Raw genomic sequence first — 53499 nt, 5'->3', positions numbered from 1 at the left:
GAACACCTGAGCTAAAAAGGAGCTGAGCCCAACGCGGGAAAAAAACTGGTGTTCACAATCACCAGAATAGGTGTTCAGATAAAACAGAATACGCACCTGTTCGTCATCATATCTCATCGTAACTAAAATTAATTAAGCAATGAGTTACATGACATTATCATTGTATCTGAATTGGAAAATAAAAAACTAACAGATACTTTGATGCTCTGTCAATGAAGAGCGCAGGGCGAAAGCAAGAGTATTGGTTTTTTGTTCAGCTCGCCTGGCAACTGATCTGAGATCAAAGACATAGCTGAACATGACAATTGCACAGAAAATAATATTCAAGTGCCGAGCAAAAAACATTCGAAATCTTGCCCAGTGAAATAACACTGTCTTGTCTCACCAAAGCAGCCGATAATGCGTAGAGCAGGCAGTTGAGGTGGTTATGAATTTGTTAAGTCGGTTGCATAAGGCGCCGATCCGGGTTATGCGGTTACAACGGCGTAAAAGTATGTCGCGTATTCGCTTTAGCATGATTCGGCTCAGAATGGCTTTGTCGCAAGAAACCGAAGAAACCAAACGTATGCTGCAAATCTACCAGCGCTCTTTGCAGGGCAAAGCTACTCAGGCTGAAATGCGTTTTGCTAACCATCAACTGGTCGACGTATTAAGAGCCACAGGCTTAGGGATTTTTGCTGTGTTGCCTTTTGCCCCTTTAACTATTCCGATTTTAATTAAAGTAGGCCGCAAACTAGGCATCGAAGTCTTGCCCAGCTCTTTCCAGCCCAAAGCCGAACGTCCTAAACGAATGAATGATTAATTCAGCGTCAGGGTTAATTCTTCGATCACTGCAGTCTCTGCTTCAGAATTAAACACCGCAACCAGAGTTTTATCGTCCAGATACAGCTGTAGTTCATACCCAGAATCAAAAGCATCCGGGTACTTTGTCATAAACTCAGCTTTGGTCAGCGGGTAGCCAGCGGCCACAATCAGCTGATGCAGCTCTTTGGTATCGTGTTGGCCAAACATGGATTCACCCAAATGCAGCTTAGCCAGTCGCTCATGGCTGTACTGCAATGACAGATAATTTCCGACCAGCAGCCAACTGCCGTCTGTACCTCTGTGCAACTGATGAACAGGAACCTGAGATTGCAGACTGTTTAGATCAGAGCCTGGATCAGGGCTGCCTTTTAGTTGTTGTAACCAGTTTTGGATAGGCTGTGATGAGTAAGTTGCTGTAGTAGCCGCTGTTTTTTCTGCTCCGGATAAAGTAAAACCTGTCAGTAGCTGTTCTGTTGTATTGGAGTTGTTGTTCTTAAAACTTTCGAACTGCAGAGCTAATTGACGCTGGTTTTGCTGTTGTACCAAGTATCCGGCTTGTTTTTGAAACTGGCCCGGCAGTGTGGCCAGCACTACAGATTCCCGGCTTTTTAGCGGAACTTTGCCTTCAATGCTCCAGTTGGTGTTGTCGTAAGCGTCGCGTAAATCAATACGATTCAGAGCGTAGTTTGACAGCAAATCTGAGTCTGTTGAAATCCAAAGCAAGGTGTCTGCAAAGGTCAGCCAGAGTTTACGACCATAGCCCCACATTTGCTGTTGATTATTCAGTTGGATTTGTATTGAAGGTTGTCCTAATAACGCCATCACCTGAGCTTTGCTCTGGCCCGGTAATACCCCTGCAACCCCCTGCTGAACTGACACTATGTAATTGGCCGGATCTTTATAAAGATCCGCAGGGGTGTCATGTTGTATCACTATTTGTTTTGCTGCTATTGAAATGAGTTTGGTACTTTTTATAATTTTGTTCCCGCTTGAGTTGTAGGGCGGCTGGCGCTCACTCAGGGTTTTATTGTCAGCACAATAATGAAGCAACTTTGCACTTACTTTTACCGTCGCAGTGTGGTCATCGTTATGACGATTCTGGAACTGAACAGGAGCGCTTTTTTCTATTTTTTCAATGGTAAGAGCTTCAGCGCCTGAGGCTGCAGCCTTTTGCTGAAGCTGTTGCAATAGCTGTTGGAAACCTGGTGCAGCGCTTAACCCCGCTATTGGATCATCCGTTTTAAGCCGGACACTGGCAACGGCTAACTCAGTTTGCCCGGAAAAACATTCAGGGTAGTAGTCCAGAATCTCAGGTAAAGGAGCCGCAGCTAAAGTTGCAGAGAATAAGCCGCTTAGCACGGCGCAAAGTGCTGCAGGGAACAGAGTGATCTTCATAAAACATCCTGTTTGTGCGCTGGCCCCGCACTTATTGGTCTGCTCAGCTGGCGGTTTTTTTTCCTTTCAACTTTTGCAGCAGTTGATCATGTTCAAACCAGACCACAAAAATCAGTGAAATAGCAAAAGGGATTAACAGATAAAATAAACGGAAAACCAGTAAAGCCGCTATCACATCAGCCGGGTCTACATTGGGTAAGGCCAATAAAAACATCACTTCCAGCACACCTAAACCACCAGGGGCATGAGACAGCAAGGCGGCTGAAAAAGAGGCCAGGAAGATACCCAACACCATAAAATAACCCGGGTTGCTTTGTTCTGGTAAGGCGTAATAAATAATGGCCGCAGCTGCTAATAACTCCAGTGGTGCTACCACCAGTTGTTTACAGATCAGCGAAAAACGTGGGTACTCCAGCTTGATGGTCCATAAATTGATGCAGCGTTTTTTCATAAAGCTGCCCCACAAATACAGGGCCACCAGAAGTAACATAGCGCCGCCAAGAAATAAGGCGACCCACTCTGGCAAGGCACTGTGAAACAAAGCAGGTAAACCTGGCTCAATCAACAATACAATACCAGCTAAAACTATGGTGCCCAAAGCAAAAGTAAAAGAGCAAAATGCGACCAGAATACCTACTTCTGCTGCTGTCAGGCCTTGCGAACGATAAGCTCTGTAGCGCACTACTGCACCAGAAAATACCGAGGCACCCAGGTTATGCCCTATGGCATAAGCAGTAAAAGAGGCTACGGAAATAAAGGTCCAGGATACTTTTTTACGCAGATGGGATAACGCCAGCCGGTCGTACCCCGCTAAGGCGACATAAGCAAATACAGTAGCTAATGCGGCCATCAGCCAGCCATGCAAAGAAATAGCTTCTAAACTGCGGACTACATCGTCGTACGAAATACCTTTGAGCTGTTCTATCAGCACATAGACAGAAAACGCTACAGCGGCCAATCCTATCAAGGGCCATACGTAGTCTTTTTTTATCATGGTCTCAATCCTTGCCTGTTTACTGCTTTAGCCAGAATAGGCCGGGCAACAACATGACGGGTCTGGTGGTTGTCCGGAGTTTCGTCAACGGAACTCCGGATTTTATAGTACTCACTCGGGCTCAACTGCCTTTAATGGTCATGATGGCTACTATAGCAATCAGCACCGGAGAAACCACAGCGGCCAGTAACCAGTAAATTTTCTGCACAGCTGCAGGTACTTCACCTGCCAGAATAGCTTTAATTTGTGGCCATACCCGCCAGCCAACAAAAGTCGCAGCAAACATACCACCTAAAGGCATCAGCACATTAGAGGCCATAAAGTCCATCGCATCAAATGGGGTTTTTCCGAAAATAGTAAAGCTTTCCATACCACCGCCAAAGGACAAAGCAGCAGGAATACCCAGCACTGTATAGTTCACTACAGCGACAGCTATAGTCGCTGTTTTACGCTGCATGCCGTATTCGTCAATCAGGAATGCCACTACAGGTTCCAGAATAGAAATGGATGAAGTGACAGCAGCGAACAACAATAAACTGAAGAAAATTAACGCCAGTATTTGACCGCCGGCCATTTGCGCGAATAGCGCTGGCATGGTGATAAAGGTTAAACCAGGGCCTGCTGCCGGGTCGACATTAAAGGCAAATACAGCGGGCAGAATCATTAAACCAGCCATGACTGAGGCTAAAGTCGCCAGGCCAGCAATCCATAAACCAGCATTCACTACCTTAGTTTCAGGGCTTAAATAAGAGCCATAAGCCACCATTAAACCAGCACCTACAGACAATGAAAATACGGCTAAGCCTAAAGCATCCAGCACCATTTTAATGCTCAGTTTGCTCCAGTCCGGAGTAATAAAATAAATCACCCCTTCAATGGCACCTGGCAGAGTCAGGCTGCGCCATACCATCACCAGCATCAAGGCAAAAAGGGCTGGCATCAGAATTTTACAAATACGTTCAATACCAGATTGTACCCCTGCAATCACGATCACTGCTGTGATGATCATAAACAAGGCGGTATAAATTAACGAAGAAGTGGGGTTAGCAATAAAGTGAGTGAAGGTATCACTCAATACTTTAGCGTCTGTGGTCAACACTGTGCCCTGAATGCTTTGTACTATATAGGCAATAGTCCAGCCTCCTACCACACAGTAGAAGCCCAGAATTAAAAACACCCCAAGGACGGACAGCCAGCCCGCTATATGCCAGTAGCCTTTGCCTAAAGCACGATAGGCTGAAGTGGCGGATTTTTTGGCAGTACGGCCAATCATCATTTCTGCCAGCAGCATCACCACACCGACAGAAAATACGCAGGCCAGGTACACCAATAAGAAAACGCCGCCGCCATTGGCACCAGCTACATAAGGGAATTTCCAGATCGCGCCAAGGCCCACTGCAGAGCCTGCTGCCGCTAAAATAAATCCGATACGCGAACCCCAGCTGCCGCGTGTTGTCGAGTTAGTCATGCTTATCTCTTATATTAGTTATAGTTTTTTGGGACCTTATCTATCTGCTGACTCATTGGTAAGACAAAAATGAGCCTGGAAGTCGCAGAAGTTACACCTTGGTGCAGCAGCAAGATAGAGGAAATCCGTGGCAAAAAGCAACCAAAAATCCGTCGCTGTCATCAATCTATCGTTAAACTCAGGTTAATCAGTGCCTGTTTAATTAAAACAATGAACGAAATTCATGTTAAGAACGTTCTATATAGTGGATGAGTTGTTTGACCAGGAGTCACGAATGCGTTTTAAACTAATAATCTGGATTTTAGTCATGACCTGTAGTTTAACCTTTGGCCTGGCCAAAGCTTCGGCCCGCACCAACAGTGTTGAGTTCCCTGCCGGATTACCCTGGCTGAATGTGACTGAACCTTTAACCATGCAGCAACTAAAAGGCAAAGTGGTATTGCTGGATTTCTGGACCTATGGCTGCGTCAACTGTATTCATGTGATCCCTGATTTACACAAGCTGGAACAAAAATATGGCAACCAGCTGGCTGTGATCTCTGTGCATTCGCCTAAATTCGAAAACGAAAAACAATTAAGCACTTTAACCTCCATAGTACGGCGTTACGGTATGCAACATGCGGTGGTCAATGATGTGGAGTTTCAGTTATGGCGCTCTTATGCCGTGCGTGCCTGGCCTACTTTTGTCCTGATAGGGCCTGACGGCAAGTATGTTGGGCAAACGTCCGGTGAAGGTCGATACGATGTATTGGATCAGGCTATTAAACAGCTATTAGCTGAGTTTAAAGGTGAACCTAACCTTACTCCTTTACCTATTCAATTACTGGACCCGCTCAACACTGTATTGGCGGCGCCAGGCGCTGTCACTGCAGATGAGCGTTATATCGCCATCAGCGATACCTTACATCATCAAATAGTGCTGATGGATCATCAGGGCAAGCTGGTGAAACGTTTAGGCACTGGCATAGCTGAATTAAAAGATGGTCATAGCGACAGCAGCGCTTTTTCTTCGCCTCAGGGCTTGGTGCTGGCTAACAACGCTTTGTATGTTGCTGATACCGGCAACCATGCCATTCGTCGTATCGACTTAACTAGCTTTCAGGTCAGTACTATTGCGGGCAATGGCGAGCTGGCGCAAGGCCGTTTAATTCCGGGTTCAACGCCAACTGAAGTATCGCTGCGTTCCCCATGGGATTTAGCGCTGGATAACAACACCTTGTATATCGCTATGGCGGGTAGCCATCAAATCTGGACTCTGGATTTAAAAAGCTCAGCGCTGAACCTCTTTGCAGGCACAGGGCAGGAAGCTTTGCTGGACGGCAAACGTCAGGATGCTGCGTTTAATCAGCCGAGTGGTTTAGCTTTAAGAGGCAATAAATTGTGGGTGGCTGACGCCGAAGCCAGTGCAGTGCGGCAAATCGATTTAAGCTCGGGTAAAGTTGATACCTTAGTCGGGCAGGGCTTATTTGAATTTGGTTTAAAGGATGGTGGTTTTAAACGGGCTTTGCTACAACACAATAAAGATGTGGTGGCGCTGGATAAAAATACTTTGGCAGTGGCTGATACCTACAACCATAAAATCAGATTGCTGGATTTAGACAAGCAGCAGGTGATGACGCTTAGTTTAGGCACTGAACTGAATGAACCTGGCGGTTTAGCAGTGTTTAATGGTGAGCTGTTTATAGCCGACACCAATAACAACAGGATCTTACGCTGGCATTTAAAAGACCAGAAACTGTCTGAAGTGCAGGTGCCTGCATCGGCTAAGGCAGATACAAAGCCAAAGTAGGTGGAGTCTGGTCGTTTATCTGGTTACACTAAAAGCAGAACAGTTGGGAAACTCAAAGATGCGTTTAGATAAGTTTATATGTGATTGCACCGGTCTGACTCGTAGTCAGGCCGGTAAAGTAATACGTCAAAAGCTGGTAACAGTGAATGGCGAAATAGCCAAACAACCGGCCTTGCAGCTCAAAGCATCCGATCAGGTGTTTTTAGAAGGCGAACAACTGCAGCTGATAGGCTTGCGTTATATAGTTTTGCACAAACCTGCGGGTTATATCTGCTCGACTGAAGATCCGGACCACAACACTGTGTTTACCTTACTGGACGAACCTTTGATGGAGCGTTTACATACAGTGGGCCGGCTGGATTTAGATACCACTGGTATGGTGCTGATCACAGACGATGGTCAGTGGTCACATAAAATCAGTTCGCCTAAACATCACTGCCCTAAAACCTACAGAGTCTGGCTGGCCGACCCTGTGCCTGAAGCCGTCATTGCGGAATTTGCTGCAGGTATTATGTTACGTGGTGAAAAAGACTTAACTAAAGCTGCGAAGCTGGAAATCATCGATCCACATCAAGTCTTGCTGACGATCAGTGAAGGTCGTTATCACCAGGTGAAACGTATGTTTGGAGCTATAGGCAATAAAGTCGAAAAGCTGCACCGCGAACAAATTGGCGCTTTGCCACTGGACCCGGATTTAGCCGAAGGCGAATACCGTTACTTAACACCTGAAGAAGTGGCGTTGTTCCGCTAATTCATCTGTAATTCAGCGAGTGAGTTTATACTTCCTGTTAAAACGGCAGCAAAAGCAAAAACGGCATAATCTGTTACATCTTTTAACATGATGAATGAACACTTCGCTTTGGTCTGTAACGCGCTGTCCGTTAAACTATGCAGGTCTAATCTCATTGAGTGTTATGGAGTTTTATATGTCGAAAATGAAAATCGCTGTTGCCGCTTTAGCTCTGGGAGCTTTGGTGTTGTCAGGCTGTTCTGCCACTCATACGGCAATCAGCAAACGTAATCTGGAAGTTCAGACCAAGATGAGTGACACCATCTTTTTAGACCCGGTAGCAGATGATAAACGTACTGTATTTATCCAGGTGCGTAATACTTCTGATAAACAGGGTTTATCGATAGAGCCTCAGATCATCGAAGCGGTGCAGTCTAAAGGCTACCGTGTAGTGCGTGATCCGGAACAAGCCAATTTCTTGTTGCAAGCCAATGTGTTACAGGCTGGCCAAACTGATTTACGCGCTCAGAATGAAGCCTTTGGCGGCGGTTTTGGTGGTGCTTTGGTCGGTGGTGCTATAGGTAACCAGTTTGGCAGTGGCAGTGGCCGTGCCGGTGCTACTGTAGCTGGTGCTTTAATTGGTTTAGCAGCTGACGCTATGGTGAAAGACGTGCATTACAGCATAGTCACTGACCTGCAAATTTCTGAGCGGGCGAAAAAAGGTGTAGTAGTGCTGGAAGAAAACAGAGCCAGCCTGAAACAAGGCAACAGCGGCTATAAAAATGTGACATCCACTGAAGAAACACAATGGAAACGTTACCAGACCCGCATTATGTCTTCAGCTAACCAGGTCAATATGGAATACGCTGACGCCGAACCAGAGTTAGTAAAAGGTTTGATGCGTTCAATTTCAGGTATTTTATAAGACTTAGGCTGCACAGCTTGAGCAGTTAAAATCCTGATTTCCCAGTGGCTGCCGTTTTGTTGTCTTCGGCGGCCATTTTTTTATGCTCTGCTGTGCTGCAGAGCACCCTCCGGGCCATCGTCGCTTCGCTCCGATGTTAAAAAAACGGCAGGATAGCCGTTTTTCACAGTGTGAGCTGCCGTAGGCGAACATCATGGACGATGTGAGTGAAAATTGCTCCGGGCCATTTTTTTCATTTGTTTTTAGTAGTCTGTCGCCCACTCTGAAAGTTTTTCACTGATCGCCCTGTCTCTGTTGGCTGTATCTATTGCAGTGCTTCAAGAGGATGATCGATGAACAAAATAACTTTATCTTTATTGCTGGCTTTAAGCCCTGCTTTGCAAGCCGCGGAACAGGCTACTCCTAACCAGTTTATTGACGTCTTTGCCAAAATTTTTGGTGAACATAAAGGCGAACGTAAAGGTCATGCTAAAGGCTTTTGTGCTGTTGGTAGTTTTCAGGCTTTACCTGAGGCTAAAAACTTCAGCTCAGTGTTTTGGTTATCTGGTGAGAAAGTGCCTGTCACTGCACGTTTTTCTATGGCTGGGGGCAACCCAAATGCGCCGGAAAATGCCCGTTCTCCGCGTGGTTTAGGTGTGCAGCTGAAAAGCTCAAAGGGTGAACTTCAGCATTTTGCCATGTTAACTACTCCTGTTTTTGGCGCTAAAGATCCGGAGAATTTTTTAGGCTTATTGCAAACCCAAATTCCTGACCCAGCCACAGGAAAGGCCGATCTGGCGAAAACTCAGGCTTTTCGTGCCGCTCATCCAGACACCCAAGCTCAGGCTGAGTATTTAGCAAAAAACTCGCCGCCATGGAGTTACGCCACCACGTCTTATTTTGGTATTCACACCTTTTTTATCAAAGACAACAGCGGCGTGGAGCATAAAGTGCGTTGGCATTTTGTGCCTGAGGATGGCGTCAAAGGTTTAACGCAAGCTGAAATAAAAGCACCACCGACAGACTTTTTGCAAAAGCGGCTTTCTGATCGCTTAGCTAAAGGCCCAACCCACTGGACTATGCAGTTGGTGCTGGGGGAAGCGGGCGATACTGAAACCGACCCTTCAGTGTTATGGCCAACACAGCGTACAACTCTGGAGATAGGGCGCTTGTCTATAACAGAACAAGGTGGCGAAGCCTGCACTGTGGTTAACTTCGATCCCAATGTACTAAGCGCCGGTGTGCGGGCCAGTGCAGACAGAGTGTTGCAAATGCGATCTCCGGCTTACGCTATTTCCTTTGGCAAGAGATTAACCAACCAGTAGCTGATTTAACGCTAAATCGAATGCCCAGGTCGGGTGCATTCGTATGCAGTCTGGCCCTGTGGCCTGAATTTGACTAAGCTGGGTCAAACTCAAAAAACAGGGATCTTCGAATGCTGAATAAATCATTGCTGGCGCTGGCTTTAGCCGTCGCTTTAACGGGCTGCGGCAAAGCACCTGAACAAACCAGCTCTGTTGCTGAAACTCCGGTTGTTGTGACCCAAACCGCAGCAGCACCCTGGTGGCAGGACGCAGTGTTTTACCAAATCTGGCCCCGCAGTTTTTACGATACAGATGGCGATGGCACAGGTGATTTTAAAGGCATAGAAGCCAAGCTGCCGTACCTGCAGGATTTAGGCATCAACGCCATCTGGTTAACCCCTATCTTCGAAGCGCCTTCTTACCACGGTTACGACTTCACCGAATTTTACGAAGTAGAACAAGACTATGGTTCTATGCAGGATTTTGAACAGCTGGTGCAGGCTGCCAAAGCGAAAAACATTAATATTATCCTTGATTTAGTCATTAACCACATCTCTGATAAACATGACTGGTTTCAGCGCTCTGCCAAAGGTGAAGCGCCTTATGCTGACTATTTTGTCTGGCGTGATGAACTGCCCACAGATGGCTGGGGCCCGGCCTGGAGCACTGAAGTTAAACCAGAAACCGTCTGGCACTATAACGAAGAACGCAAAGCCTGGTATTACGCCGCTTTTGGTGCCTCGCAGCCTGATCTGAACTTAAAGCACCCTGATGTGGTTGCCGAAATGAAAAAGATGGCCAAATTCTGGCTGGATAAAGGTGTGGCAGGTTTCCGTTTAGATGCAGTGCGTTATGTGCACGAAGATGGCCCACAACAAAGAGCTGATACCCAAGGCACTATAGACTACTGGGTCGACTTTACAGCGTACGTCAAAAGTGTCAGACCAGACGCTTATCTGGTGGCTGAAGCCTGGGTCGACTTACCTATAGCTGCTAAATACTGGGGCGATGGTAAAGGTCTGGACGCTGGTTTTGATTTTGAGTTTGGTTACAAAGTGCTGGAGCTGTTAAACGCTGGCAAACAAAATGCCGAATTTGGCACTATGAAGCAGGAAAACACCACGCAAGCAGACAACCTGCTGATGGCAAACTTACAACAACGTAAAACCACATCAGCGCCTATGGAGTTCTTCAGCCCTTTCCTGACCAACCACGATCAGCCACGTTTAAGCTGGCAGTTAGAGCAAAACTTTAACAAAGCTAAGCTGGCAGCAGCTGTATTGTTCAGCTCTCCGGGCACCACTTATATCTATTACGGTGAAGAAATTGCGTTAACTCAGGCGTCCGACAAAGAGCATATACACCGCCGCTCGCCGATGTTCTGGGATAACAGCCCTCAGGCAGGTTTTAGTACAGCAGAAAAAATCTGGGTGCAACGCGATGATTTATTCCCGCCTCAGGCTGAAAGCAGCTGGTGGACACCATTTCTGACGGCTCAGCAACAAGGCCCAAATAACGTGGCTGCACAGCAGGCTGATGAGAAGTCTGTCTGGTCTTTGTATAAATTCCTGATTAAACAAAAAGCCGAACGTGCCGAGTTTGGTATAGCAGGGGATTACAAAGCAGAGTTTTTAGCTGATGGTAAGTTGCTGAAAATTGTCCGGTCTTTAGGTGATAAACAAAGCCTGATGCTGCTGAACTTGTCCGCTGAAACTATGGCTGTCCCAGCTGATTTAGTGCCAGCAGGTTTGAAGGTCAGCTGGCAGGAAGATGAAACACCAGAGCTGAACGCTCACCAGCTGCAAATCTGGCAGAACTAAAGGCTAGGAAACAGGGGCGGAGTTAAGTTCTGCCCCTGCTTTCAAATCGATATAAAAACTACTGCCTTTGCCTAACTCGCTTTCAAACGACAAGTTGCCGTTGTGCTTCTCGATAATTGACTTACTGATACTCAAACCTAAGCCTGTGCCACCAAAGTTACGAACATCTGAGGTATCAGACTGGCTGAACGGCCTGAAAATCAGGCTTTTAAACTCTTCATCTATGCCAGGCCCCTGATCGATGATGGCAATACGGACTTGTCCGTCCTGCTGCTGCACCTGTACTTTTACTGTCGTATTGGCAAAAGAAAACTTCGCGGCATTAGACAATAAATTCGCCAACACCTGCATCAACCTATTGCTGTCAGCCCATACCCATACATCATCAGGTACAGCGCCTAGTTCTATAGTCACCTGATGCTGCTCGGCATAACCAGCCATTTGATCGACAGCGCAGTGCAACAACGGCTGCAACTGCACTTTGGCGAAATGGAAATTCATCTGGCCAGCTTCAATTTTTTGCATATCCAGAATGTCATTAATCAGTCGGATCAGGCGCTGGCTGTTTTGTTCAGCCAGTTCCAGCATGGCGCGAATTTTAGGTTCTGGTTCACCCAGCGCGTTGCCCAAAATTAAACCCAAAGCGCCATGAATTGAAGTTAAAGGTGTGCGAAGTTCATGGCTTACCGTAGACACAAAACGGTTTTTGAGTAAATCCAGCTGTTTGCGGGCGCTGATATCTTCATACACTGCTATACCAAAGGTCAGTTCACCGTGTTCGTTGTAACCGGGCCGGCCCCAGGCCTGCATATGACGGCGAATCCCATCCTGCTCAATTTCCATATCTTCAGTCTGGCTGATTTCACCTGCCAAAGCTTTCACTGCTGGCATTTGCTCTGCCGGATATATTTTGTTAGTGCCGGCCATAAAAGCCAAAGGCTGTTCAGGTTTCGGGCCTAATAATTCTTGAGCCGCTTTGTTGTTGTAGTAAGGGTGCTGATCTTTGCCCAGCACCACCACCCCCATAGGCAAATCATCGATCCACTGCCGGAACTGGTGCTGGGTGGTGGCCTGTAATGATTCGGTATAGCTGATAAAAGTGCGAACCACGACAAAAAATACGATGCAGTTCACTATGATGTAAGCGGCCCAGGAAGCTGGCTCGGCTACATAACGACTGATACTGACCGGAATAGATAAATAGCCCGACATAAAGCCAAAGGCAGTGCCAATCATACTTAAAAAGGTCGCCAGAGCTAACAATAGCGCCACTCTGGCCTGATACAACACATGAGCAACCAGACAACTTAATACCAGCCACCAAATGCCTGGTGAAGCAAAACCAAAAGTTAAAGCGCCGGGCAACCCCACAGCCCAGAACATCAGGATCAGCACACTGCCTTTGAAGCGCAGAGGCATTTTATGGCAAACCACAGCACCGCTCACCAGCAAAATGCCCACCACTACATGCACTGTGTACACGGCCAGCCAACCGGTATTAAAGGAACGTAATATCGAAAGCGGTACAGCAACCAGCGCAATCAGCGCAAAGCTGCGCCATAAGGAGTTCGTAAACTGATGGCGAATTTCGCTGAGCTTTTGTTGCAGCTCTGTAGTCGAAGCGCTTGGGGACTGACTCAAAAATCCATGTCTCTGCAGGTAGAATTGCTTCACTCTAACCAGCAGGGCACCAAGGTGCAATCTATCCTTTTGTCTTCAGCTGAAATAAAAGCAGGGCCGTTAAGGAAGCGGCCCTGCAACAGAGCATTTTACAGGTGAATACCGCCTGAAACTTCAATACGCTGGCCGTTAATCCAGCCACTTTGTTCTGACAATAACATTTGCACCACACCACCAATATCATCAGGCAAACCTACCCGGCCTAACGCAGTTTGTGAGGCAATATAGTGATTAATATCCGCATTATCCCGCACAGCGCCGCCGCCAAAATCAGTTTCAATAGCACCAGGCGCCAGCGTATTGACCCTGATACCACGCGCACCTGATTCCAGCGCCAGATAGCGGCTTAATACTTCAACTGCACCTTTCATCGCGGCATAAGCGCCATAACCTGGCAAAGCAAAGCGGGTTAAGCCAGATGAATAGTTCAGAATACGGCCAGCATCTGCAATCTGAGGTAACAGCTGCTGAGTTAAGAAAAATACACCTTTGAGATGCACATTCATCAAAGCGTCAAACTGCTGCTCTGTGGTTTCATTCAGTGCGGCATAAATGCCAAAACCTGCGTTATTGACTAAAAAATCAAACTGGTCGCGCTGCCATATTTGCTGCAAATGGGTAGCTAATTGTGCTGAAAAGCCAGCAAAAGACGATACATTGCTGGTATCAAGTTGTATGGCAGCTGCTTTGCGGCCTAAGGCCTGAACTTCTGCCACTACAGCTGCAGCTTCGTCCGCTTTGCTGTGGTAGGTAAGCACTAAGTCGACACCTGCTTTGGCTAAAGCTAAAGCGGCATTTTTTCCTAAACCGCGGCTGGCACCTGTAATTAAAGCGATTTTCTGACTCATGTTATTTCCTCTGTGGTTAAGTTTGGCTAATTCAACAACTGCAGTGTATTGTTTGATTTAATCCGGATAAATAATGAATAAACGGAATCACTATCCGTTATTTGCGGATAGTTTCTTGTAAAGAAAAAGGCAGGGTGGGAATGGACAGAATTCAGCAGATGCAAATTTTTCAGCGCGTGGCAGAGCTGGGTAGCTTTATCCGCACAGCTGAACAGTTGGGTTTGCCAAAAACTTCAGTGTCGGAAGCGGTTCAACAATTGGAAACTCAACTGAATGTGCGGCTGTTAAACCGTACCACCAGAAGAGTAGAGCTTACGCAGGACGGCAACAATTATTACCAGCGTTGTGTTGAGCTGCTGGCTGATTTTGATGATTTGCAGCAATTGTTTCAGCAACAACCTGAACAGCTTAAAGGTGTATTACGCATTGATATGCCCACAAACCTGGCGCGGGAAGCGGTGATCCCAGCCCTGCCAGAGTTTTTAGCCCAGCATCCGCAACTGCATATTCAATTGAGCAGCACAGACCGGCGGGTGGATTTAATAGCTGAAGGTTTTGATGCCGTGATCCGTATCGGGCAACTAACCAGCAGTAGCCTGATCGCCAGGCCTTTGGCGTTATTGCCGCAGGTGAATTGTGTCAGCCCGGCTTATCTGCAGAAATTTGGTATGCCTGAAACTCTGGACGATTTAAACAGTCACAACTTAGTGTTTTACAGTCAGCAACTGGCAGGTAAACCTGATGGTTTTGAATATCGTCAGGATGGAAAAATCAGGTTCCTGCCCATGTCAGGCGCTATCACTGTTAATAACGCTGAAGCATACACAGCGGCTTGTCTGGCTGGTTTAGGTATTATTCAGTTGCCGGAAGTGGCTGTGCGTCAGTTGGTGTTACAAGGCAAGCTGGTGCAAGTGTTACCAGAGTATCAGGCCGCTGCTATGCCCATTTCTGTGTTGTATGCACACCGAAGGCAGCTCAGCCGCAGGCTAAAAGTTTTTATCGATTGGTTGCAAGGACTGATTAATTCGGGCTACAACTAAAGAGTGGTCACTGTCGAAACAAAAGGTGTTAACCTGCTGATCCGGCGCACTCTTCACTCACCATAACTAAGGAGCTTCAATGCGCTATTTTTGCGTCAGTTTATTGTTGTGGTTCAGCACTGTTACTTTTGCGGCTATCCCTGTGGCTGATCAATTTATCGTGGATGGTGTGCCCCATGAGGTGGACAGCAGCCCGCTGAATAAACTGCATCAGTCTGACGAAATCCGGCTGAAACTGCAAAATCAGCTGGCCTGTGCCGCCGATCAGCGTGGTTATAAAGGCGTTTGGGAATTAAAAGGTCAGCAGTTGTTTTTAAACACCTTGCAGCAAAAAGACTGTACAAGCGAAGCTGTGGTCAATATAGACCCGCAGCTGTTATTCAGCGAAACACAATACCCGCTGAAAGCGAACTGGTTTAGTGGCGCCATCAAAGTGCCCTTAACCGACAAAGACTATAAACATTGCCTGACTGACGAAGGCTCAGACGAAACCATAGGTTATGCCTATCTGGCTATGGTGTATGAGTTTATTGCGGGTGAACTGGTAAAACAGTCGGAGCAGATAGTCACAGAAAACTGGCAAAGACCCCGCAGCAACTGCGCTAATGTGCCAACAGCCCGGGTTTAAATCAACAACTCACACTGGCGGGATTTATCCCCGCCCGTGGTGACGATACCGTGGTATTCCACACCCAAATACAACGCGGAACAGATGGACGGGCCGGGACAAGCCGCGGCCCCTACACTCCGCCGGTGTTTAATTCCAATCCAATATCAGAGCTCTAAATCCCAAATAATTGGAATACTGTCGTCTATAGCTGGAGTTTCGCCCAAATCCAGCTTTTGCTGGGCCGCTTTCTCAGCAGCAAGTTGAGCCAGTTTGGCATCACGCCGGGTTCTGCGTTGCTCCAGTAGTTTCAGAATGTGCGAGCGTTCAGCCACAGGCTTATTGTGCCAGTTAAAGCGTTCGTCACGCGAGCGCAAGCAGCCGAGGCAATAACCTCTGCTGTTGTTTTCGCAAACCCCAATACAAGGATTGGGTAAGTCAAACAGCTCTAATTGATCCATAACACTCAATAAAATATGGCAGTTAACACTAAGAGTCTGGCTTGGTCTGGTTGTTCAGTCCAGAAGCCGAAGGCTATTCTGCCTAAAAATGCAGCTTTTGTAATTTTTTTACAAAAATAGGCCAAAAGCAAAAATATCTGTTGACTTAAGATGGTTAGACGGCTATTTCTATAGGCATAAATTTTCGGCATCTAACGTAAAAACACCGCCGAAGTAAAATACTTAACCAAAGAGTTAAAATTAAAAAATGCGTTTAGCTTCTATTCTGAACATTATTGTGGTCCTCGTAATCGTGGTGATTAGTCACTGCGGGGGCTCGCGTTTGGAATTTTAAGCAGCAAAAAAATTCTCAACAAAACCCCCGCACCGAAAGGTCCGGGGGTTTTGTGTTTTAAGGTCCCCGGAAAATTCAAGAAAGGTTTTGTTGTACTGACAACAACATAGAAAATTTAGAGCTCAACCTAATTAAGGTTGCAGGGTAGATGAAAACGTAGGGGCGGGGTTTACCCCCGCCCGTCCAGCGTCCAAAGCGGTGCCGGATTAGTATTCATAAACCGCTGCAGCTTCAAGTACGAAGAGCAAAGGGGATACATAATGAAAGGCGCAGAACTGGTGATTAAGCTGCTGGAGCAAAAGGGAGTCGAACATATCTTCGGCTATCCTGGCGGAGCTATTATGCCAATCTACGACGCGCTGTATCAGAGCAAAGTCAAACACTACCTGTGCCGTCATGAACAGGGTGGTGCTTTTTCTGCCATAGGTTATGCCCGCAGTTCAGGCAAAGTTGGGGTTTGTATGGCCACTTCTGGTCCTGGCGCTACTAACCTGATCACTTCCTTAGCCGACGCTTTATTAGACTCAGTGCCTTTAGTTGCCATCACAGGTCAGGTGTCGCAAGCCGTAATGGGCACAGATGCGTTTCAGGAAGTCGACGTTTTAGGGTTAAGCCTGGCCGTGACCAAACACAGCTTTATGGTGACAGATGTGACCGAACTGGAACACACCTTAAACGAAGCTTTTACACTTGCGATGTCAGGCCGCCCTGGCCCGGTTCTGGTGGATATTCCTAAAGACGTGCAACTGGCCGAAGTGCAGTTTAAGCCACGTTTAGTGGAAGAAGCCGCGACAACTCAGCAGCAGTTGTTGCCAGCGGCTGCTTTAGATCAGGCACGTTTATTAATTCAAAATGCCAAGCGCCCAATAGCTTATATAGGCGGTGGTGTGCATATGGCCGATGCCGTAACACAGCTGCAAGACTTTTTAGCCCAAAGCCCTATGCCGTCTGTGACTACTTTAAAAGCCATGGGTACAGTTCCTCCGTCTAATGCCTATTACTTAGGCATGTTAGGTATGCACGGCACTCAGGCCGCCAATCATGCAGTGCAGCAATGCGATTTATTAATCTGTTTAGGCGCCCGTTTTGATGACAGGGTGACTGGCAAGCTGGCCGCTTTTGCACCTGACGCCAAAGTGATCCATATCGATATAGACCCGGCCGAGCTACACAAATTACGCCGTGCCGAATGCGCCATGATAGGGGATTTACGCGAATTATTGCCTGCGATGTCAGTACCCACTCACTGTGAAGACTGGTTAAAACATTGTTTGGCGATGAAGCAGCAACACGGCTGGCGTTATGACCATCCGGGTGAGCGTATCTTCGCGCCTTTAATGCTGAAACAGTTAAGCGAAAGGTTGCCGGACAACGCCGTAGTGTGCTGCGACGTAGGCCAACACCAAATGTGGGTGGCGCAGCATATGAGCTTTAGTCATCCGCGTAATCATTTAAGCAGTGGCGGCTTAGGCACTATGGGTTTTGGTTTACCAGCGGCCATAGGTGCGCAGTTGGCCCGACCAAAAGATACGGTAGTGACAGTCAGCGGCGACGGCTCTTTTATGATGAATGTGCAGGAACTGGGCACCATCAAACGATTCCGCCTGCCGGTGAAGATTGTCATCGTCGATAACCAGCGTTTAGGCATGGTGAAACAATGGCAGGAGCTGTTTTTTAACGAACGCTACAGCGAAACCGATTTATCCGACAACCCGGATTTTGTCTCTTTAGCCGCTGCTTTTGCCATTCCAGGCCACAGCATCAGCCGCAAAGATGAAGTATTACCAGCGCTGGAAGCCATGTTTACCTGGCCAGGCCCTTACTTATTGCACGTCAGAATAGATGAAACAGACAACGTCTGGCCATTAGTACCGCCAGGAGCAGCTAATCAGGATATGTTAACGGAGAAAGCCCAATGAGCAACCATGTACTGACCATCCAGACTAAAAACCAACCTGTGGTATTAGAGCGGTTATTGCAGGTCACCCGTTACCGTGGCTTTGAAGTGGCAGGCATGGAAATGAAACCTATGGCCGATTTCAGCGGCTTGCTGGTCACTTTGTCTATCGTCAGCGACAAACCTATCAGCCTGCTGACCAATCAGTTAAACAAGTTATACGATATCGAGTATCTGGATTGTGTAGAGTCTGAACTCACACAAGCCAAAGCAGGTTCAATGCGGGCTTAAGCCGCTAAACTTAAGACAAATTAAAAAATGGGGTCAGACCCCATTTAAAAATAACAAACTATGAATACCCCAAGTACGAAGGGGAATACACTAAATTGGAGTAATAAAGAGATGCCGAAGCTTAGATCCGCCACCACCACCGAAGGCCGTAATATGGCGGGAGCCCGTGCTTTATGGCGTGCCACAGGGGTAAAAGATACCGACTTTGGTAAACCTATTATTGCCGTAGTGAACTCCTTCACCCAGTTTGTGCCAGGCCATGTGCATTTACGCGATTTAGGCAAACTGGTGGCTGAAGCTATAGAAGAAGCAGGTGGTATCGCCAAAGAATTTAATACCATCGCCATAGATGACGGTATCGCCATGGGCCACGGCGGTATGTTGTATAGCTTGCCGTCACGCGAAATCATTGCCGATTCGGTAGAATATATGGTCAACGGCCACTGCGCTGACGCTATGGTCTGTATTTCCAACTGCGACAAAATCACCCCGGGCATGTTAATGGCTGCACTTCGGCTGAATATCCCGGCCATTTTTGTCTCTGGTGGCCCTATGGAAGCAGGCAAAACCAAACTGTCGGACCAAATTATCAAGCTGGACTTAGTCGACGCTATGGTGTCGGCTGCCGATCCAAAAGTATCGGATGCCGACAGCGAACAAATTGAACGCAGCGCCTGCCCAACCTGTGGCTCTTGCTCTGGTATGTTTACCGCCAACTCGATGAACTGTTTAGTCGAAGCTTTAGGTTTAGGCCAACCGGGCAATGGCTCTATGCTGGCGACTCATAGCGACCGTAAAGCGCTGTTTATCAGTGCCGGTAAGCGCATTATGGACTTATGCAACCGCTGGTATAAACAAGACGACGCCAGCGCTTTACCACGTAATATCGCCAATAAAACCGCCTTCGAAAACGCCATGATGCTGGATATCGCCATGGGCGGTTCCACCAATACAGTGCTGCATTTATTGGCCGCAGCCATTGAAGCCGAAGTTGATTTTGGCATGAACGACATAGACAGGTTATCCCGTATGGTGCCGCATTTATCCAAAGTGGCGCCGAGCACGCAAAAATACCATATGGAAGACGTACACCGCGCCGGTGGTGTGATTGCGATATTAGGTGAGCTGCTGCGGGCAGGTTTATTAAACCCGGACACACCTCATGTAGCGGGCAGTTCGTTGGGTGATGTGATCAACCGTTTTGATATCACCTTAACTAAAGATCAGCAGGTGCTGGATTTCTTCCGCGCTGGCCCTGCAGGTATCCGTACCACTAAAGCCTTTTCGCAGAGTTGCCGTTACCCAACGCTGGACGACGACCGCGCTGAAGGTTGTATCCGCAGCAAAGAAAATGCCTATTCACAAGACGGCGGTTTGGCTGTGCTGTACGGCAACATAGCGCCAAACGGCTGTATTGTTAAAACCGCTGGTGTAGAAAAAGAAAACCTGGTGTTTAACGGCCGCGCCCGTATTTTTGAAAGCCAGGACAGTTCAGTAGAAGCCATTCTGGCAGGTAAAATTGTCGCTGGCGACGTAGTGATCATCCGCTACGAAGGGCCAAAAGGCGGCCCAGGCATGCAGGAAATGTTGTATCCAACCAGCTACTTAAAGTCGATGGGTTTAGGCAAAGCCTGCGCCTTAATCACTGATGGCCGTTTCTCCGGTGGTACTTCGGGTTTATCTATAGGCCATGTATCACCTGAAGCTGCCAGCGGCGGCGCTATTGGCCTGGTCGAAGAAGGCGACGCCATTGCCATTGATATTCCAAACCGCAGCATCGCCATTGGTGTTAGTGATGCAGTATTAGCAGAGCGCCGAGCTGCTATGGAAGCCAAAGGCAAACTGGCCTGGAAACCTGTGGATCGCGTGCGCTCCGTCAGCCCAGCGTTAAAAGCCTACGCCATGCTGGCAAGCAGTGCCGATAAAGGCGCAGTGCGTGATTTGAGTAAATTGGAAGACCTATGAGTGCTGTGCAAAACTCTGTAAAAGAAGCTGTAAAAGACGCTGTAAAAGAACAAGGCAAAACTGCGGCAGACTGGCAGCGCCCTGCGCCTAACCCGGCTTTAATGCAGCAGTATTTAAGGGAAATTTTACTGTCGCCTGTGTATCAGGCGGCGATAGAAACCCCGCTGCAGGCTATGCCAAAACTCAGCCAGCGTATTGGTCAGCATGTGCTTTTAAAGCGCGAAGATATGCAGCCTGTGTATTCTTTTAAGCTGCGTGGCGCTTTTCATAAACTGCATAAAGTGCGTGAGCAAAACCCAGGCGGCAATGTAGTTTGTGCATCTGCTGGTAATCATGCGCAGGGTGTGGCTTTATCGGCCAGTAAACTGGGCCTGCACGCTACTATAGTGATGCCTATTACCACGCCGGAAATTAAAGTAGCAGCAGTCAAAGCCCTGGGTGGCAAAGTGCTGCTGCACGGCACCGCCTTTGACGAAGCCAACCGCTTTGCCATCGAGTTATCCACTACCCAGGGCGCCACTTATATTCCTCCTTTTGACGATGCCGACGTGATCGCAGGTCAGGGCACAGTGGCGAAAGAGTTGTTAAGCCAACATAACAAACTGGATGCGGTATTTATTCCGGTTGGCGGCGGTGGCTTATTGGCTGGTATGGCGGTGTATATCAAAGCCGTGATGCCGGGCGTTAAAGTGATAGGGGTAGAGCCAGACGACGCCGCCTGCTTAAAAGCCGCTATGGACGCGGGCGAGCCTGTTACGTTAGACAGAGTAGGACTATTTGCCGACGGTGTGGCGGTAAAACGCATAGGCACAGAAAACTTCAAACTGGCGCATCTATACTGCGACGATGTGATCACAGTCTCCAGCGACGAAATTTGTGCCGCCATCAAAGATATCTTCGACGACTTACGAGCCGTAGCAGAGCCTGCTGGTGCTTTGGCTTTAGCTGGCCTGAAGAAATATGCAGCAACTGCAGATCAGACTCAAAACCTGAGTGCGGTACTGAGCGGCGCTAACCTGAACTTCGATACTTTGCGTTATGTATCGGAGCGCTGCGAACTGGGCGAGAAAAAAGAAGCGGTATTTGCCGTGACTATTCCGGAAGAAAAAGGCAGCTTCCGCCGTTTCTGCCAAACCTTAGGCGGCCGCGCCATCACCGAATTTAACTACCGCTACGCCAGCGACAACAAAGCCCATATTTTTGTTGGCATCAAACTACGGCACGGTGCGGAAGAACTGCAACAGGTCAATCAAGCCTTATCAGCAGCAGGATACGACTATCAGGACTTATCCGACGACGAATTGGCCAAACTACACGTACGCCATATGGTCGGCGGCATGCCACCACGTTTAGTGCAAGAGCAGGTCTACCAATTCAACTTCCCGGAATACCCAGGCGCGCTAATGAACTTCCTGAACACCCTGGGCGAAAAATGGAATATCACCTTATTCCACTACCGCAACCACGGCGCCGCTACTGGTGATGTATTAGCTGGGTTTGAGATTGCTGATCATGAAGAAATAGCAGAGCATTTGGATACTTTGGGTTATGAGTATCGGTTGGTGACCAGTAATGGGGCTTATAAGGTGTTTTTGACTTCGTGAGGATTGAGGCTGCAAGCCAAACATTTGGCTTGCTAGTGTTTTGACTCCGAAGGATCTAACTACATGCGGATTTGTAGGGAACCTTTTTGAGTGGCCGCCTTTGAATTTTGCTGTGTATGTATAAGGAGTATTTTCTATTCATCTAGAAACCTTGTAACAGACTATCTATACCATCTGTACGATCTCGTCTAATAGACTCTAGGATATCTTTGGCTAGGTCAATTGGGAGCAATGCAATATGTTGATATTTCAGTATTTCATTGGCTGCTTCAAAGTTTTCTTCTTTATTTAGGAAAGACGTTGAGTCTTCGATAGAGTAATTCATATGGTTGTTTTCTTTGCATTGAGTATGTATTTTTTCTGCGAAATCAGATATTGATATATCTCTATTTCTTTTAATCTCATCGCAACCTGCCTTCGTGGCAATGATCTTTAGTATGTAGGACTCCTTTCCTCTATATGTAGTTACTACTATGGGGTTTGAGTTCATGCTAATTATTGAATGAAATATTTTATGATCACTGCTGCTGTCATCTTCTTCAATAATGGAGCGCAAGGCTGAATCACCGTTAAAATTCGCCAAAGAAACAACTCTTATTTTTGAACCGTAAGACAGGCAGAAACGCTCACTTGATAATTTAGGTTTGAAATGTTCACCTTGTTTTTTACTATATTCTTCATATTTTGAAATGTATTCTGAGAGGACGGTTTCGGCTATGGAAGACTTAAATATTGTATAGTTAATGTCAGCGCATAATTCGAAAACATTAATGTACTTATGCCAAGACGTGCTGTGGTACATTTTTAGCAAAACTTCATGGCTTTTCTCTTTAGCATCATGGCATATAAACATTGCTGCAAAGTATTCCATTAATGATTTGTGGGACCATCTGATGTTGCTTCCTTCTTTTACGAATAAAGGGACTGTTGTTGTTATGTCTTTTACAAAATTACTGGATGAGCATGATATGTCGGGACACTCCTTAATTATGCCGCTTATTATAATTTCAAGCTCATCCTTCATGAACTCAATTTTACCGCCATTTTTTAAACAGAAAAAACCCAACCTTCGAAGTATTGTGTGAAACTCTACACTATCAAGGCTACTATGCTTCTTTCGAACATATCCTACATCCTTACTTAAATCATGTGACTCAAAAAGTGCCTCGTAAACTTGAGAGTAGAACATGAATTTTTTCTGAGGTATGACTGTTTTGTGTCGGTATGAGCAGAAAAGCAAAGATACATATAGAGGCGTAGATAGAAAGTCATTTATATTGTTATCATTTGCATTCTTTATTCCAGATATCAATTTTGTCGCTATCATCCCCGTTGGGTCGTATTTGTTGATTAGCGTGAATGATTCATTTTTTGTCATTGGTTCAATGTTGTATCTAAGGAAGTCATGGAATTCTGATAGATATATTTCATGTCTCGATGTCACTAGGAACTTGTGGTGTTCAAGCTTGTTAATGAAGCCTTTTATTGATTCGATCGAATCTTTTGTTATCGAAGTTTCTAACTCATCAATGCCGTCGAATATAAAAACTAATGGCATTTTTTTTAAGACATCAACAAGGCAGTCTTTCTCAATTTTGAGTAGTGTAGAGATGTAATTTTCTATGTCTGAGTTCTGCAGCTTTCTTAGCTCAACAAACACAGGAATAGAATCTCCTTTTTTAATTACGTTGTGTATTACTCGCTTAGCAATGGTTGATTTACCCATCCCTGCATTGTCAGCAATAAGAACTTTTTTATCTTTTTTGAAAATGTCGGTAGTGTTTGTTATTTTTATCTTCTCGTTGTTCGCTACTTTACTTATCGTCAACGGTATATAAAGGTCGTCTAATTTTTTTGGTGCATTTTGAAAAGCAATTGTATTTATTATAGATGACTGCCCTGCTATAGAGGCTATGTAGCTAATCTGGTTGCTTTTGAATTTTCCAATTTCTATCTTTTTTTTAAAGAATTTGATTAGCTCGCTTTCTAATATGGGTTTTATATTTTTCTCATATAATGATGTTGCTATAGGCAATGCTGCTTGAATAGATTTTTCCAGTGTTATTGTTTCTAGCATTTTATTCTTCTTTGTTGTTAGTTAAAAGAACGAAAATCTGTGTCAAAAATCGGTGTCAGGTCTTGCCCTGTGCTCCAGTGAAATCTGAAGTTGTATAAAAAAAGCAGAAGGTATGACGCGGGAGATCTAAAGGCTGAAATGCCAAGAAGAACTGAACTGCCATAACTTCCTTTTCCGGCAACTTCGTTACAGTTGTAACTCGTTTAGAACCAAAGTAAATCAGCTTTTCAGAAACGGCAAGCTCTTTTTCGGGACTGTTTAACTAAGAGGTTAATGCGTCAGATGAAACCCATCAGCCGTTAAAGCCTGTTTGGCAAAAGCGGTAATAGCTTTGGTGTCGTTATGACGAATGGTATGCAGACCACACTGAGCAAACTCTCGTTCTACTTCTTTAAAAGCGCCTGCCAGTTTAGTGTTGGCTTGTGTTGGACCTTGTAGTGGCAGCAGTATATTGTCTTTTTTCAGTACATCGTTTTGCGCTAAACGGTCAAAGCGTCCCAGCCAGGTTAAAACGGGTGTCAGGTCTTGCCCTGTGCCCCAGTTAAAATCTGAAGTAGCATAAGAAAAGCAGAAGGTATGAAGCGAGAGATCTAAAGGCTGAAACGCCAAGAAGAACTTAACGGCCAAACTTCCTTTTCCGGCGACTTCGTTACAGTTGTAACTTGTTTAGAACCAAGTTAGTGCAGCTTTGCTAAAACGGCAAGTGGTTTTTTGGGACTGCGAATAGGCCGATCTTGGCTCTCCGAGTCCCGTACTATAGGCTGTATGTTCTACCTGCAAAGAACCAGCGCCTCGTATTCGTCCAGCGCATAGTGATCTGTCATGCCACTGATATGATCCTGAATTAACCGACAGCGCAGATAGCGCTCATAAACCTCGTCATCGTGCGGCAGCTTGGATGGTGGGGTTTGTAATGCTTTTTGGTAGCTGAATTTGTATTTACCTGGCAGGCGGCCAGCTAATCTATTTTCTAAAGGCAGCGTTTTATTGGCCTTGCCAGCAAGCACCTTTGCAAAATCATCTTTACTCAGGCGCATTATAGGCAGATACGAATCCAGCAAGCCTCCTATAATCTTAAAGCCTTGAATTTCCAATAATTCAACTTCCCGAGCATTAAACACATAACTGCGCGCTACAGATTTAAAGGTTTCAGTCACAGCGTGGTATTGGCTATCGTCCTCTAATAATGCCCTGTTAAAACTGCCGTTATAAATTTGCTCAATGTTGGAGAGAAACTGCTCCGCTGCATATTTAACCAAAGGATGAAGAATTCCTACACGTAGGCTAATAAAAAACTCATAAACCCTGTTATCTGCGAGATTTTCAGTTTTCTTCCACGCAGCATTAACTATGTTTTCGAATGTAACGGCATTATCTCTTAAGCCTATTAGTGTGCTGTCACAAGGCACCTTGCAGTTGGTTTTAAAATGTTCCAGTAGCGCTACTTTTAACTCCTCCAGACTTAACAGTTCTTTTTCAACCGCATCTTCAATATCTGCAATGCAGTAGGATATATCGTCAGCCGCTTCCATGATGTAACTCAGCGGATGGCGGTGAAATTCGGCAATACCTAAAACTTCGTTTTGCTGTGTGACAAACCCGGCTTCGGTGTAAAAGTAGCCAGGTTTTTTCATCAGGTAACTGTAAGGTTTGTGCTCATCTTCAGGTATTAACCAAGCGGGTTTGGTGTACTTCATAATGCAAGCTGATTGGGAGTAGGTCAGGTTCATCGTTTGTAGTGAGGTAACAATCCGAATACCTTGTGCGTTGCCTTCATAGTTTTGCAGTTCAAGCGTCAGTTTCTGCCACAACAATGCTGCAGTTTCAGATTTCCTGATCGCTTCTTTGGGCTTGATCCGAAACAAATTACATGAAAACCATTTATTGATAGCAGCTTCGCCTGAGTGGCCAAAAGGCGGGTTGCCGATATCGTGCATCAGACAAGCCATTTCTATCAGGCTTTCTATTGGCCGTTCCAGCTCGGTGAAATGGTAAGGATCAGTCTTGTTTACTGCGGAGTCCTGATATTTTTCACTTAACAGGCGGCAAATGGATTGCACAATAAACCGGCCAACCTGCTGCACCTCCATCGAATGGGTTAATCGGCTACGAACTGCTGCATTTCGTTCTAACGGAAACACCTGAGTTTTTTGCTGTAACCGCCTGATGGCTGCCGAATTAATAATACGGCCTCTGTCACTTTCGAGGGCAAATTGTAAAGGGGCTGACGAAGTGCGGTAGGGGCGATCGGCTTTGATTTTAGTACGAAAATCTATATCCATCAGGACAACTCCTTGAACTGCAGCCAAAATGGCTTAGTTCAAATTAAAACAGGTACATCTAAAGCTCAAGCAGATTTTTTATAGCAGCTATGGCAGAGGATTAATGCGCCAGATGAAACCCATCAGCTGTTAACGCCTGTTTGGCGAAAGCGGTAATAGCTTGGGTGTCGTTATGACGAATAGTGTGCAAGCCAAACTGAGCAAACTCCCGCTCTACTTCTTTAAAAGCGCCAGCCAGTTTAGTGTTGGTTTGTGTTGGGCCTTGCAGTGGCAGCAGTATGTTGTCTTTTTTCAGCACATCGTTTTGTGCTAGACGGCCAAAACGTCCCAGCCAGGTTTGGGCGTGGTCCATTATTTTGGTGGCATTTTTATGCTGGAATGCCAAAGGGCGGATCACAAAGGTGTCGTTGGTTTTTGCAACCAGCGGGAAGGTTATTTCGTCATAGCGGCCAGCAAGGGCCTGCTTTTTAAAATGAGTCAGCTTTTCAGTTTTCAGCTGGGCTCTGATGGCGCGAACCATTAACTGTTCCTGATATTCTTCGGTCAGGAAAGTACGGTGAACCAGTTGTTCAAATAAGTGGTCTGCTAATTCGGCAGGCTTTTTATCAACGTACATAGTGCGAAGGTCTGAGTAACGCACCAGCGTTTCCCGAGGCCGCACTAATTCCTGCATCATCGCCACCAACTCTTTTGGTAATACAGTAGTGGTGTAGTCTTTAATGCGTTTTAGCTCGTTTTGAACTGTAGTAATGGTGGTTTTGTATAACTTGCCTTCAACATCTTCAAAGAAATCGGTCACTCGGGCAAAGCGGGTTGGAGCTAAGCGGAATTCAAAAGCAGCTTGTTCAGGAGCGCACAGCACTATGCCGACGTTGGCGAATTCGCCCGTCTCTGCATGAGGTAAAAACCTTACTATTGCATACTGATATAAAGTCTTCATATCAGAGCCTCCCAAAAATTGTCTGTTCTGAACAATGCCAAAGTGGCTGAAATATGAGCCAGATAATCAGGCTCCGCAGCTAACCATTCTTCCGGCAGACTGGCAGCATACTGGGCTAAACCCTCGAGCGCAATCTCTAGCTTAGGACTGTAATACTCACGCCAGAGCTGATCCTGTTGTTGGTTAAACCAAAACGGGTAACTCAAGTGTAATGGCGCATTTTGTGCAAAGTTGTAGTTTGGGTCAAAAGCCAGATTGTGATCCACCACTACATAACTGTTGGAACGTCCGTCCAGGAATAAGTTCGGGTTACCACTGGTTTGCCCCATAGTTCTGTCTTCATTTTTGATCCAATAATCAAATAGAAACAAATCTTTAGCGAACTGTATTGGCAGGCTTTGTTGTAATGAAGGCGAGAATTCAATCATGCCTTTCACTTGCCTCGAAGCAAAAACTACAGAGTTGCCGTCGCCCAGTATTTGGCGTGCTGCTTCATTATACGTCAGCATTTGTGCAGGCAAGTAAGCCGGATAATGTGCAGGCACATTCAGGCCAAAAGCTCTGCCTAAAAATGCACACACTGCTTCGTTGATTAAGCCTTTGGTGGTGGCTTGAGGGCCTTTAATGTAATACAGCTGATCATCAGACAAACGACAAAGCCAAGGTTCGGTTCGGCCCTGAGTTGCCTTTTCCTGCAGTTCTTCCACTTCAAGCAAAGTTAAACCCCGGCAAGTGTCTGTTGTCGCTGTTGAATAAAACCAAGTTAAAACAGCGTAGTGGGAAGTACAAGTGGTTTTTGGGGACTTGCTACAAATGCCATGTTGTTTCTATTGATGCAGCGGTTTTGATGGGTTTTTGTATGCAACAGCCTATAAAGGTTTAGCCTTCGCCAACACCGCCGCTCTGAATTTTTCTGGTAAAGCATTGGGCGTAAGTACATCGACCTGAACATTCAGCAGTTTCAGCAATTTGTGCCGTACGGCTCCTATATCCAGCATGGTCATTTCTGCTGTGGGGTCGACCAGCAGATCCAAATCGCTTTGTTCTGTGTCTGTACCTTGCAGCACAGAACCAAAGACCCGGACATTACTGGCATGGTGTGCCGCGATGATCTTAAGGATCTCTTCTCGGTGTGTGGCTAAGGCAACTGAAGGTTTTATACCTGTGTTTTCCATACCAGGCTTTCCTAAAAGAGTTCTCTGCTGAAGTTGAGTAGATTTTAGCCTTGTGAGTAAGAACATATAACCCTAGGTCGGGTGCCTTGTCTGCCGGGCGTAGATCGCTGATATGGATCTATGCTCCGGTAGCAGAGACGAAATTTGTTTAATGAAGCCTGAAAGGCTGCATTCGTAGCTTATTTGGCTTCACTTGGTACAGCACCACCCGCTGATTTACCCTGCATTCTGTAACCCTGACTATACCGACTAAGATATATTGTATAAAAAATACATAATGTCATATTGTGTAAATATTGTTGATTTATTGTGGCTGCCTTCCCATCAAGTGAGGCTTACTTATGCGTTTACACTCTGTTGCTCATACCTTGTTGCTGTACGGAATGGCATTGCTGCTGATGTTCGCTGCTGCTATTACCAATGCCAGTCAGGTACAGTCAAATAGCTCTGCACAATTCTCACTAACAAAAAGTGTTTTTTATACCACTGAAACTATTGAGGTTGTTTTTACCGGCGGCTCTGGCAATGTCTCGGATTGGTTTGGTATTTATCCACAAAATGTGCAGCCGGGAACGCGAGCGGCCACGGATTGGAAATATATTAATAACAGTCGTTTGGCTTCAGCTGTGGGTATCAATGGCCGGGTGAGCTTTGCGGCCACACCTTTGTCGCCCGGGCGCTACAGCCTTTGGTTTTTAGCTAACAATGGCTATAGCCCTTTAGCTCAGGCGGTGAATTTTGAGGTGTTAAGTTCGGCTGATCAGCCAGGCTTAGTGATCAGGAATCCACAGCCAGGAATTGCTGAGCAGTTAGTGGTGGAATTCAATAATCCCAAAGCATCAAAAACCGACTGGCTGGGTGTTTATGCCAGGGGCACCACACCAGGACCTGGCTCTGCTGCCTGGCTGTATTTAAATGGTACTAAAACGGCCACAAGTTCTATTGGCAGTGGTTCGCTGACTATTTCGCCACCTGTAGCCGCAGGCCAGTACGAATTATGGCTGCTTGCCAACGACGGCTATACAGTGAAAGCCGGGCCTGTCGGTTTTACTGTAAAAGATGCCAGGCCAATGGCATGGGTAAACTCCAAATTCCGGATTTATCAGGCGGTTGCAGAGCAGAACTATCAATTAAAACTCTCGGCATACCTGCGGAAAAACTCAGCCGCCTTCACCTTTCAATTAATCTCAGGACCAGGCTGGTTAACCTTATCGCCGGACGGCATTCTGCAGGGCATGCCAGCATTATCCGATGCCGGGTTGCAACAACTGGTGGTGCGCGCACTGGACTCAGAGCAACAAGTGTCAGTGGATGCTGTAGTGACATTGCCAGTGCTGACACCTTTGCAGCAGGAGCAATCTGCCATCAAAGTGATGACTTACAATGTCTGGCGAGCTTTTGGCCGGGTGAATGATGGCTTCCAAAAAGGCCTCGAATCTATTGTGAAGTCAGAAGCCGATATTATTGCGTTGCAGGAAGTGAATCAGGCTTTAGCAGCGCGCCTTGCCAGCGAGCTTGGCTGGTATCACGCTGTTGGCTCCTATGCTGGCATTCAGATTATCAGCCGCTTCCCTGTGCTTGATAGCACCAATATTGATTTCTCGCTGGTGGCTAAAATCAAACTTCCTTATGCCAATAATCTTTCTGTATGGCTGGCGAATACCCATTTGGATCCGCATTATTATGGTCCTTATGCGGCTGAATTATCCGGTGCTACGCCTCAGTCTGTATTGCATGAAGAACATCGTTCTGAGCGCTTGCCGCAAATCAGATATTTGCTCAACGGGCTGCAGTCGCTGATTGCACAATCTGCAGAAACTCCTGTGTTACTCGCCGGCGATTTTAACGTGCCATCCCATTTGGACTGGACAGCCGCTACGGCCTGGAAACGCAATGGTGTTGGTAAGGTGATCTGGCCAACCAGCGATGCTGTGGTAAAAGCGGGTTTTACTGATACTTATCGTTATATTCACCCTGATCCTGTGTTGTCGCCCGGCAATACCTGGTCGCCTGTGTTTAAAGCCACTGAACCTCAGGATCGTATTGACAGGATTTATTGGCAAGGTGCTTTATTAAAACCAACAGCGTCCAGAGCTTTTACCACTGAAGTTGAAACTACAGTGGGGCGCGAAGGCAGTTCAACGGCGCCCGTGCTGAATAATACCTGGCCTTCCGATCATGCTGCCGTTATTACGGAGCTGACTTTGCGATAGCATTCTGCATATTGATAAGGTACGGGCAGGGCTTGTCTCTGCCCGTTTAACCTTTAATGCGAAACTGGCGTTAAAAATGCTTCTTAACCTAAAACATTGTGATCCTGGCTGGTTTCCTGAGCCACAAAACTCACCTTTTGCGCTGCTATATAACACAGCGTTTTTAACCCACAGCCATACAGTAAAGTCAGCAAGCATACTGCCGTGGCTTCTCCAAAGCTGGCGGCAAAATTTTCTGCATTCATAGCGTTTGCTATAGCCACTACGCCTATCAAAGTACTGACAAAACCCAGCAATAAAGCACTGTTGCCCATGACGTCAAAGAAATGACGGATTTGCTGATAGGTTTGAGCGTTGGCGCCTTGCCGCGGGTTCACCAGAAAAGCCATGGCCTGACGCGAGGTTTGGCGTGAGGTTGCGCCAACGGCAAATAACAATGCCGGAGGAATAATCAGCAGCAGTGAAATAAAGTCATAAAAAATCCATGAGTTACCAGCGCTTGCTACAACCATGGCCCATAAAGACAATCCAATAAAAAACACCACACTCAGTACAAACATCAGCCAATCTCCTTTGGTTTGATAAATAAAATGCCAACAGCTGGACAGAGCTTGTTGCCTGTACCACCAGCAAGCGTGGCTGTGATTTTGTTGTTGTCGTTCGATAAATTCTTCCTGCAGATCACCCAGTACAGGCTCTTGCAAAGCGTCTGGCAATACCCATTCCAGCAAGCGTTGGCACAACAGGGGAGGTTGCTCTGACTGGTGGCTTTTGTGATCTTTTTGCTGCTCCGAAGTGGGCTGTTTCATACCAAAATCTCAGAGTTATCTTTTGTCGTGTTGAACTGCTTGCCTGATTGGCGCGCCAAACCTTGCCATAACTGATCCAGCGCTTGTTTGCTGCGAATGAGCGCCTGTTGGCCTTCGGCTGTGACAGCAAAATACTTTTTAGCGCGGCCACCCCGTTCAGCTGTGGCTTCACCTAACCGGCCTGTCAGCAGGCCTTTTTGTTCCAGCCGCTCCAGCGTGGTGTATAAAGCGCCAATACTTAAGTCGCGGTCAACAGTATCCGCCAGATATTGTCGGATCCGGGTACCATAAGCCTCTGCTTTTAGTTGCAGCACGCTAAGCAACACCATCTGTTCCAGCTCACCAATAAATTTGTCCTGAGCCATTTTTAGTCCCTTAATTAATATTCATCTACAAAGTAGATTAAATTAAAACAGAAAGCAAGCTACTGGAAATATGAGGATTTTATGTTTGTTTTCCAAATTGAAAAAGCAACAGTCCAAGCTGTTCCTTTTATATGCCTGTATCGAACCAGGTTGGCCTTTTGCCATCAGTGGCAGGTGGTAATAGTGGATTGGTTTGAAGGTAAAACTGGCGGGGCAAAACCATTCAGGATCAGATTGGAATTTTAGAGTGGCGGGTACAAGACCCGCCCCTTGTTGGTTATATCGCGGATTAAAGCTTAGTTAACCAGCCATGTTTATCTTCGGCTTTGCCCCACTGAATATCATTCAGGGTTTGGCGTAATTTGGCGGTGGTGCTGCCTGGTTCGCCGTTGCCTACTTTGTATTCTTTGCCTTGGTGGATCAGGGTGCCAACAGGTGCTAATACAGCAGCTGTGCCAGATAAAGCGGCTTCTGTGCCTGGTTTGGCGGCGCGTTCCAGCAGTTCGTCTACTGTCAGTTCACGCTCTGATACTTTCATGCCTAAGTCACGGGCCAGCGTCAGGATGGTGTCGCGGGTGATGCCGTGCAGGAAGGAGGCGTCCAGTGCTTTGGTGATAATTTCGTTGCCGTCGATCAACAGGAAGTTGGCTGCGCCTGTTTCCTGTACGTCGCCATTCGGACAGAACAGCACCTGATCGGCCTGATATTTAGCTTTGGCTTGCATTGTTGGTTGCAGAGCGCTGGCGTAGTTACCACCACTTTTGATCATGCCCATATGAGGAGCGCAACGGGCGTTGTCTTCCATCAACAAACGTAAAGCGCGGCTGCCGCCAGCAAAATAGTCACCGACAGGAGATAACAATACATAAAGCAAAGAGGTCAGGGTTGGAGTAGCTGCTTTACCAATGGCTGGTTCAGTGCCGATATGAGTAGGGCGGATATACATAGAACCAGGCGGCGTTGGTACATCGGCGGCATAATGGCGAACCACATCCACAATCATCTGGCTCAGTAGTTCTGCGTCAAAGCCAGGTAAAGACAATAATTCAGAGCTTTGTTGCATACGGGCGACGTTTTTGTCCATGCGGAAAATAACCACAGAACCATCTTCATGACGGAAGGCTTTTAAGCCTTCAAAACAGGTGCTGGCGTAATGCAGCACATGAGCGCCCGGGTGCAGACTGATGCTGTCGGACGGAACTATTGCGGATTGACTCCAGGCTGTACCATCAAAACGGGCCATTGCCATTTCAGGCATAAATACACTACCAAAAGCTGCCATTTTTTCTTTTTCCTGCTGATGTTCAAGGGCCAGTGTAGGCTGGCCTGATTAAAGTTGGATGCGTTTTGTTATATGGGTTGGGCTTTATAGCGGCTTTTAGCTTGATGCTGTGCCACGGCCTTGGTGAAAAACTTAACCCTGAGAATTATCAACGCTTAGCCATTGTACTCAGGCTTGGTTGATTAGGCATCAACTAATTGCCTTCAGGCAGGCAGGAATTGAGGATTGACGGGGTTTACTCTTGGGAAAATTGCCAGATGATCAGTAGTTGCAAAGACGGAAAACCAGTATGGGTGGGCAGATTGTTCCTGTTCAGCCTTGTTTTTGATCCGGGCAATCCCTATCCTCCTGTTATGTTATACAGGAAGCATGTCATGCCACTTCAACCCAACACAAAACTAATGCGAAAAGCGGCTTTGCTGCTGGCAAGCGTAGCTTTGGTATGGCTGCTGGCCTTTCTGCATACCACTTCTGCAACTGAACAGCAGGGGCCAGAGTATCAGCAGCTTTGGACCGTTGCTGCGGATACCGGCGAAGCGCCTTTGTTGCAACAACTTAAGCGCAGCCCTGCTTTATTATTTTTGCATCAAAAACAGCAGGCGGATTACCAGTTGGTGCTGGAGTTTGGCAAACTGGCTTTAGCTTTAATTCCCTTGATACTGCCTTTGAGTTTTCTGCTATTGCTTTGGTTTATTCGCGCAGGCCCAAGCCGGCGTTTTCGGCTGTCGTTATGGCACGACGCTAACCTGCATAAAAAACGGCTTTATTATCAGCTTTAACTTCAAGTTACTGAATTCGTTATTTTTTAGAGTTTTTTACCGAATTTTTATCAGTTATTTGAGGTTTTTATGATTTCTTTATTAAAAAGACAGTGCCTTGCTCTGGCGCTGCTTGTTGTTGTTTTTCCATTTTTTGTTCAGGCCAACACCCCTCTTACCCCAGCCGAAAGGCAGGCCAGTATTGTGGGCATCAACACCATTCTGAATCAGCAGTATGTATTTCCCGAAACTGCGCTAAAAGTCAGTGCGCTTTTGCTGCAACAAGAGCAAAGCGGCGCTTTGGCTGATATCACTACTCAGGAACAGTTTGCTGACAAAGTAGGGGATTTAATGCGTCAATACAGCGGCGATGGTCATTTGAGTCTGGCTTTGATCGCTGAACAAGGTGGTGTATCGCATCGTTTAAAAGAAACTGAAGAGCGCAAAATCAATAACTTTGCCTTTGAGCAGGCGCGTATTTTGCCAGGCAATGTGGGTTATCTGAAACTGCATAAATTCTGGCAGGCCGAAGAAGCGCATAAAATTGGTCATGCCGCTTTAGTGTTTTTAAGCCACAGCGATCATATTGTGATTGACCTGCGTGATAGCGCTGGTGGTTCACCCCAGTTGGTGCAGTATTTGATCAGCCACTTTGTGCCAGAAGGTACGCTGCTGTGGGAAGTCTTGGATCGCAATGGTAAAAGTACTGAGCAAGTACTAAGCCTGGCCGTGCCGGATTCAGAACTATTAAAAACCAAGCCGCTGTATATTCTGCAAAGCAAACAATTGGCCAGTGCTGGCGAGTTTTTTACTTATACCTTGCAGCAACTTGGCCGCGCTGTGCTGATTGGCGAAACCAGCGCTGGTCTGGCGCATTACACTGGTGCAGCCCAGGTCAACGACTGGCTTTTTGTGCGTATTCCGATGTTCAGGCCCATAAACCCAGTCACAGGCACTAACTTTGAGCGGGTTGGTGTAGAGCCGAATATCAGGGTAAGCGCGGAAATGGCGCTTTATACGGCTTTGAAGGTGGTGAATAAGGGGAGTTAAAGTTAACCAAACCAGCAGCTACGGAAGTGACTGCTGGTTTTTGTCACGGGTTTGCTGCGCTGCATTGGCAGTGAATAGGCGGATATTTCCAATTTCATCTCAATAACCAATAAAATTGAGATAAAGTTTAAGTTCTGCTATAAGTTAACTCAAATTAATTCATTTTTGAGATCAAAGTGATTAAGCATCCACCCCATCCTGTGCCAGATGTCACCTCTGTGATTACCGATTTGTCTGCAGCTAATCCAGAACAGATCCCTTTATATCTGTCGCATTTTCGTAGTGTAGATGAGCAAGGCCGCTATTTGCATTTTGACGAGCTGAGGTTTCGGGTTGCAAAAGAGTTAAATCCAGAGTGGGTGTGGGCTTTTGTCAAAAGTTGCAGGCTGGCGCAACAGCAGCCGTTGTTAGCGCTTGGCGAACCTGCTCAGAATTGCAGTTTTATGCTGACCCCAATCATTCAAAAAGCAGTTTCTTTTACTGACAGATACAGCACTAAAACTGTGCTGGAAAACATCAGCAGGCAAATTGGCGAAGCTCAGCAGTTTGAGTATCTGCTGAACGACCTGATCCAGGATGAGGCGATTAGCAGCAGTCAGTTGGAGGGGGCTGCCACTACCACTTTAGTGGCAAAAGAAATGCTGCAAACTAAGCGTAAAGCAAGAACCGCAGACGAAAAAATGATTATTGGTAATTTCCAGATGATGCAATGGGCCTGGGAGCAGAGGCATAAAAGTTTAAACCTGGAGTTCATTACTGAATTGCATCGGATTGGAGTGGAAGGTATTGCGGATGAGAAATATACGCCCGGTGTGTTCAGACAAACTGACGATGTAGTGGTTATGGGCAGGGATGGAGAGGTATTGCATCAACCTCCTGCTGCTTTAGGTATTGTCGATCGTTTACAACTACTTTGTGATTGGTTGAACACCTGTCATGACTCGGCGGAAAGTCCAAACTATATACATCCATTAGTGAAAGCCATAGTTCTTCATTTTGCGATAGGGTACGAGCACCCATTCCGGGATGGTAATGGCAGAGTAGCCAGGGCGTTGTTTTATTGGTTTATGTTTAAAAACGACTATGCGGCTTTTCGGTATATAGCTATTAGTCTGCTATTAAAGAAGGCGCCTGTGAAGTACGGTAAGTCGTATCTGCACAGTGAAACTGACCAATTGGATCTGACCTATTTTATTGATTACCAATGCAGCATAGTGTTACGGGCTATAGAGGACTACAGGGCTATATGTGAGCAAAACATCAAAGAAAATGAGGCATTTCTTCATTGGCTATGGTCATCCGGTATCTATCAAAAACTAAATGAAAAGCAGAAGATTGTGTTTCAGGTAGCCCGCAGTGGCAGCGCTAAGTTATTTACCGCTAACAATGTGAAAGAGAATTTGGGTTGTTCTTACAACACTGCGGCAACAGTGCTGAACGAGCTGGTTGAACTGGAGCTGTTTAGCAAAGTAAAAGAAGGCCGGGAATGGGTATACAGGATGTTGGATAAACAACAAATTCAGCATCGTTGGGGAATGTAGCTCCGTTAAAAAGTATCAATAAGCTTGCTGCCGTTTCCCTAAGACAGATATAGACTGGATCGGTGCATAAGCGCCTGAATGGATGAGACAAGGAGATAAAATGAAAAAACTAATAGGATTTTGTTTGTTATTAAGCCAGCCCGTGCTGGCCAACGTGATCCCAACAGAGCCCCATATTTATGTTGAGGGTTATGCAGAGCAACTGGTGTATCCGGATATGGTGAAAACTACAGTGGATATTACTGAACTGGATATGGACCCGGAGTTGGCGAAACAAAAGGTGGAGCAAAAAGCCAGTGATCTATTACTTGCATTACAGCCGCTGGGTATAGGTAAAGAGCAAATTAGCGCTTCACCATTGAGTATTGAAGTTGAGCATAATTATGAAAATAAAAAGAAAATACTTCAAGGTACAAGAGTTGGCTGGACTGTTGAAATTACATTACCTGAGCCAGCTAAATATTCCCGGTTGATGGATGTGCTGGTAAAAAGCGGTATCAACGATATTTTGAATAGCGTTGGCGTGATAAAAGACCAACGGGCGATCAAAAAACAAGTGGCAATGCTGGCGTTAAAAGAAGCCAGACAAAAAGCTGAAGATATGGCGGCTACGCAGGGCAAAAAAATTAAAGATGTTTATTCAATTAGTGAGTTTAAGACACGTTCGGACGATCAATACAGTTTGACGCCAACTCAATCCATCGATGGAGCATTGAGCAACATATCTTATGATGCTGTGTCTGTATCGGGTGCGAGGCGGCAAGCTGTTTTTGAAATCAGCGCTATGAAAGCCAGTGCTGTGGTTTATGTGGTGTATACCCTGAAGTAAGGCTTTGATGACACCTCAACAGCAAAACGCAAAATTTAAAATTTGCGTTTTGTTCTTGTGTTGCAGAGTTAATTCATTGTTTTAAATGTGTTTTTGGTATTTTATGAGTTGTGTTTTCCACTGATATTTTTGATGTTGTTTGTTACAAAACTCAATTTGGAAAAATTACCTTTGGATCTGTGCATGCTAAGAAATGTTCTGCCTCAATCCGGTGCCATTTTGCACCAATTCAACGCAAGGTTTTGATCGTCACCTGCACATAAAATAGCCATTATTCAATAAAATCAGCTAGTTAATAAACTGGCATTCTTTGTGCTTTTGTTTAACCAGCGTTACTCGTGCATTGGCAAAAGCTAATGCAACACAATTTGAATTTAAGCACATAGCTTTGGCTGTGCGCTGGCAACGAAGCCTGGTTTCTGACCACCTTTTTGGTGGTGCAGAGCCGGGCTTTTTTTATGGGCAAAATTTGGTGGCTGAGTCAGTCGCCAAAAGCCTTAAGGACAGAACAATGCAGCAGACCAAACAAATTCTGGTGATCGGCAACGGCATGGTGGGCCATCATTTTGTGGATCAATTACGAGCTAAAGACCCGTTGGCACAGATCACTGTGCTTTGTGGTGAAGCTCAGCTGGCTTATGACAGGGTGCATTTATCCGGCTATTTCAGCGGTACCAGCGCAGAACAACTGGCGTTAACCACAGAAGAAGCCTATCAGGCGACCAATATTCAGTACAGCCTGAATTGCTGGGTGGAGCAAATTAACCGTGAACAGCAGTTGGTGGTGACCAGTCAGGGCGGTCAGTTTTATTACGACGAGCTGGTGCTGGCGACTGGCTCTTACGCTTTTGTGCCACCAATTCCTGGTAATGATCAGCCGCATTGTCTGGTGTATCGCACTTTGCAGGATTTAGATGCAATAGCGCAAAGCGCTGCTGTAAGTAAAGTGGGTGTGGTGATAGGTGGTGGTTTGCTGGGGCTGGAGGCGGCCAATGCGCTGAAACAACTCGGCTTACAAACTCATGTGGTGGAGTTTGCGCCCCAACTGATGGCTGTGCAGCTGGACCAGGGCGGCGGTCAGATGTTAAGCCAGAAAATTTCTGAACTGGGTGTGCAAGTGCATACCGGCAAAGCCACTCAGGCGATAGTGGCTGGCACTGAATGTCGTTATCAGTTGCAGTTTGCCGATGGCGAAAGTTTAGAGACTGACTTAGTGCTGTTTTCTGCTGGCATCCGGCCTTATGACCAGCTGGCGCGCAGCTGTGGTTTAGCTGTAGGCGAGCCGGGTGGCCCACGTGGTGGAATAGTCGTCAACGATCAGTGCCAGACCTCAGACCCACATATTTACGCCATAGGTGAATGTGCCTTATGGCAGCAAAAGATTTTTGGTCTGGTGGCGCCTGGTTATCAGATGGCGCGTGTGGTGGTGAGTCAACTGACTGGTGGTGAGCAGAGTTTCACTGGTGCTGATATGAGTACCAAGCTGAAACTGCTGGGTGTGGAAGTGGGTTCTATTGGCGATGCCCATGCCAGAACGCCCGGCGCTTTAAGTTATGTGTTTACCGATCCGCGTGCTCAAGTCTACAAAAAAATGGTGGTGAGCAAAGACGGTAAGCGTCTGTTGGGTGCTGTGCTGGTGGGTGACACCAGTAACTACGACAGTCTGCTGCAATATGCTCTCAACGATATGCTGCTGCCAAAACAGCCGGAACAACTGATTTTACCAGCAGCGTCCGGCGCACCTTTAGCGGCTTTAACTTTACCCAACAGCGCCACCATTTGTTCCTGTCATAACGTGGCGAAAGGCGACATAGTGGCGGCTATGGACAGTGGTTGCTGTGATTTAGCTGGCATCAAAAGCTGCACTAAGGCCAGCACAGGTTGTGGTGGTTGTACGGCTTTGCTGAAATCAGTAGTGGATGACGAGTTGAAAAGCCGTGGTGTTGAGGTGAAAAATCACCTCTGTGAACACTTTGCTTATTCCCGTCAGGAACTGCTGCATCTGGTGCAGGTAGGCGGTATTAAAACTTTTTCTGAACTCTTGAGCCGTCATGGTCAGGGTTTGGGCTGCGATATTTGTAAGCCCACTGCAGCTTCTATTCTGGCGTCGAGCTGGAATGATTATGTGCTGAAAAAACCTCATGTCGGTTTGCAGGACACCAACGATACCTTCCTTGCCAATATGCAAAAAGACGGCTCTTATTCAGTGGTACCCCGTATTGCAGGTGGCGAAATTACCGCAGAAAAACTGCTGGTGATAGGTCAGGTGGCTTTGGATTTTAACCTCTACACCAAAATTACCGGTGGTCAGCGTATCGACTTATTTGGCGCGCGTTTAGAGCAGTTACCTGCCATTTGGCAGCGTTTGGTCGATGCAGGGTTTGAGACAGGTCATGCCTATGGCAAGTCGCTGCGGACTGTGAAGTCTTGTGTTGGCAGCACCTGGTGTCGTTATGGTGTGCAAGACAGTGTCGGTCAGGCCATAGCTATCGAAAACCGCTACAAAGGCTTACGTGCACCACACAAAATCAAAATGGCAGTGTCGGGTTGCACCCGCGAATGTGCTGAGGCGCAAAGCAAAGACATAGGCATTATTGCCACCGAAAATGGCTGGAACCTTTATGTTTGCGGTAATGGTGGTATGAGACCACGCCACGCTGACTTATTTGCCACCGACCTCGATACCGAAACCTTAATCCGCTACATAGACCGCATTCTGATGTTGTATATCCGCACAGCTGACCGTTTGCAGCGCACTTCAGTCTGGATGGAAAAGCTGGATGGTGGTCTGGACTATCTGCGCAAAGTCATCATAGACGACGAGCTGGGTTTAGCGGCAGAGCTGGAAAACCAGATGGCTGCCTTAGTGAATACTTATGCCTGTGAATGGAAAGCCACATTGGACGACCCACAAGCACTGAAACGTTTCCGTCAGTTTGTAAACAGCCCGGATGCGGATGAAAACATCGTTTTTGTTGAAGAACGTTCACAAATTCGTCCTGCTACGGCAGAAGAAAAACGCCAGTGGTTGCAACAAATCCCAATCACAGAGCTGCCTGTCACAGCTTTAGCAGAGGAGAACTAACATGGTCTGGACTGATATTTGTGCTTTTGAAGATTTAGTCGAAAATAGCGGCATCTGCGCTTTGCTGAACGGCCAGCAGGTGGCGGTGTTTTTGCTGGAGCTGCAGGGCGAACCGCAGATTTATGCTGTGGGTAATTACGACCCTGTGGGCAAAGCTAATGTGCTGTCGAGAGGGATTTTAGGTTCTGTAGGTGAGCAAATAGTGGTCGCTTCACCTTTGTACAAACAGCACTTTGACCTGACTACAGGCCAGTGCGTAGAACAACCTGAAGTGGTGATCCCTGTGTATGGGGTGAAACTGCAACAGGGCAGGCTGTGGCTGAATGCTGAACAACAAAATCAACAAGCATCAGCGGCCTGATCGCAAGGCTCACAAAGAACCGCGATAAAGGCAAAGGACAAGGCAAAAAGGCAGACAAAAGTAAAAGGGTGGGAAGCAAGATGAGTGTAATCAGTCATTTACTACGAGTACCACAGGCGGCGCAGTGGCTATCCGGCTGGAACTGGAAAGGTGAAGCTGCACAAACAGAGCAGCAAAAGCCTGAAGGTAAAGGCCAGGTGGTGCTGATAGGTGCAGGGCCTGGTGATCCTGAGCTGCTTACCGTCAAAGCTCAGCGTTTATTGCAGCAGGCTGATGTGCTGTTGTTTGACAGTTTAGTTTCGGCTGAGCTGTTGGCGATAGCGCCACGGCGTTGCAAAAAAGTCTTTGTGGGTAAAAGAGCGGGCCGCCATGCCATGCCACAACAAGAGATCAACCAGTTGCTGGTTGAATACGGTCAGCAAGGTGGTTTAGTGGTGCGGTTAAAAGGTGGCGATCCGGCGATTTTTGGCCGGGTGTCAGAAGAAGCAGCAGCTTTGCAACAAGCCGGTATTGCCTTTGCGATAGTGCCTGGCGTCACCAGCGCCTGTGCTGCTTCAGCCTATTGTGGTATTCCATTAACAGCCCGAGGTTGTGCAACTTCAGTGCAGTTTTTAACGGCGCAGTTTGCCGACCCTTTGAGGCAACCCGATTGGTCTTGTTATCAATACAGAGCCAATGGTTCTAACCCCACTTTGGTGGTCTATATGGGGCTCAATCGCTTGCAGCAACTCTGTGCTGGTTTAGTTTGTGTTGGCTGGCCACAAGACACCCCTATAGCACTGCTGGATCAGGTCAGTACTGCTCAGCAAAAACAACTGCAGGGCACATTGTTCGATATCAATGATCGTCTTGCTGCGCATCCTCTGGCTGGCCCAACTCTGATAGTGGTTGGCGAGGTGCTGGATCAGCGAATGAAAGTCGATTTGAGCCTGTTGCAGCAAGTCGCCGTTACCAGCTAAAGCTAACCCGTTTTTTAATTTCGTTTTGCCCTCTGGCGGCTTTTAAGCGTCAGTTGGCGAAGCTTTACCCAAAATACAAGGAATGCCTTATGCGCTATTACTCATTAACCGCTTTGGCCATAGTGGCCGCTTGTACTTCAGTTTCTGCTGTGGCTGAAGAAGCAACTTCCGCTGCTTTAGCTGCACCTGAACTCAAGATGTTATTCCGTTACCGGCTGGAAGCTGTGGATCAGGAAGGCCTTGCTGAAAATGCATTGGCCAGCACCTTGCTCTCGCGTTTTAGCCTGACGCAAAAATTCAACCATAGCTGGTCGGCAGGTGGTGAATTTGATTATGTCGCAGCTATAGGAGATAAAAATTACAACGACAGTATCAACGGTAAAACTGCTTATCCAGTGGTGGCCGACCCTGCTGGTGCCGATTTAAATCAGGCTTTTATCCAGTATCAAAGTGACAGCCAGACACTCAAAATTGGCCGTCAGCGCATTAACTTAGCTAACGAGCGTTTTGTTGGGGGTGTCGGCTGGCGCCAGAATGAGCAGACTTTTGATGCGGTGCGGTATCAAACCAGCTTGTCTCCTGAGTTAAAACTGGATTACAGCTACAGCAGCAAAGTGAACAGAGTATTTGGCAGTAAAAGCCCACAAGGCGACTGGAGCTCGGATTTACATCTGCTGGATTTACGTTATCTACCCAGCAGCAACCATCAGTTAGGTGCTTTTGCTTACCTGATGGAATTTGAAGATGCGCCTTTGGTGTCAAACCAAACGCTGGGGCTGGATTATCAGTACAGTCAGGTTTTATCGCAAAGCAGCCGTTATCAGCTTTATGGCTCTTACGCCTGGCAACAAGATGCTGGCGATAACCCAAACTCGTACAAAGCAGACTACTGGATTCTGGAAGCGAGCTTCTGGCTGGGTGCCTGGCAAAGCGGAGTGGGTGTTGAGGTTTTAGGTTCTGATACTGGTTCTGGTAACGGCATAGGTTTCGCCACACCGCTCGCCACTTTGCATAAGTTTCAGGGTTTTGCTGATAAGTTCCTGACAACACCTGCCAATGGCATTGAAGATAAGTATATAAAGCTGGGCTATAAACTGGACAAGCTGGAGCTGATAGCCTTTTACCACTGGCTGGAAGCTGCAGAGGGCGGAGCAGATTATGGCAAAGAGCTGGATCTACAGCTGAGTTATAGCCTGAACGCTCAGCATGCGGTGTTGCTGAAATATGCTGATTATCAGGCGAACAGCTTACACACAGACACCAGTAAATGGTGGCTACAGTGGCTGGCGAAGTATTAACTGCACTGGCAGTTTCAGATGCACAATCTCGTGCAGCAATGCACCTTTAAGGGGCGTTGCTGCACTATTGGGTTGGGTCAGAATAGATCAAAGATCGGCTTAGCCCTGTGCTGACCTGCTCTGACGAAGAGAGTGCGGTTGTGGAATAAGCATTGCTAGAGCTTATGGATATGAAGTTTTTTGTGTAACAGATGAATCATTCAACCGCACTCTTTTTGCTCTCTGCTAAACAGGCTGAAATAAAAGCCCTGCAACAGCTTTCGGCTAACTGTTTACTGGTGACCAGCATGAGTGAATTGGTGCATCAGTTGCAACGTGAGCGTGGCATCAGTAATATTTTTCTGGCGTCAGGCTGTGAATTATTTGCAAAGCAGCGTCAGCAGCAACTACTACAAAGCACGAAAGCAGAGCAGCAACTACGCACTCAGTTAACGCAGCAATACCTGCAGGCGGCAGAACCTTGTAATAGCAGCCGTTTATTAAGTGGTGTTTGTCTGGCGCTTCAGGGCATGGATCATCTGGCTGAGTTACGTGAACAGGTTGGTAAGCAGAAATTGACTCCGCTGCAATCGACAGAAGCTTATAGCCGGTTAATTGCAGCCTGGCTGGCCGTAGTATTGGAATCGGCCGATTTAGCTTGTGACGCTGCTATTACCCGCTTTCTGGTGGCTTTATTTAACTTACTGCAAACCAAAGAATATGCCGGACAAGAGAGGGCATGGGGCGCTATGGGTTTAGCTTCAGGTCAGTTAACAACTGAGCTTGCTGAACGTTTGTTATTGCTGCAACAGGCGCAACAACACAGTGCCGCTGTATTTCTGGAGTTTGCCACTGTTGGTCAACAACAAGAGTGGCATTTACAGGAACAAGCCAGCGCAACAAAACAACTGCAGCAACTAAGAACTATGATCCAACAACTGTCAGGTACCGAAGCTCCGGTGCCTGCGCTGAGCGATCTGTGGTATCAGTTTGCGACTGAACGTATAGACGCTATGCATTTGTTGCAGGCAGGCCTGACTACAGAATTGCAGCAACTGACTTCCTCCACTGTAGAAGCTGCATTGCAGCAGCTGCAACAGCATCAGAATCAACTGACTGAATTAACAGAGTTGCCAGCCAGTGCTGGTTTAACTTTGCTTGTCGATCCCAGCATGCCGGGTTTATATGGAGCTTCAGCGCTGCCAGGCAGCTTTGCGGAACAAAATGTACAGGCACCCAGCCGATCCTTTTATCAGTTGCTGTCTGAACAGGCGCAGCATATCCGCCAAATGCAAACCGAACTGACAGACGCCCGCCGCGCTATCACTGAACAAAAGCTGATAGACCGCGCCAAGTTGTTGTTGATGCAGTATAAAAAACTGACGGAAGAACAGGCCTATCGCCAATTGCAGCAAAGTGCGATGAAACAACAATGCCGTATTGCGGATGTAGCTGGTGCTGTAGTGAAAGCCTTGGTGCCGGTGAAAACTTAACCGGGTAAGGTTTTAGTCCGCCTGTTGTTTTTCTGGTTTTAATCTGTTTGGCATTATACTCTGCGCGAAAAACACAGAGCGTTTTAGATATGACCACAGAATTAAAAATTGAAGATATGGTGCCGGGGGAAGGCAAAGCGGCAGAACGTGGCGCTTTAATCACAGCCCATTATCGCGGTTGGTTGGAAGATGGCACAGAGTTCGATTCATCCTATAAAAGAGGCGAAGCTTTTCAATGCATTTTAAGTAACAACAGAGTCATTCAAGGCTGGATTTTAGGCTTAAAAGGCATGCAGGTTGGCGGCAAACGTAAGTTGTGGGTGCCCGCCCATTTAGCCTATGGCGAACGCCAGATTGGAACTATGATCCCACCGAATTCAAACCTGATTTTTGAGATAGAACTATTGGAAGTGTTGACGCGGGACTAATGATTTCGTTGTGAAACACAGCTGTTTTGTTATCAATAAGTTACAGCTTTGAAACCACTTACATTGGTTTGTCGTATAGCTCCGCTTTTTATCTTAATCTAGTTGATAATGATTCGTATTGATGTATTATTCGCCCAACTTTATTGGGGGGTGATCATGGCTTTACGACAAAAATTCAGCAAGCTGCCAGTGGTAGTGGCAGTGCAATTGGCTTGTATGGTGGCTGCAGTTCAGGCTGCGGATGATAAAGCCGAAAAAGAAATTGAAAAAATCACTGTAGTGGGCAACTACACAGTCAATGAAAACATTGATACGGCCACAGGTTTAGGTTTGTCTTTGTTTGAAACGCCTCAGTCTGTCAGCGTGATTACCTCACAACGTATTATTGATCAGGGTTTCAGTGGCATTAACGAAGTCATTAGCCAAACCGTAGGTGTGTCGGCTAAACAGTTAGATACAACCCGCAATACTTTTAGCGCCCGTGGTTTTGATATTGATAAATACCAGATTGATGGCGTGCCTTTAGCCTGGAGTTTGGCGGGTGACTCAGGTGAAACTATCGCAGATGTGTCTATTTATGAACGTATTGAGGTGGTGCGTGGCGCAACGGGTTTATTAACAGGTGCCGGCGACCCTTCTGCTTCAATCAACCTGGTGCGTAAACATGCTGATTCTGCTGAGCTGACAGGTTATGTCAATGCAGGTATTGGCCGCTGGAATAACAGATTTATCACCACTGACCTTTCCACTGGCTTAGATAGTCAGGGAGATGTGCGTGTGCGTTTTGTTGCCAAAAAAGAACTGGGCGACAGCTTTATGGATATCCCTGAAGACGATAAAACAGTGCTCTATGGCATAGTAGATGCTGATTTAACCAATCAGACCTCTGTCAGTTTTGGCAGCAGTTATCAGGACAACGACCCTAAAGGTTCAACCTGGGGTGGTTTAGCAGCCTGGTTTAGCGATGGCTCGCAAACCAACTGGGACAGAAATATCACTTCTGCTGCAGACTGGACTTACTGGGCATCAACCAACGCCAACACTTTTGCCAATCTGGTGCATAACTTTGCCAACGGCTGGCAAGGCAAAGTGAGTTACAACTATACGAAAAATACTGCAGATACCCAGTTGTTGTATCTGTCAGGTAACCCGGATAAAACAACAGGTCTGGGTTTAAATTCATTTCCTTATAAAAGCTCTGGCACCAGTCAGCAAAACAGCCTTGATCTGCAGTTAAAAGGTGATTACCAGTTATCAGGCCGCAGCCATGAGTTTGTGGTGGGTATGTTAAACAGCGATCAGGAAGCTGAAACTGTCACTTTTGCTCAGACCTCAGCTTTTACACCTGTAGGTAATTTTTATGAGTGGAATGGTGGTAGTTATCCGGAGCCGACTTTCTCAACAACTCCTGCGGTTGCTGTAGATTTAGAGACAGAACAAGACGGTTATTATGCAGCCACCCGATTTTCTCTGACCGATGATTTAAAACTGATCGCCGGTGGTCGTTTATCGAAGTGGGAGCGCACAGGCGTTAATTACGGCGTGGTTGAGAACTATGGGGATGACAGTGTGTTTGTGCCTTACGCTGGTTTAATGTACCAGCTCACTGCAAACCACAATGCCTATATCAGTCAGACTGAAATTTTTAAACCACAAAATGCCCGTGTAGCTTCAGGCGATTTTATTGACCCGCTGGAAGGCACTAACACTGAATTGGGTTTAAAAAGCTCTTTTCTCAATGGTGCAGTACAAACTGCAGTCGCTCTGTTTAAGATAGATCAGGACAATCTGGCGCAGCCCATTGGCACTTTCCCGCCAGTGAATGGTTTACCTCCTCAAACTATGTACCGTGCTGCTCAGGGTGTGGAAAGTAAAGGCTTTGAAGTGGAATTGATAGGACGGTTAACAGAGAGCTGGAACATCTCTGCTGGTTATTCTCAGTTTAAAGCCGAAGATGCTGCAGGTACTGAAGTGAATACCGATCACCCGCGGAAAAAGCTGAACCTGTTTACCACTTATGACTTTGCTAATGCGTTAGAAGGTTTAGTCATAGGTGGTGGTATCAGTTGGGAGGATGAACAATACAGTGGTACAGCACCAAAAATCCTGCGTCAGGACTCCTACAGCTTAGTAAGTTTGATGGCACGTTATGAGGTGACACAACAGTTATCTGTGCAGTTTAATCTTGATAACTTGTTTGACGAAACCTACTACAGCCAGATTGGTTTCTTTGATCAATATGGCTACGGCACACCACGTAACTTCACTTTAGGCGCAACTTACTCCTTCTAAAGTGATGACAGATCAGAGCCTTGGCTCTGATCTGTAAGTCTGCTTCAGTCAGTAACACAGGGGGCAGAGTTAATACTCTGCCCCTGATTGTTTCGCTCAACCTAAAGCGTAATCCACAGCTGCACAAATGACGGCTACCTGAGCGGCATTACATTGCTCCGGGCTGGCTTTAGGGCTGTCCGGATAAACCTCAGTGGTAGTGACAAATTTGGCATCTGTCATACCGCCACAAAGCCCTAAAGAGCGTTTCGGGTAATTCACTACCCCAAACTGTGCGAGTTTTTCACCTATCAGACAGCCATTTTCATCAGCTTCAGCTATATGAGTGACTTTTTGTACCGCTTCGATAATAGCGCGCTGAAAACCAGCTTCTGGTTTATCTGTATCACCCACCAGATAAAACCCATCAGGGATATTCCAGTTGTGATTGACGTTGCCATCCCGTGCTGCTTTAGCCGGACGGAATTCGCTGTTGTCTGAGTCTGTGGTTTCATGCAAATCGGTATGGACTAAGATTTCTCCGGCATGTTGACGCACAAAATTCATCGCAAGAGTAGCCTCATCCGACTGACTTTCAGCGCCAAAGGAGCGGTTTGGATCTACTGCTTTTGGATTCCAGCGGTTGATGCTTTCATAACCCCAGGGGCTGATGCAGGGCAACACCAGCAGATTCACCTGTTCGCTGTAACGGCTGAATTCTTCTTTAATAAATTGCAAAGCTCCTTGCACACCACTGGTTTCATAACCATGCACACCGCCAGTCACCAGCACTATGGGTTGATCGGCTTGCCAGTTTTTGCTGCGCACAGCAAAAAGCGGATACAGAGGTAAATCAAAACTACGGTAGTCCAAAGCACCATAGCTCACCAGTTCAGCCGTATCAGGCAGATACTTACGAAGTGGTGCAACTACTTCATCTGCATAGCTACGTTTGATCTGCTGTTCACTTAACCACTGCTTTTTTTCAGCCTCGCCCCAAGGCGTGCCTACAGTACCTATGTGATAAATAAAGTCTTTGTTTGGGGTGGTCATACCGCACCTTTTTTGTTTTATATGAATTTGTTGTTATTCAGTGGTCATTTCGTCGGCAATTTGCAGCAGACTTGCGGCTAAAGTTGCCGGGTCCTGAGCACCTGATATCAGATAACGCTGGTTGATCACAAAAGCTGGCACTGAACTGATACCCGCTTGTTGGTACTGGGCTTCTTCGGCACGTACTTCGTCAACAAACTGCTGTGATTGCAGCACTTTTAATGCTTCGTCTGCGTTAAGTCCGGCTTTATCCGCACACTTTTGCAGAACTTCAGTATTTGACACATCTTCTGCAAAACCAAAGTAGGCTTCAAACAAAGCTTGTTTCAGCAAACTTTGTTTATTAAAAGCCGCTGCCCATTTCACTAACCTGTGAGCGTCAAAGGTATTGCAGGTAAAGCGTTGCTGCATTTTGTCAAAATTAAGACCTAAGTCAGCTGCAACTTGCATCATCGACTGTTGTGATGCACGCATTTCGTCTTCACTGCGGCCATATTTTTTACTTAAGGCTGGCAAAATTGGCTCTGGAACCAGCTTTGGGTCCGGGTTTAATTCAAAAGCACGCCATTGAATGCTGACGTCGACTTTCTCTTTGATGCTGTCCATGGCTTGTTGCAACCGGGCATACCCTATGGCACACCAGGGGCAAGCAATGTCGGACACTAAATCTATATGCAGGTTTTTCATTGCGGATCCTGAAATCACTAAAGATAGTTCGTTTGATCTGGTTACGTGGCTGATAAATATCAAGAGCAGTAAAGGCATTGTCATTGAGAAAGGAGATGTGGAGCTGGAAATACCAGACGGGATTATAAGTCCCGGCTGGTCTAAACGAAGTCAGTTTTCAGGCTGCAGCATAGGTTGAATTAAAAGCGGTAATTGATACCTGCGCTGATGCTGTCCACATCCAGGTTATCTTCATCATCACCTACTTTGGGCAAAACAGCGTATTCAAAGGTGAAGCTCAGATTAGGCGTAAAACGCAATTCCGCGCCAGCGCCGTAAATCAGACCGTCTTCACTGTGACTATCGCGCAAAGTGTCGCCATCATTGACTTTAAAATCGTATTTGGTTTTATTAAAACCAGCCATGCCATACACAGACAGGGTTTCCAGCACAGGCCAGGATGCTTTACCCAGCACTGAATAGCTGTGATCGACTCCTACTTTTGCAGAGGTAAGTGCGCTTGAATATTCTTCATCCTGTATACCTAAACCAAAACGGCCTTCAATGGCGAATACGTCATTTAACTGATAACCAGCGACCGCAGATAACACACCAAAGTCCCAGGACACATCATCCACACTTTGTTGACTGTACTGAGCACCAAAATAATAAGGTTGCTCTGCCTGAGCTGAAAACACTGCGGCTGAACAACCTAAAGCCATCATGGCTACTGCGATTTTGTTTAACATATTTTTCCTTAAATAATCTGAAAGAGCAGTTTGGCCCTAAGGCCTGACTGATGTCCTTAATAGGACTGGGGCAGCTTATGTTAATAATTGTGAATATGAGATTAACGAAATTTGTGATTAACAAATAAGGCAGAGCAGAGTAAAATTCGCGCAGGGTTTGATGTCACTCTGACCCGAATGATGGTTATAACACAGTAAGCAGGAGGCCTTGATGGCAAAAAAACCAACGGCTGAGCATGGCCGCGGCGAGATCCGGGATAATGCACTCAAAGCTTTAGTCACCAGTAAGTTGTTTCAGATGCAAGTGGTGAAAGCGAAAAAAGGCAAAGGCTCTTACAGCCGCCAGAAGTTTAAACAAGGGCAGAAGTGTGATCACTCTGCCCTTGTTGTTTCTGCTTTTTAATCCTGTTATTTCCGCTTCTTTTTCCCGCTTATCGTGTTTTTTAAAACCATAAACAAGTTTAATTGAATTTAATATAACCATACGGAATAAAAGATCAGGAAAAATAACTTTGTATCCCGCCCAAACTTCAGTAGAATGCGCGCAACCATCTGGACGTCTAAACGTTTGTGGTTGTATTTTAACTTGCTGTTCTGCACTTCACAGATCCAAAGTAGAAGTATGACAGTCAGGTTCATTATTTAGCTGTAATTCAGGCAAATCAGTCCGCTGGATGCCGGTTTTTGTTGTAAGGGTAAAATCCTATGTTCACCAGTTCACATCGCTTCTGTGCTGCTTTTGCTGTTGTGCTTGCCACCGCACTGCTGCGTTGTTGTCGAATGCCTCATTTCTCAGCTCGTCCTTTGATGTGCTGCTAAGTCTTTTTCGCTTCTGTCGCTGCTTGTCAGTCGCATTAAGCGCTGCGGTTTAACCGCGTCATACAGTTTTTTTATAAAAATTATTGGGTCTGGTCAGGCGTTTAATCCGCTCTGGCACAGCTTTATCCAAATTTGAGGTCCTTATGTTAAAAACAACCCCTTCTGGCTTTGCGCCTAAGCTTAGCCTGCTGGCTCTGGCTATCTCCGCTTTTACTCCTGCACTGGCGGATGAAAGCAAAGTGGAACGTATTCAGATCACAGGTTCATTGATTAAAAGAGTACAGCAGGAAAATGCCACTCCTTTGTTGCAAGTGACGGCTGAAGATATTAAAGCCAGTGGCAAAGTCACCTTAACTGACGTATTGCGTGACTTAACAGTGAACTCTGGCAATAGCTTTGACGAACAATACACAGGTAGCTTCTCTGCAGGTTCGGCCTCTATCGGTTTACGTGGTTTAAGCCCAAAAAACACTCTGGTGCTGGTGAATGGCCAGCGTGTGTCTAACTATGGTTTTGCGCTGAATACTCAGGATACTTTTGTTGATTTAAATGCCTTGCCGTTAAGCGCAGTGGCGCGAATTGAAGTGTTAAAAGACGGAGCTTCTTCTGTCTACGGCTCCGACGCCATAGCTGGAGTGGTTAATATTATTCTGAAAAAGAACGTGCAGGAGACAGAGCTGAAAGCTTCTACCGGCGCTGCTACTCAGGGTGGTTTAGAGCAGCGGGCTTTGGGTTTAGTCACGGGCACAGGTGATTTAAACCAGGACGGTTACAACCTGAGTTTAACTCTGGATTGGTTTGACCGGGAGCGACTGGATGCCAGCGACAGGGATTTACTCAGCAGCGGCGATTTCCGCCATTTGCCAGGTGGTAAGTTATCCGGCTGGAGCAGTCAGGGAGCTAACAGCTTACAAAACCCTTCTGCTCCTGCAGCTTTTGAAAATTGCCCTGCAGGTGCTGTAAAACGCCCATGGACAGACTTCACACCAGGTCGTGCCGGTGAAGTTTGTGCTTTTAATACTCAGCCTTTTAATACTTTACAGCCTGAAGTGACCCGTCGTCAGGCCTCTTTGCAAGGCACCTATCAGGTGTCGGATAAGCTGCAAGCCACCACTGAAGTGCTTTACAGCTACAACGATTCGGCAATGATTTTTGGCTCGCCTTTAACAGTAGGGCCGGGTTTACGGGCTTATGATCCAGCCAACAGCACTTTAACCGATATCACAGTGGCTTTACCTGCAGGGCATCCGGATAATTCAACCAATGCCGCTTTGCCTTTTGAATACACGCTGTTCGATTTAGGCCCACGGTTAAAAGAAAACAAACAAATCTTCAGCCGAGTGCTGGCTGGCTTACGTTATCAGGGTGATGAATGGGACTTACAGTTCAATGCTCTGCAATCGAGCAGTCATCAGCGTGAATATGTGGATAACTTCGTTGATCGTTTTGCCTTTGAGCAGGCGTTGCAGCAAGGCAGTTACCGTTTTGATGGCCGTGAAAATTCCGCTGAAGTGTTGGATGAATTACGGCTGCAAACCCGTCGTCCCGGTACTTATCATTTAAGCTCCATCAATGCCAGTGCCAGCACAGTGTTAGCAGAACTTGAGCATGGTCCGCTGGCCTTTGCCGCTGGTGTGGATTTACGCCGCGAAAAAATGGATGCTGGTACTTCGCCTGAAGTCTTGTCCGGCACCGAGCTGCGTCCTGCTATTAATCTGGTGAAAGGTGAACGTGAAATTAAAGCGGCTTTTGTTGAATTCAGTGTTCCGCTGTTACAGGATTTAACCGCCAGTCTGGCTGGCCGTTCAGATCACTACGACGACTTTGGCAGTGCCTTTTCACCTAAAGTGGGCGTGCATTATGTGCTGGCCGAAGACTGGCTGGTACGGGCGTCCTGGTCGAAAGGCTTCCGTGCGCCGTCTTTGCCTGAAATAGCCAACAGCAACACCATCAGTTATGGCGCTGTGATTGACCCCAATGATCCGATTGAACCCGGTGTGCGCCGTGGTTTTACTCAGCTTCGCACCGGTAACCCTGAGTTGCAGCCAGAGCGCTCGAAAAACTTAAACACTGGGGTAATTTGGTCTTTTACTCAGCAAGGCAGTGTAGGTGTGGACTGGTTCCGGATTGAACAGGATCAGATCATTGGTGTCGATAATGCTCAGTTTATTGTTAACAATCCTGCTGAGTATACCGACCGTATTAAACGGGATGCACAGGGCCGTTTGCAGATTGTCAGTAATCAATACAACAATCAGGGCAGCAGAACTACCTCTGGTATTGACGTTGATTTTAATTACAGATGGGACTTGGCTGCAGGTCAGTCGCTGGCCTTTAAATCGGTCTGGTCACGTTTAATCAGCTACAAACAAGCTTTAGTGGCAGGTCAGGCTGAAATTAATGGTGCAGGTACTAACCAGTTTGGCGCTTTGCCGCAGTGGAAAAACAGTACCAGTCTGAACTGGTCAGTGGCGGATTGGCGTAGCAGTCTGATCAGCAGTTACAGCAGCAGTTACGAGCAAAAAATAGCAACTCAAAGCAGCAACCCCGGTTTGCAAGCCAAAGTAGCCAGCTATACCCAACTGGATGCTCAGGTCAGCTATCTTGGGATAGCCAATACGGAGCTGGCGTTATCTGCAGGTAACTTAACAGACAGAGACCCGCCTTTTGATCCTGCTGCCGGCGGCGATTATTTTGATACCAGTTTGTATAACCATAAAGGCCGGACCTGGACGCTTAGCGCCAGCTATCAGTTCTAAATCATTGCGTAAAACGTTAAGGGCTGTATTATGCAGCCCTTTTTCATTGTATGCACAGGGCATTCAGTTGTGGTTCAACTCTTCGGCTTTACTCTTTGTGCTGCGTATTTATCCACTCCATCTTCAACCCACTAATGCATTAAGGGAATTTTATGTTTGACGCCGAATTCAGCAAGTTAGAACAGTTAATTCAGAAATTAATTTCACAAAACCAACAGCTCACCGCCCAGGTACAACAACTGGATCAACGAGAGCAGCAGTTGCAGCAGGAACTGAAAAAAAGTACAGATCAGCTGGAAACCCTGCAGTTACACGCCATGGAA

The 53499-nt window shown here is 46.6% G+C and carries 45 protein-coding genes (1 of these 45 running past the window's edge); 27 read left to right on the top strand and 18 right to left on the bottom strand.

Annotated elements, in window-relative coordinates:
• Positions 1-427 precede the first annotated feature (427 nt).
• A complete protein-coding gene (locus J2W69_RS13930) occupies positions 428-802 on the top strand; it encodes a hypothetical protein (protein ID WP_310279535.1) in 375 nt (124 codons plus the stop codon).
• Here J2W69_RS13930 and J2W69_RS13925 read toward each other — a convergent pair.
• From J2W69_RS13925 to J2W69_RS13915, 3 genes are all read right to left on the bottom strand, one after another.
• Entirely contained in the window at positions 799-2199 is a 1401-nt protein-coding gene (locus J2W69_RS13925; RefSeq protein ID WP_310279533.1) for a hypothetical protein, read from the bottom strand. The genes J2W69_RS13930 and J2W69_RS13925 overlap by 4 nt on opposite strands.
• A gap of 43 nt (positions 2200-2242) precedes the next feature.
• Positions 2243-3193, bottom strand: coding sequence for a lysylphosphatidylglycerol synthase domain-containing protein (locus J2W69_RS13920; protein ID WP_310279531.1), 951 nt, complete (start codon positions 3191-3193; stop codon positions 2243-2245).
• Between the two features lie 121 nt (positions 3194-3314).
• Complete coding sequence (locus tag J2W69_RS13915) at positions 3315-4661, bottom strand: sodium-dependent transporter (protein ID WP_310279529.1); 1347 nt, start codon at positions 4659-4661, stop codon at positions 3315-3317.
• A gap of 274 nt (positions 4662-4935) precedes the next feature.
• Between J2W69_RS13915 and J2W69_RS13910 the strand changes: the two genes are divergently transcribed.
• The 5 genes from J2W69_RS13910 to J2W69_RS13890 all read left to right on the top strand — a co-directional run bounded on the left by J2W69_RS13910 (position 4936) and on the right by J2W69_RS13890 (position 11208).
• Positions 4936-6450 (top strand): thioredoxin-like domain-containing protein, encoded by a 1515-nt coding sequence (locus J2W69_RS13910; protein WP_310279527.1) that lies wholly within the window; start codon positions 4936-4938, stop codon positions 6448-6450.
• Between the two features lie 58 nt (positions 6451-6508).
• Positions 6509-7201, top strand: a complete 693-nt coding sequence (gene rsuA / locus J2W69_RS13905) for a 16S rRNA pseudouridine(516) synthase RsuA (protein WP_310279525.1) — start codon at positions 6509-6511, stop codon at positions 7199-7201.
• Between the two features lie 175 nt (positions 7202-7376).
• Complete coding sequence (locus tag J2W69_RS13900) at positions 7377-8105, top strand: complement resistance protein TraT (RefSeq protein ID WP_310279523.1); 729 nt, start codon at positions 7377-7379, stop codon at positions 8103-8105.
• Positions 8106-8437: 332 nt separating this feature from the next.
• Positions 8438-9409 carry a catalase family peroxidase gene (locus tag J2W69_RS13895; RefSeq protein ID WP_310279521.1) on the top strand — a complete coding sequence of 324 codons (972 nt, stop codon included), beginning with the start codon at positions 8438-8440 and terminating at the stop codon, positions 9407-9409.
• A 110-nt stretch (positions 9410-9519) separates the two neighbouring features.
• Entirely contained in the window at positions 9520-11208 is a 1689-nt protein-coding gene (locus J2W69_RS13890; RefSeq protein ID WP_310279519.1) for an alpha-amylase family glycosyl hydrolase, read from the top strand.
• A gap of 3 nt (positions 11209-11211) precedes the next feature.
• Here J2W69_RS13890 and J2W69_RS13885 read toward each other — a convergent pair whose 3' ends face one another.
• Positions 11212-12849, bottom strand: a complete 1638-nt coding sequence (locus J2W69_RS13885; RefSeq protein ID WP_310279516.1) for a sensor histidine kinase — start codon at positions 12847-12849, stop codon at positions 11212-11214.
• Between the two features lie 128 nt (positions 12850-12977).
• Positions 12978-13736, bottom strand: coding sequence for an SDR family NAD(P)-dependent oxidoreductase (locus J2W69_RS13880; protein ID WP_310279514.1), 759 nt, complete (start codon positions 13734-13736; stop codon positions 12978-12980).
• Between the two features lie 140 nt (positions 13737-13876).
• On the opposite strand from J2W69_RS13880, the gene J2W69_RS13875 reads away from it, so the two are divergent.
• Both J2W69_RS13875 and J2W69_RS13870 read left to right on the top strand, forming a co-directional pair.
• On the top strand, positions 13877-14776 hold the full coding sequence (locus J2W69_RS13875) for a LysR family transcriptional regulator (RefSeq protein ID WP_310279512.1): 900 nt from the start codon (positions 13877-13879) through the stop codon (positions 14774-14776).
• 79 nt (positions 14777-14855) lie between these two features.
• A complete protein-coding gene (locus J2W69_RS13870) occupies positions 14856-15404 on the top strand; it encodes a hypothetical protein (RefSeq protein ID WP_310279510.1) in 549 nt (182 codons plus the stop codon).
• A gap of 146 nt (positions 15405-15550) precedes the next feature.
• Here J2W69_RS13870 and J2W69_RS13865 read toward each other — a convergent pair whose 3' ends face one another.
• Positions 15551-15844, bottom strand: coding sequence for a DUF1289 domain-containing protein (locus tag J2W69_RS13865; RefSeq protein WP_310279508.1), 294 nt, complete (start codon positions 15842-15844; stop codon positions 15551-15553).
• 594 nt (positions 15845-16438) lie between these two features.
• Between J2W69_RS13865 and ilvG the strand changes: the two genes are divergently transcribed.
• The 4 genes from ilvG to ilvA all read left to right on the top strand — a co-directional run bounded on the left by ilvG (position 16439) and on the right by ilvA (position 21935).
• Entirely contained in the window at positions 16439-18097 is a 1659-nt protein-coding gene (ilvG, locus tag J2W69_RS13860) for an acetolactate synthase 2 catalytic subunit (RefSeq protein ID WP_310279506.1), read from the top strand.
• Positions 18094-18366, top strand: coding sequence for an acetolactate synthase 2 small subunit (gene ilvM, locus J2W69_RS13855; protein ID WP_310279504.1), 273 nt, complete (start codon positions 18094-18096; stop codon positions 18364-18366). Before ilvG ends, ilvM begins: the two co-directional genes overlap by 4 nt.
• Positions 18367-18477: 111 nt before the next feature.
• Entirely contained in the window at positions 18478-20331 is a 1854-nt protein-coding gene (ilvD, locus tag J2W69_RS13850; protein WP_310279501.1) for a dihydroxy-acid dehydratase, read from the top strand.
• 101 nt (positions 20332-20432) lie between these two features.
• The gene (ilvA, locus tag J2W69_RS13845; protein WP_310279543.1) at positions 20433-21935 is read left to right on the top strand and encodes a threonine ammonia-lyase, biosynthetic; all 1503 of its coding nucleotides are present in this window, start codon (positions 20433-20435) and stop codon (positions 21933-21935) included.
• 142 nt (positions 21936-22077) lie between these two features.
• On the opposite strand, the gene J2W69_RS13840 is transcribed toward ilvA, so the two are convergent.
• From J2W69_RS13840 to J2W69_RS13815, 6 genes are all read right to left on the bottom strand, one after another.
• Positions 22078-24012 (bottom strand): NACHT domain-containing protein, encoded by a 1935-nt coding sequence (locus tag J2W69_RS13840; RefSeq protein ID WP_310279499.1) that lies wholly within the window; start codon positions 24010-24012, stop codon positions 22078-22080.
• Positions 24013-24282: 270 nt separating this feature from the next.
• On the bottom strand, positions 24283-24639 hold the full coding sequence (locus tag J2W69_RS13835; protein ID WP_310279497.1) for a hypothetical protein: 357 nt from the start codon (positions 24637-24639) through the stop codon (positions 24283-24285).
• A gap of 143 nt (positions 24640-24782) precedes the next feature.
• Complete coding sequence (dgt, locus tag J2W69_RS13830; RefSeq protein WP_310279495.1) at positions 24783-26294, bottom strand: dGTPase; 1512 nt, start codon at positions 26292-26294, stop codon at positions 24783-24785.
• Between the two features lie 100 nt (positions 26295-26394).
• Positions 26395-27234 (bottom strand): DUF3037 domain-containing protein, encoded by an 840-nt coding sequence (locus J2W69_RS13825; protein ID WP_310279493.1) that lies wholly within the window; start codon positions 27232-27234, stop codon positions 26395-26397.
• The gene (locus J2W69_RS13820) at positions 27231-27941 is read right to left on the bottom strand and encodes a HipA family kinase (RefSeq protein WP_310279541.1); all 711 of its coding nucleotides are present in this window, start codon (positions 27939-27941) and stop codon (positions 27231-27233) included. Before J2W69_RS13820 ends, J2W69_RS13825 begins: the two co-directional genes overlap by 4 nt.
• 162 nt (positions 27942-28103) lie before the next feature.
• Positions 28104-28409 carry a nucleotidyltransferase family protein gene (locus J2W69_RS13815; RefSeq protein WP_405047889.1) on the bottom strand — a complete coding sequence of 102 codons (306 nt, stop codon included), beginning with the start codon at positions 28407-28409 and terminating at the stop codon, positions 28104-28106.
• 341 nt (positions 28410-28750) lie between these two features.
• Here J2W69_RS13815 and J2W69_RS13810 point away from each other — a divergent pair, with 341 nt between their 5' ends.
• Positions 28751-30622, top strand: coding sequence for an endonuclease/exonuclease/phosphatase family protein (locus J2W69_RS13810; RefSeq protein ID WP_310279491.1), 1872 nt, complete (start codon positions 28751-28753; stop codon positions 30620-30622).
• A gap of 83 nt (positions 30623-30705) precedes the next feature.
• Here J2W69_RS13810 and J2W69_RS13805 read toward each other — a convergent pair whose 3' ends face one another.
• From J2W69_RS13805 to J2W69_RS13795, 3 genes are all read right to left on the bottom strand, one after another.
• Complete coding sequence (locus tag J2W69_RS13805; protein ID WP_310279489.1) at positions 30706-31431, bottom strand: permease prefix domain 2-containing transporter; 726 nt, start codon at positions 31429-31431, stop codon at positions 30706-30708.
• Positions 31428-31796 (bottom strand): PadR family transcriptional regulator, encoded by a 369-nt coding sequence (locus tag J2W69_RS13800; RefSeq protein ID WP_310279487.1) that lies wholly within the window; start codon positions 31794-31796, stop codon positions 31428-31430. Before J2W69_RS13800 ends, J2W69_RS13805 begins: the two co-directional genes overlap by 4 nt.
• 289 nt (positions 31797-32085) lie before the next feature.
• Complete coding sequence (locus J2W69_RS13795; RefSeq protein WP_310279537.1) at positions 32086-33111, bottom strand: branched-chain amino acid aminotransferase; 1026 nt, start codon at positions 33109-33111, stop codon at positions 32086-32088.
• Positions 33112-33452: 341 nt separating this feature from the next.
• Here J2W69_RS13795 and J2W69_RS13790 point away from each other — a divergent pair, with 341 nt between their 5' ends.
• The 11 genes from J2W69_RS13790 to J2W69_RS13740 all read left to right on the top strand — a co-directional run bounded on the left by J2W69_RS13790 (position 33453) and on the right by J2W69_RS13740 (position 47151).
• Positions 33453-33857, top strand: coding sequence for a hypothetical protein (locus J2W69_RS13790; RefSeq protein WP_310279485.1), 405 nt, complete (start codon positions 33453-33455; stop codon positions 33855-33857).
• Between the two features lie 69 nt (positions 33858-33926).
• Positions 33927-34886: a S41 family peptidase gene (locus J2W69_RS13785; RefSeq protein ID WP_310279483.1), complete on the top strand. Its 960-nt coding sequence runs from the start codon at positions 33927-33929 to the stop codon at positions 34884-34886.
• A 176-nt stretch (positions 34887-35062) separates the two neighbouring features.
• Positions 35063-36427, top strand: coding sequence for a Fic family protein (locus tag J2W69_RS13780; protein ID WP_310279481.1), 1365 nt, complete (start codon positions 35063-35065; stop codon positions 36425-36427).
• Positions 36428-36527: 100 nt separating this feature from the next.
• The gene (locus tag J2W69_RS13775; RefSeq protein WP_310279479.1) at positions 36528-37256 is read left to right on the top strand and encodes an SIMPL domain-containing protein; all 729 of its coding nucleotides are present in this window, start codon (positions 36528-36530) and stop codon (positions 37254-37256) included.
• Positions 37257-37767: 511 nt separating this feature from the next.
• Positions 37768-40341 (top strand): nitrite reductase large subunit NirB, encoded by a 2574-nt coding sequence (nirB, locus tag J2W69_RS13770; protein ID WP_310279477.1) that lies wholly within the window; start codon positions 37768-37770, stop codon positions 40339-40341.
• Position 40342: 1 nt separating this feature from the next.
• Positions 40343-40702: a nitrite reductase small subunit NirD gene (gene nirD / locus J2W69_RS13765; RefSeq protein WP_310279476.1), complete on the top strand. Its 360-nt coding sequence runs from the start codon at positions 40343-40345 to the stop codon at positions 40700-40702.
• Positions 40703-40782: 80 nt separating this feature from the next.
• Entirely contained in the window at positions 40783-41661 is an 879-nt protein-coding gene (gene cobA, locus J2W69_RS13760) for a uroporphyrinogen-III C-methyltransferase (protein ID WP_310279474.1), read from the top strand.
• Between the two features lie 89 nt (positions 41662-41750).
• Positions 41751-42959 carry an alginate export family protein gene (locus J2W69_RS13755; protein WP_310279472.1) on the top strand — a complete coding sequence of 403 codons (1209 nt, stop codon included), beginning with the start codon at positions 41751-41753 and terminating at the stop codon, positions 42957-42959.
• A gap of 287 nt (positions 42960-43246) precedes the next feature.
• Positions 43247-44431: a nitrate- and nitrite sensing domain-containing protein gene (locus tag J2W69_RS13750; protein WP_310279470.1), complete on the top strand. Its 1185-nt coding sequence runs from the start codon at positions 43247-43249 to the stop codon at positions 44429-44431.
• A gap of 89 nt (positions 44432-44520) precedes the next feature.
• Complete coding sequence (locus tag J2W69_RS13745) at positions 44521-44859, top strand: FKBP-type peptidyl-prolyl cis-trans isomerase (RefSeq protein WP_310279469.1); 339 nt, start codon at positions 44521-44523, stop codon at positions 44857-44859.
• Positions 44860-45015: 156 nt separating this feature from the next.
• Positions 45016-47151, top strand: coding sequence for a TonB-dependent siderophore receptor (locus J2W69_RS13740; RefSeq protein WP_310279467.1), 2136 nt, complete (start codon positions 45016-45018; stop codon positions 47149-47151).
• A 96-nt stretch (positions 47152-47247) separates the two neighbouring features.
• On the opposite strand, the gene J2W69_RS13735 is transcribed toward J2W69_RS13740, so the two are convergent.
• The 3 genes from J2W69_RS13735 to J2W69_RS13725 form a co-directional block, all read right to left on the bottom strand.
• Entirely contained in the window at positions 47248-48183 is a 936-nt protein-coding gene (locus J2W69_RS13735; RefSeq protein ID WP_310279466.1) for a M14 family metallopeptidase, read from the bottom strand.
• Positions 48184-48216: 33 nt separating this feature from the next.
• Positions 48217-48870: a DsbA family oxidoreductase gene (locus tag J2W69_RS13730; RefSeq protein WP_310279464.1), complete on the bottom strand. Its 654-nt coding sequence runs from the start codon at positions 48868-48870 to the stop codon at positions 48217-48219.
• A gap of 179 nt (positions 48871-49049) precedes the next feature.
• Positions 49050-49598 (bottom strand): porin family protein, encoded by a 549-nt coding sequence (locus J2W69_RS13725; RefSeq protein ID WP_310279462.1) that lies wholly within the window; start codon positions 49596-49598, stop codon positions 49050-49052.
• A gap of 211 nt (positions 49599-49809) precedes the next feature.
• On the opposite strand from J2W69_RS13725, the gene J2W69_RS13720 reads away from it, so the two are divergent.
• From J2W69_RS13720 to J2W69_RS13710, 3 genes are all read left to right on the top strand, one after another.
• Positions 49810-50001: an alternative ribosome-rescue factor A gene (locus J2W69_RS13720; protein WP_310279460.1), complete on the top strand. Its 192-nt coding sequence runs from the start codon at positions 49810-49812 to the stop codon at positions 49999-50001.
• A 559-nt stretch (positions 50002-50560) separates the two neighbouring features.
• Positions 50561-53176, top strand: coding sequence for a TonB-dependent receptor plug domain-containing protein (locus J2W69_RS13715; protein ID WP_310279459.1), 2616 nt, complete (start codon positions 50561-50563; stop codon positions 53174-53176).
• A 152-nt stretch (positions 53177-53328) separates the two neighbouring features.
• On the top strand, positions 53329-53499 hold the 5' portion of the coding sequence (locus tag J2W69_RS13710) for a hypothetical protein (RefSeq protein ID WP_310279457.1). 78 nt of this gene lie beyond the right edge of the window; the window shows 171 of its 249 coding nt (coding positions 1-171); its start codon is at positions 53329-53331; its stop codon lies beyond the right edge, outside the window.

The organism is Rheinheimera soli, assembly GCF_031457405.1.
Classification (GTDB): domain Bacteria; phylum Pseudomonadota; class Gammaproteobacteria; order Enterobacterales; family Alteromonadaceae; genus Pararheinheimera; species Pararheinheimera soli_A.
Note: the sequence above shows the minus strand (reverse complement) of the source record. Positions and strands in the feature narration are given on the sequence as shown.

What these genes read in the sequence shown, in the direction of transcription:
- J2W69_RS13930 (WP_310279535.1), top strand. Translation starts at nt 428, where the DNA reads ATGAATTTGTTAAGTCGGTTGCATAAGGCGCCGATCCGGGTTATGCGG.
- J2W69_RS13925 (WP_310279533.1), bottom strand. Translation starts at nt 2,199, where the DNA reads ATGAAGATCACTCTGTTCCCTGCAGCACTTTGCGCCGTGCTAAGCGGC.
- J2W69_RS13920 (WP_310279531.1), bottom strand. Translation starts at nt 3,193, where the DNA reads ATGATAAAAAAAGACTACGTATGGCCCTTGATAGGATTGGCCGCTGTA.
- J2W69_RS13915 (WP_310279529.1), bottom strand. Translation starts at nt 4,661, where the DNA reads ATGACTAACTCGACAACACGCGGCAGCTGGGGTTCGCGTATCGGATTT.
- J2W69_RS13910 (WP_310279527.1), top strand. Translation starts at nt 4,936, where the DNA reads ATGCGTTTTAAACTAATAATCTGGATTTTAGTCATGACCTGTAGTTTA.
- rsuA (WP_310279525.1), top strand. Translation starts at nt 6,509, where the DNA reads ATGCGTTTAGATAAGTTTATATGTGATTGCACCGGTCTGACTCGTAGT.
- J2W69_RS13900 (WP_310279523.1), top strand. Translation starts at nt 7,377, where the DNA reads ATGTCGAAAATGAAAATCGCTGTTGCCGCTTTAGCTCTGGGAGCTTTG.
- J2W69_RS13895 (WP_310279521.1), top strand. Translation starts at nt 8,438, where the DNA reads ATGAACAAAATAACTTTATCTTTATTGCTGGCTTTAAGCCCTGCTTTG.
- J2W69_RS13890 (WP_310279519.1), top strand. Translation starts at nt 9,520, where the DNA reads ATGCTGAATAAATCATTGCTGGCGCTGGCTTTAGCCGTCGCTTTAACG.
- J2W69_RS13880 (WP_310279514.1), bottom strand. Translation starts at nt 13,736, where the DNA reads ATGAGTCAGAAAATCGCTTTAATTACAGGTGCCAGCCGCGGTTTAGGA.
- J2W69_RS13875 (WP_310279512.1), top strand. Translation starts at nt 13,877, where the DNA reads ATGGACAGAATTCAGCAGATGCAAATTTTTCAGCGCGTGGCAGAGCTG.
- J2W69_RS13870 (WP_310279510.1), top strand. Translation starts at nt 14,856, where the DNA reads ATGCGCTATTTTTGCGTCAGTTTATTGTTGTGGTTCAGCACTGTTACT.
- J2W69_RS13865 (WP_310279508.1), bottom strand. Translation starts at nt 15,844, where the DNA reads ATGGATCAATTAGAGCTGTTTGACTTACCCAATCCTTGTATTGGGGTT.
- ilvG (WP_310279506.1), top strand. Translation starts at nt 16,439, where the DNA reads ATGAAAGGCGCAGAACTGGTGATTAAGCTGCTGGAGCAAAAGGGAGTC.
- ilvM (WP_310279504.1), top strand. Translation starts at nt 18,094, where the DNA reads ATGAGCAACCATGTACTGACCATCCAGACTAAAAACCAACCTGTGGTA.
- ilvD (WP_310279501.1), top strand. Translation starts at nt 18,478, where the DNA reads ATGCCGAAGCTTAGATCCGCCACCACCACCGAAGGCCGTAATATGGCG.
- ilvA (WP_310279543.1), top strand. Translation starts at nt 20,433, where the DNA reads ATGCAGCAGTATTTAAGGGAAATTTTACTGTCGCCTGTGTATCAGGCG.
- J2W69_RS13840 (WP_310279499.1), bottom strand. Translation starts at nt 24,012, where the DNA reads ATGCTAGAAACAATAACACTGGAAAAATCTATTCAAGCAGCATTGCCT.
- dgt (WP_310279495.1), bottom strand. Translation starts at nt 26,294, where the DNA reads ATGGATATAGATTTTCGTACTAAAATCAAAGCCGATCGCCCCTACCGC.
- J2W69_RS13825 (WP_310279493.1), bottom strand. Translation starts at nt 27,234, where the DNA reads ATGAAGACTTTATATCAGTATGCAATAGTAAGGTTTTTACCTCATGCA.
- J2W69_RS13815 (WP_405047889.1), bottom strand. Translation starts at nt 28,409, where the DNA reads ATGGAAAACACAGGTATAAAACCTTCAGTTGCCTTAGCCACACACCGA.
- J2W69_RS13810 (WP_310279491.1), top strand. Translation starts at nt 28,751, where the DNA reads ATGCGTTTACACTCTGTTGCTCATACCTTGTTGCTGTACGGAATGGCA.
- J2W69_RS13805 (WP_310279489.1), bottom strand. Translation starts at nt 31,431, where the DNA reads ATGAAACAGCCCACTTCGGAGCAGCAAAAAGATCACAAAAGCCACCAG.
- J2W69_RS13800 (WP_310279487.1), bottom strand. Translation starts at nt 31,796, where the DNA reads ATGGCTCAGGACAAATTTATTGGTGAGCTGGAACAGATGGTGTTGCTT.
- J2W69_RS13790 (WP_310279485.1), top strand. Translation starts at nt 33,453, where the DNA reads ATGCCACTTCAACCCAACACAAAACTAATGCGAAAAGCGGCTTTGCTG.
- J2W69_RS13785 (WP_310279483.1), top strand. Translation starts at nt 33,927, where the DNA reads ATGATTTCTTTATTAAAAAGACAGTGCCTTGCTCTGGCGCTGCTTGTT.
- J2W69_RS13775 (WP_310279479.1), top strand. Translation starts at nt 36,528, where the DNA reads ATGAAAAAACTAATAGGATTTTGTTTGTTATTAAGCCAGCCCGTGCTG.
- nirB (WP_310279477.1), top strand. Translation starts at nt 37,768, where the DNA reads ATGCAGCAGACCAAACAAATTCTGGTGATCGGCAACGGCATGGTGGGC.
- nirD (WP_310279476.1), top strand. Translation starts at nt 40,343, where the DNA reads ATGGTCTGGACTGATATTTGTGCTTTTGAAGATTTAGTCGAAAATAGC.
- cobA (WP_310279474.1), top strand. Translation starts at nt 40,783, where the DNA reads ATGAGTGTAATCAGTCATTTACTACGAGTACCACAGGCGGCGCAGTGG.
- J2W69_RS13755 (WP_310279472.1), top strand. Translation starts at nt 41,751, where the DNA reads ATGCGCTATTACTCATTAACCGCTTTGGCCATAGTGGCCGCTTGTACT.
- J2W69_RS13750 (WP_310279470.1), top strand. Translation starts at nt 43,247, where the DNA reads ATGAGTGAATTGGTGCATCAGTTGCAACGTGAGCGTGGCATCAGTAAT.
- J2W69_RS13745 (WP_310279469.1), top strand. Translation starts at nt 44,521, where the DNA reads ATGACCACAGAATTAAAAATTGAAGATATGGTGCCGGGGGAAGGCAAA.
- J2W69_RS13740 (WP_310279467.1), top strand. Translation starts at nt 45,016, where the DNA reads ATGGCTTTACGACAAAAATTCAGCAAGCTGCCAGTGGTAGTGGCAGTG.
- J2W69_RS13735 (WP_310279466.1), bottom strand. Translation starts at nt 48,183, where the DNA reads ATGACCACCCCAAACAAAGACTTTATTTATCACATAGGTACTGTAGGC.
- J2W69_RS13730 (WP_310279464.1), bottom strand. Translation starts at nt 48,870, where the DNA reads ATGAAAAACCTGCATATAGATTTAGTGTCCGACATTGCTTGCCCCTGG.
- J2W69_RS13725 (WP_310279462.1), bottom strand. Translation starts at nt 49,598, where the DNA reads ATGTTAAACAAAATCGCAGTAGCCATGATGGCTTTAGGTTGTTCAGCC.
- J2W69_RS13720 (WP_310279460.1), top strand. Translation starts at nt 49,810, where the DNA reads ATGGCAAAAAAACCAACGGCTGAGCATGGCCGCGGCGAGATCCGGGAT.
- J2W69_RS13715 (WP_310279459.1), top strand. Translation starts at nt 50,561, where the DNA reads ATGTTAAAAACAACCCCTTCTGGCTTTGCGCCTAAGCTTAGCCTGCTG.